A 56,523-nucleotide genomic window follows, 5' to 3' on the forward strand; every position below is an offset into this window, starting at 1 on the left:
GAAGAAGGCCGCGCTGGCGGCCCTGGCTCCCATCGACGCGACGCGATGGCTTAAGCGCGCGGACGGCATCCCCGTGATTGCCGAAATCAAGCGCGCCTCCCCGTCCAAGGGCCACCTGAGCGATATCCCCGACCCAGCCGCATTGGCCCGCGAGTATGAGAAGGGCGGTGCAAGCGCGATTTCCGTGCTCACCGAAGGCCGCCGCTTCCTGGGCTCCCTGGACGATCTGGACAAGGTCCGCGCCGCCGTGCATATCCCGGTGCTGCGCAAGGACTTCATCGTCACCGATTACCAGATCTTCGAGGCGCGCGCCCACGGTGCCGACCTGGTGCTGCTCATCGTGGCCGCGCTGGACGACGACCGGCTCAAGCACCTGCTCGACCTCGCGCACGAACTCGGCATGACCGTGCTCGTGGAGACCCACACCCGCGAGGAGATCGAACGCGCCCGCAAGGCCGGAGCCCGCGTGATCGGCATCAACGCGCGCAACCTGAAGAACCTGCGCGTGGACGTCAACAAATACAACGAACTAGCCGCGGACCTGCCCGAGGACGTCATCAAGGTGGCGGAATCCGGCGTATTCGGCGCGGTTGAGGTGGAGGATTACGCCCGTGCGGGAGCGGACGCGGTCCTGGTCGGCGAAGGCGTGGCCACCGCCGACGATCATGAACTTGCAGTGGAACGACTAGTAAAGGCAGGAGCACAAGTGAAAGCATCCGAATCCACCCCGCTGAGCGAACATCAGGGACCGTACTGGGGCCAGTTCGGCGGCCGCTACGTGCCCGAGGCGCTGATCACCGCACTGGACGAGCTGGAGCGCGTCTACAACGATGCCAAGGCCGACCCCGAATTCCACAAGGAGTTCATGACCCTGCAGCAGCGTTACGTGGGCCGTCCAAGCCCGCTGACCGAAGCGCCGCGCTTCGCCCAGCTCGTCAAGGACAAGACCGGCCTTGACGCCCGTATCTTCCTCAAGCGCGAGGACCTCAACCACACCGGCGCCCACAAGATCAACAACGCGCTCGGCCAGGCCCTGCTCGTCAAGCGCATGGGCAAGACCCGCGTGATCGCCGAAACCGGCGCCGGCCAGCACGGTGTGGCCACCGCCACCGTGTGCGCCATGTTGGGCCTCAAGTGCCGCATCTACATGGGCCAGATCGACGCCCGCCGTCAGGCCCTCAACGTGGCCCGCATGCGCATGCTCGGTGCCGAGGTGGTCGAGGTCACCCTCGGCGACAAGATCCTCAAGGACGCCATCAACGAGGCGCTGCGCGACTGGGTGACCAACGTCAAGGACACCCACTACCTGCTCGGCACGGTGGCCGGCCCGCACCCGTTCCCCGCCATGGTCCGCGACTTCCAGAAGATCATCGGCGAGGAAGCCAAGGAACAGCTCCAGGACTGGTACGGCATCGACCATCCGGACGCGGTGTGCGCGTGCGTGGGCGGCGGCTCCAACGCCATCGGCGTGATGAACGCCTTCCTGGATGACGACCGTGTGAACCTCTACGGCTACGAGGCCGGCGGCAACGGCCCCGAATCCGGCAAGCACGCCATCCGCTTCGCCCCCGGCACCGGCCAGCTCGGCATGTTCCAGGGCGCCAAGAGCTACCTGCTGGAGACCGACGAAGGCCAGACGCTCGACACCTACTCCATCTCCGCCGGCCTCGACTACGCCTCCGTGGGCCCCGAGCACGCATGGCTCAAGGACATCGGCCGTGTGAACTACTCCTGGGCCACCGACGAAGAGGCCATGAACGCCTTCCGCGACCTGAGCCAGACCGAGGGCATCATCCCCGCCATCGAAAGCTCGCATGCCGTGGCCGGCGCCTACAAGGCCGCCGCCGACCTCAAGGCCAAGGGTTACGACAAGGCCGTGATGATCATCAACATCTCCGGCCGAGGAGACAAGGACATGGCCACCGCCGGCAAGTGGTTCGGCTACCTCACCGACGATCAGGCCAAGGCGCTTGACGTGACCGGAGCCCACGGCAACACCGTGGCGTGACCTCACCGCAATAAAAAACCACAGGTGGAACCTCCCCTCAGTCGACTTCGCCGGCAGCTCCCCTCAAAGAGGGGAGCCAGGGGACAAAAGGAGATTTTGATATGACCAACACTGCAACCACGCCCTCCGGCCAGCCGCTGGGCATCAGCCACAAGCCCAGCCAGACCGAGGCGATGTTCGCCAAGTTCAAAGCCCAGAACAAGCCGGCCTTCATCGGCTACCTGCCCTACGGCTTCCCGAATCCGGAAGTCTCTCTCGGCGCCTTCCGTACCATGGTCGAGCATGGCGTCGATGCTGTCGAAATCGGTTTGCCGTATTCCGATCCGGTCATGGACGGCCCGGTGATCCAGGCCGCCTCGTCCATCGCCCTCAAGAATGGCGAGACCATCAAGCGCGTGTTCGAGGCCGTCGAGACCGTGGCCAACGCCGGCGGTGTACCGCTGGTCATGAGCTACTGGAACCTCATCTACCATTACGGCGTCGAGCGCTTCGCCACCGATTTCGAGAACGCCGGCGGCGCGGGCCTCATCACCCCGGACCTCATTCCCGACGAGGCCGGCGAATGGATCGAGGCCTCCGACCGTCACGGCCTGGACCGCATCTTCCTGGTCTCCCCGGATTCCGCCGACGAACGCCTCGAGACCGTGGCCCGCAACGCCCGCGGCTTCGTCTACGCCGCCGCCCGCATGGGTGTGACCGGCGAGCGCTCGACCATCGACGCCTCCCCGGAAGTGCTCGTGGAGCGCACCCGCAAGGCCGGCGCCAAGAACGTATGCGTCGGCATCGGCGTGTCCACCGCGGAGCAGGGCGCCAAGGTCGGCTCCTACGCGGACGGCGTGATCGTGGGCTCCGCCCTCGTGCACACCCTGCTCGCGGACGACAACAAGACCGCCCGTGACGCGGCCGAAGGCCTGAAGCTGCTGGCCGCCAAGAGCGAGGAACTCGCCGAAGGCATCCACAACGCCCGCTGACGGGTCAAGGCCCGGTGCGCCTGCTTCCATTCCGCGCGCGACACGGTAGGGTAGTGGGCGTACCACAACGAGCATGACCACCAGCAGACACGAGGCATTATGAATCTGGCTTATATCCCCTCACCGACCTTCTCCAAATTCCAGGTCGGCCCGTTCACCATCCACATGTACGCCATCTGCATCCTGATCGGCATCTGCGTGGCCGTGTGGATCCTCACCACGCGATGGAAGCGGTACGGGGGCAATTTCGACCAGATCCTCGACACCACGCTGGTCACCGTGCCCTGTGCGCTGGTCGGCGCGCGCCTCTACCACTGCATCACCACGCCCAGTGCCTACTTCCCGCCCACCGGCGACTTGGTGAACATCCTCAAGGTGTGGGAGGGCGGCATGGCCATCTTCGGAGGCGTCTCCGTGGGTGCGCTCACCGCCTTCCTGTGGTGCCGTCACCGCCGCTACCCGTTCGGTATCTTCGCCGACTCCATCGCCCCCGCGCTGCTGGTCGCCCAAGCCATCGGCCGTCTCGGCAACTGGTTCAACCAGGAGCTCTACGGCTGGCCCACCAACCTGCCTTGGGGCTTGAAGCTCAACGACGCGGACGCCATCGGCAAATCCGAGATCTGCTACAACGGCTCCCAGTGCCCGGACTACACCACCACCCTGTTCCACCCCACCTTCCTGTACGAGATGATCTGGAACCTCATCGGCGCCGCGCTGATCGTCGTGCTCGGCCGCAAGCTCGCCGACCGTCTCAAGGCCGGCCAGCAGTTCGCCATGTACATGATGTGGTACGGACTGGGCCGCACCTGGATCGAGAACGTGCGCATCAACTACTCCACGGTGATCCTGGGACTGAGAACCAACGTGTGGACCGCCATCATCGTGTTCGTGCTCGGCTGCATCCTCTTCGTGGTGCTCTACCAGTACGGGCCGGACGTGGAGGCCCAGGCGCGCAGGCTGCAGGAGGTCACCGCGGAGGAGCTCGAACGCCAAAGCGTCGAGGAAGAAAAGAACAAGCAAAAGAAGCGTTAACGGCGACTCGCAACGCGGGCACCAACCCGGTGCAAGTCCGATTTGAAAGATAAGGTAAGGAATTATGAGCAACATTGCAATCGCCCCCAGCATCCTGTCCGCCGACTTCTGCAACCTTGAGCGCGACCTCAAGGCCATCTCCAACGCCGATCTGGTCCACGTCGATGTGATGGACCATCATTTCGTGCCGAACCTCACCCTCGGCGAGCCGATCGTGGGCCGCATCTGCCAGGTCACCGACCTGCCCGTGGACGTCCACCTCATGATCGAGGATCCGGACCGTTGGGCCCCCGAATACGCCAAGCTCGGCGCCGCCTCCGTCTCCTTCCACATGGGCGCCACCCACGCCCCGGTGCGCCTTGCCCGCCAGCTGCGCGACATGGGCTGCAAGGCCTGCTTCGCCGTGCGCCCGGCCGAGCCGGTCGAGCCAATCTTCGACATCCTCGACGAGTTCGACATGATCCTCGTCATGACCGTCGAGCCCGGCTTCGGCGGCCAGAAGTTCCTCGACAACCAGATGGCCAAGGTTCGTCGCCTGCGCGACGAGATCACCCGCCGCGGCCTCAAGACCCGCATCCAGGTCGATGGCGGCGTGAGCCCCAAGACCGCGCACATCGTGGCCGAGGCCGGCGCCGACGTGCTCGTGGCTGGCTCCGCCGTCTACGGTGCCGAGAGCCCGGCCCAGGCCATCGACGACATCCGCGCCAAGGCCGAGGCCGCATACAAGGACTGAGCCACTTCGCCGGTGTGGGATCGCCATTCGCACTGCACCCGAACGCGGTCCGCGATGCCTTCGCCGGCGAGCAAACCACATACAACCCAAGGAAACACGAAAACATGAAGACGTTTGAATCCCTGTTCGCCGAACTGAGCGAGAAGGCCCAGACCCGTCCCGAAGGCTCCCTGACCGTCGACGAGCTGGACAAGGGCACCCACTTCATCGGCAAGAAGATCGTCGAGGAAGCCTCCGAGACCTGGATGGCCGCCGAATACGAGGGCGCCGACCGCACCGCCGAGGAGATGAGCCAGCTCATCTACCACGTGCAGGTCATGATGATCAAGCACGGCCTGACCCTTGAGGACGTCTACAAGCACCTGTGAGTGCGCCCGGCGGGGTGAGGCCTGACAACAGGACCGACGCGGTCCGACCTCACCCCGCCATTATCATCACATCAACCAATTTCGCGCCGAACCAGACTCCCACCAGGGGAGAGGAGCACTCATGCTGAGAATCGCCGTACCGAACAAGGGCATGCTTTCCGAGCCCGCATGGAATATGCTGGCCGAAGCCGGTTACCGTCTGCGCACCAACCCGCGCCAGCTCGTCGTCCAGGATCCGGACAACGACATCGAGCTGTTCTACCTGCGTCCGCTGGATATCGCCGTGTACGTGGGCCGTGGCGCCATCGACGTCGGCATCACTGGCGAGGACTTGCTCAAGAACTCCGGCACGGAGGCCATCGAGCATCTGCCGCTGGGCTTCGGCGCCTCCACCTTCCGTTTCGCCGCACCGAACGAGTCCCCGATCTCCAAGCTCGAGGACATCCAGGGCAAGCGCGTGGCCACCACGTTCGACAAGCTCGTCCACGACTACCTCGTGGAGCACGGCGTCGAGGCCGAGACCATCCACCTGGACGGCGCGGTCGAATCCTCCGTGCAGCTCGGCGTGGCCGATCTCATCGCCGACGTGGTCTCCACCGGCACCACCCTGCGCAACGCCGGCCTGCGCGTGTTCGGCGAACCGCTCATGCACTCCGAAGCCTGCCTGATCCGTTCGCCGCGCCTGGCCGACGACGACCCGCGTCTCGCCGTGCTTTCCCGCCGTCTCCAGGGTGTGCTCACCGCTCACCAGTACGTGCTTATGGATTACGACATCCCGGTGAGCAAGGTGGCCGCCGCAGTGGCCGTGACCCCCGGTTTCGAAAGCCCCACTATCTCCCCGCTGCACGACAAGCAGTGGAACGCCGTGCGCGTGATGGTGCCCAAGGCCACCGTGAACCAGCTGATGGATGATTTGTATGAAGTCGGTGCGCGAGGCATCATCGTTACCGCCCTGCAGGCTTCGCGCATGTAGGCTATTAGGCAGTATGACCAACCAGAAAGCCAACACCAGATACAGCCCGGAGGCGCGGGACATCTATTTCACCGTGCCGAATCTCATCAGTGCGCTGCGCATCATCTCCATCCCGTTCATCACCGTTCTGGTGTCACGGCACGAGATGATCGCCGCACTGGTGCTGATTGCCATCTCCTCGGCATCTGATGGGCTGGACGGCATCATCGCACGCAAGTTCAACCAGGTCAGCAAGATCGGCCAGATCCTCGACCCCATCGCCGATCGTCTGCTGATCTTCTGCTCGATCCTGGCCCTCGGCATCGCCGGCATCATTCCATGGTGGATGCTGATCATCGTGGGACTGCGCGACCTGTGGATGGCCATTCAGGTGCTTTGGCTCGCCCAGTACGATTACGGCCCGCTGCCCGTGCATTTCGTGGGCAAGGCCGGCACCGCGTTGCTCATGATTTCCATCGTGGGCCTGATCTTCGCGGATCTGGGCACGTCCACCTTCTTCCACCTGCTCTACCTCGCCGCGCTGGCGGCGGGTATCTGGGGTCTGGCCATGTATTGGCTCGCCGGATACATCTACACCAGGCAGGGCGTCTCGTTGCTGCGCAAGGAGCTGGGGGAGCGGCATGCCTCTTGATTCCACGGCCCCGGTCTCGTTCCCTGTATCCAAGGAGAACGAGCCGGTGCGCCGTCGCTCGGTGTTCTCCGCCTCCGTACGCGGGGTGGAATCACACCATGCGCTTTCCCCGGATGACGCCGCGGCCATCCGCACCCGTCGACGCCGCAAGACCAACGACGACTCCCTGCGCCTCATCGACGACCTCGTCAACCGTCCCATGGACCCGATGTTCCATGACGCCAGGCTTGTCCATGAACACCGCTCCACGTTCTCCATCTGGGTGAACCGCATCGTCGTGTTCCTCATCTGCGTGGCCGTGGGATTCGCCGGCAGCCTGTTCGTCCAGCAGCTCCAGTCCGACCCGCGCAAACAGGTGCGGCAGACGCTCAGCAGCCAGCTGGAGGATCGCAACACGCAGATCGACGAACTCACCCAGCAGGTCAACGATCTGCGCAGTAAGGTGGATGCCCAATCCAAGAAGATCTCCGGATCGGTCAAAAGCGACACCCTCCTGCAGGACGAGATGCTCAACGGCACCGTGGCGGTCGAAGGCGAAGGCATCACGATGACCCTGGCCGATCCCATCGCCGCCAGCCAGTCGGACCAAACCTCCTCGTCCAGGGTCGGCACCTCCACCTCCATCCGCGTGGTCACCGATCTCGACCTGCAGCAGCTCGTGTCCCTGATGTTCCAGAACGGCGCGGAAGCCATCGCCATCAACGGCAACCGGCTCGGCGCACAAACCTCGATCCGCAAGGCCGGCGGACACATCCTCATCGGCATGACCGCAATCCAAAGCCCGTACACCATCGAGGCCATCGGCGACAAGAACGCGCTGGCCGAGGCCATGGGGGAACGGAAACTCGCAAGCCTTTACGAATCCTTCAAAGAAGCAGGCATTTACCCGCAGGTGAGCAAATCCAATTCGATTACACTTGAGGCAGCGGTGACTGGAGAGGTCCAGTACGCGGAAAGGAACGAGTAATGGCAGCCGTTCTCGGACTGATCATCGGCGTGGTCGTCGGCGTGTTTGTGAAGCCGGACATCCCGGTCATCGTCCAGCCGTATCTGCCAATCATGGTGGTCGCCGCGCTTGACGCCCTGCTCGGTGCCGCCCGCGCCTACTTCGAACGCAGCTTCTCCGACCGCGTCTTCGTGATCTCCTTCTTCGCCAACGTGATCACCGCCACGCTGCTCGTGTTCCTCGGCAACCAGCTCGGCGTGGGTTCCCAGCTGCAGACCGCCGTCATCGTGGTCCTTGGCATCCGCATCTTCTCGAACGTGTCCGCCATCAGGCGCTTCATCTTCCGCAGCTGACGAGGGGAGCCCAGAGGTATGGCCAGACGCGCGAAATCGAACAACATGCTGGAGAAGATGCGGGACCAGCATGCTCAGGACACCGTCAACGACCGGATGGAAACCGGTTCGTTCCCCACCGTCCGCAAGAAGCCGCGTCGCAACACGAACCGCGGGGGACTGCGCTCCCGGCTGCTGTCCTCCGTGCTCGTCACCCTCATGTGCGCGCTGCTGGGCTTCGCCTACATGACCCAGATCAACAACAGCAAATCCACGTACGAGACGCTGGACGAAAGCGAGCTCGTCCGCCTGCTCAACGAGTCGAACACGCAGATTACCAACCTCGAACAGCGCAAAAGCCAGCTCACCGAACAGCTCAACTCACTGAAATCCGCGGCCAACGAACGGGATCAGGCCCGCAAGATCGCCAAGCAGAACGAGGAGACCAGCGGCCTGATCTCCGGCCGTCTGCCGGCCAAAGGTCCCGGCATCACCGTGCGCGTAAGCCGCGGCTCCACCAAGGTGGACGCCTCCATCATGTTCACCCTCATCGAGGAGCTGCGCAACGCCGGCGCCGAGGTCATCGCCATCAACGACGTGCGCGTCGTGGCATCCACGTACATCCAGGACGCCGACGAAGGCCTCATCGCGGACGGCACCGCCATCTCGCCCACCTACGTGGTCAAGGCCATCGGCAACCCGCAGGAACTGTCCAACGCCGTGGACATCGCGGGTGGCGTCGGCGCCCAGTTGCAGGTCAAATACGGCGCCACCGTGGACGTGCGCTCCTCGGACAACATCGTCATCGATGAGATACACGAGGCTACGCAAAGCAATTATGCGAAAACCGTAGAGTAGGGAGTAAACTGAAATATTATGACTGATCCGATTCCTAGCGCAGGCGAAACCACCATCATCGGTCTGCCCGCCATTAACGTACTGCCCATCACCTCCACCGGCGACCGTCCGCTCACCCAGGACGATCTGGACACCATCACCCGCCTGTCCGACGGCACGGCGCTGCTGATCTCCACCCGAGGCGCGGTATCCGGCTCCCGTTATCTGCTGGACGAGGATGAAATCACCGTGGGCCGTGACCCGCGCGCGGACATCCTGCTGGACGACTCCACCGTGTCCCGCCAGCACGCCGTGTTCCGCCGCATCAACGGCCAGTTCTCCGTCATCGACGCCGGCAGCCTCAACGGCACGTATGTGAACCGCCAGCGCGTCGATCAGGCCGTCCTGAAGAACGGCGACGAGATCATGATCGGCAAGTTCCGCCTCATGTTCTTCACCAAGTCGGCCGTCATCTCGCAGTAGCAGCCCACTCGTTTCCTGTGCCCGCCGCGACGTTGGTCCGGCAGGCACAGGGGGTACGTCCATCGTCGGCCGCGATGCGACGGAAACGCCATGATGCCGCACCCGATGGCCGCGCCCAATGAAGGGGGGAGTGCGATGGAACAGACCGAGCTGCACCTCCATGTTCCGCTCCGCGAGCAGACGAATCTGAACGCGCCCGCGATTCAGGGGGAGCTGTTCTCCAGCGGCGACTCCGAGGAACCCAAACGCGGATACCGTGGCACCGTGGCATCCAAAGTGGCCGGCATTACCTATCGGCAACTCGACTACTGGGCACGCAAACAGATAGTCGAGCCCTCGATCACCCCCTCGCACGGGTCCGGTTCGCGTCGACTGTACTCCTTCAAGGACGTGGTGATTCTCGCCGTCTCCAAGAGGCTGCTGGACGCCGGCGTGAACCTGCAGAACGTCACCGCGGCCATCGGTTTTCTTACCCAGCGCAGCACCGACCAGCTGGCCAACGTGACCATCATGTGCGACGGCCAGGAGGTGCACGAATGCACCACCAGCGAGCAGATGCTTGAACTGCTGCAAAGCGGTAAGGCCGTGTTCGCCGTGTCGGTCGGTTCGCTCTGGCACCAGATCGAAGCCGCGCTCGAGCACGAGGATTATGTGGATCTGACCGCCAATCCGGCCATCATAACCACGGCGCGGCCCATCGACGAGCTCACGGCCATGCGCATGCGCAAGAAGCTCGAGGCACAGCGCCGACAGCGCGAGCAGGCCATGCAATGATTGTGGTTCTGCTAACCAAGATTTGTGGCATATCCCTATTCGTGGCTCCCTTTGTCAGGGGAGCTGGCGGCAAAGCCGTCTGAGGGGTAGTCCGGTAGATTCACGTCAGCCTCGATAACAGGGCCACAATCATGTTGGTCGCAGCCTGTCGCTCCAATGCCTATCAGCAAGATTGACAACGTTTGCAATATAGGGGAGTAGCGTACCATAGCGTTACCCATGCATCACTCGATTCCGGAGGTTTCCGAACCATGACGCTATTCATCGAACTGCTGCCCGCGGCCTTGTGGATCATCGCCGTGGTCATGGCGGCGAACATCATCGGACTCACGGTGCTGCGCGGCCAGGTGTTCACGCCGCGGTCCAGGCGCGGGGCCGTCAATCCGGTGAGCTGGACCGTGGTCATGGCGCATGTGGCGTCGTTCATCATGGCGATCGTGCCGTTTCCCGTATACGCACTGACCGCCGACGCCATGGATATGGATGTGCGTGCGTTCTATGAACAGAACGCGCTGGCCGGCGCGATCATCGTCATCGTGCTGGTGATGTCAGAAATCGCCGTGATGTATGTGCAGGCAAAGCACGCGATGGAAACCGAAATGGACCGACGCATCGGCAGCGCAGCCGGACGTGACAGGAACGGCGACAAGTGAAAACGACTATCGCGGAAACGGTTTTCTCGCGCCTATCCGTGTGTCTATGACAGGCGGGAACAACCGTAAGTATAAATAACAGGTTTTCGGTGATGACCTATAATTCTCGGAAATGACCAGGGTCTTGGAACTATTTGGTTTCAGACCCTGGCAGTACAAGGTATTCCAAATATCCGATAATGTACGTTATGTCAGATTGGTAATTCCGATAGTTCCCTACCGCTCTCCGAATTACGACGTCCCCAACTCTTAACCATAAGAAAAACCGCTTCCCTTGGCCGATCTCACGATGACACGCATCAACGTTCGCCAGCCAAAGGAAGCGGCATCAAATCAACATGATCAGTGCGATGCGAAATACCGGTTGACCGCGTCCTCAAGCTGGTCGGTGGTTTCGATGATCTCGTAGACGCCGTGTTCCTCCATCTCGCCGGCCGGAGCGTAACCCCAGCGGCAACCGATGGTGTCCAGGCCACAGGCACGGGCACCATCGATGTCCGTGTAACGGTCGCCGATCATCACGGCCTTATCGCCGGCCTCGGCGTCGAAGCCGATCTTGTCGAAGCAGTACCGGATCACTTGGTCCTTGTCGAGACGGGTGTTGTCCTTGGACGCGCCGTAAATGCCGTCCAGCAGTTCGGTCAGGTGGAAGTGCTCGCAAATCGGCACGCACTGGTATTCCGGCTTGCAGCTGGCCAGCGCCAGATAATAGCCGTCCTCGCGCAGCTTCGTGAGCTGCTCGCGGATACCGGGGAACACGACGTTCACCAGGCGGCCGGGCACCTTGTTGCCGGGCTCGTTCGGGTCGTCGAACACGGCCTTGTCCGCATAGTAGCTGCGGTAGATGTCCACGGCGCGATCCAGCTCGTCCTCCGGCACATGGTTGCGCTGCAGGGACTCGATAATGGCCGGGCCGATGAAGCGGTGCAGCTCGGCGTCGTCCGGCACCGGACGGCCCAGGGCCTCGAAGGTCTTGACGACGGACGCGATGATGCCGCCGTCGGACTTGGTCAGTGTGCCGTCAAGGTCCAGCAGGACCACTTTCCTCGGGTGCTGTGCCATGTGAGGTCTACTCCCCTGTCGTTGTTCTTGAAAACCTACGTGCATATCGTGTGTTTCAGGTCACACGCGCTACGTACCAGCAATGATTATGCCCAGTCGGTTTGACTGGGCATAAAGTTCACGTGTTGTTCATGTGGTTGCGCGGACCGGCAACACCGGAATCGCTCGCGGCCATTCGTGGCCTATCACTCGTAGTCGGGGATCCAACCGTCACGGTGCATCTGCAGGCGCTTTTCGAGCAGCGTGGCGAGTTCCTCCTCACTGCGGCGTTCAAGCAGCATGTCCCAGTGGGTGCGGGTGGGCTTGGCGATCTCGTCGCCTTCGCGATCCTCGTCGCCCTCACGATGCGCCACGGCACCGCAACGGCACTCCCATTCGTCCGGCACTTCGGCGCCTTCGGCGAACGGCAGGATGGTGCGGTGGCCCTTCGGGCACACGTATGCCACATCGTTCCTGGCGGCGAAGTCCACGTTGTCGTCGGACTCCAGCGACTTCGCACCGATGCTCATGCCCCTCAAGCTGCGTTCTGCCATATCGGCATCCTCCTTGAATAATTCGTAACCATACTAATTTACGCAACAGTTCGGACTTGGACTCTATTCCGGCGGATTGCCTCGGACCGCTGCCGATCCGCCGCCGTACATCCCCGTCAGTCCACTCAGTCCACGCCCGAGTACGCCACCACACCGCGATTGACGCGGTCCGCGGCCTCACGGGCGGTATCGGCCAGGGCTTCTCCCCCGTCGAACGGCAACGGGCCCGCCACGGCGATCTGTTGAAGCACGTCCGCCAACCGCTTGGCCGTACGCACGAAGTCGCCGCCGGTCATGTCCGTACCGTACAGGCAGGCGGCGAGCGAGGCACCGTCCGCCCACTCGTACATGATGTCCACGATACCGAAGTCCGGCTGGGCGAGTTCGGCGAGTTCATGGTCCTCGCACAGCGCATCGATGTGCGCGCAGACGCCCTTGAGCTTGGAGGATGCGATGGCGATTCGTCCGGAGACGCCGCCGGGGTAGTGACGCGGCTCGCCCTCTCCCCCACGCCTGGCCTCGTACACCAAGGCGGAGAGCACCGCGGCCAGACCGTTGGCGTCAAGCTTGCTGAACGTGCCGGACAGCAGTGCCTCGCACAGTTCCAGATCATGCTCGCTGTAGATGCGGCGCAGCAGCCGGCCCTTGTCCGTCAGTGTCATGTCGATGCGCCCGTCCGGGGTCTCTCGACGTTCCAGATAGCCGAGTTCTGTCAGGATGTCGCAGATGCGGTCGAACTGGCGGGCCACGGAACCGGTGCGGGAATCGTACCGATTGGTCACACGCTCCAGTTCCCGCGTCTCACGGGCCCAGCGATGTCCCCATTTGAGGTGTTGCTGCAGATCCGGGCAGTTGCGGCAGGGATGCTGTCGCTCTGCCTTGCGCAGTTCCTGGATGCGCGCCTCAAGATCACGGAACGCCTTGCTGCGATCCTGGTCGGTGAGGAAGACCTCGTGCTTGAGCTTGCGCCGACCGTCCTTTTCCAGGGAGCTCAGTTCCATGCGCAGCGTCATGAATTCCTTGAAATCGCCGTGGTTGCACTGGAACGCCTGTTCGTAGCCGGCCAGCGCGGTCTTGAGCGTGGTCATCTGCGATTCGAGCTGCCAGGCGGATTCGTTGGCCTCCCATTGGGCGAACGACTGGTCGAGCGTCACACGGGCGGTCTCGTAATCGCTGGAATTGAGCAGGTTGACGGCCATGTTGAACGTGGGCCGGAAGCTCGAATGCAGCGGGTAGACGCGCTTGGAGGACAGTGCGGCGGCCGTGGCCGGCACAAAGCCGTGATGGTCCACCACGATGGCATGGCCGATGGTGTCGATGCCGCGACGTCCCGCACGTCCCGTCAGCTGGGTGAACTCACCGGGCGTCAGGCCCACATGGCCGGTGCCGTCGAACTTCTCAAGTTTCTCGACCACCACGCAGCGGGCCGGCATGTTGATGCCGAGGGCCAGCGTTTCGGTGGCGAACACCATCTTGACCAGGCCCTCCTCGAACAGTCGTTCGACGATCTGGCGGAACAGGGCGATCATGCCGGCGTGATGCGAGGCGAAGCCCTCCTCGAGGGCGAAGCGGAACTTGGAGAAGTGCAGGGCCTTGAGGTCCTCCTGGGTGAGCTGGCCGTCCACCATCTCGTCCACGATGCGGCGGATGCGCACGGCCTCTTCATCCGTGGTGAGTTCGAGCCCGGCGTTGATGCACTGTTCCACGGCCTGGTCGCAGCCATTGCGCGAGAAGATGAAGTAGATGCCGGGCAGCATGTCGAGGAAATGCAGCTCGTCCACCACGGCCCACCGGCGGGGCGTATACCGTTCGGGCTTGAGCTGGCCGCCGTGGCGTGATTTGCCGCCCTTGAATCCCTTGCGCTTGTCCGGACGTTGCTCGCCGCGCCGGCGTGCGGCCTTGCGGTCCAGCTGGTCAAGCCGGTTGATGAGTTCGGCATTGAGTTTGACGGTCTGCTCGCCGTTGGCGTCTCTACGGTAGAGATCCAGCACCTCCGGTTCGGTGTGTTCGTCCGCCTGCACCAGCACATGCTGTTCCAGCGGCACCGGGCGATGTTCGCTGATGACCAGTTTGGTCTCGCCCCTGACCGAGGCGATCCAGTTGGAGAAGTCCTCCACGTTGGACACGGTGGCGGACAGACCCACGATCTTCACCGACTTGGGCAGGTGGATGATGACCTCTTCCCACACGGGCCCACGGAACTTGTCGGCGAGATAGTGGACCTCGTCCAGGATCACGTAGCGCAGGGCGGCGAGCGTGGAGGAACGCTCATAGAGCATGTTGCGCAGCACCTCGGTGGTCATCACCACGATGTCCGCCTCGGAGTTGATGGAGGTGTCGCCGGTCAGGAGGCCCACGCGATCCGGCCCGTACACGTTCACCAGATCATGGTATTTCTGGTTGCTCAACGCCTTGATGGGGGTCGTGTAGAAGGCCTTGACATTGCGGTCCTGCGCCAGGTAGATGGCGAAATCGGCCACCACGGTCTTGCCGGCGCCGGTGGGGGCCGCGACCAGTACATTGCTGCCTGCCTCCAGTGCCTCGTTGGCCTCGATCTGGAAGTCGTCAAGGTCGAACGGAAGCGTGGCGGCGAACCGTGCGGCCACGGAGGCGCGCTGACGCTTGACCTTCTGGAAGGCGGCGTACCGTTGCGAGGGGCTCAGGTTCCGGGATTGCGAGTCGTCCTTGCTGTGATGGTGACGTGCCATGATGCCTTCCGTATGGGAGTAGTTAGTTGTTGAAGCGTTTCCAACGGCTCCAGGCCTGCGTGTGGCGTTCGCGCTTGGCGGCCTTGCGCCTGAGCACCGCCACATAGGTGTCGGCATAGCGCTCCTGCGCCACGCTCAGCGGCTGGGTGAACAGCGGGGGTTCGGGGGAATCACCGGCTTCGGCGGGCTCGCCCATGGCGGACATACGTTCGCCGACCTGCTCGGCCACGCCGGACATGTCCTTGAGCGCACGCAGGCCATAAATGCCGGCGTAGACCAGTCCGGCGACGATCATGCCCAGCATGAACAGGGCCAATACCAGCCATATCCACCAAGGCATGATGTCTCCTTCTGCTAGTTCCGCTACTTATCTTCCGTTACGCAGCGTCCCATTCGCCCGCACGTGCGGCGATCGCACACTACCCGATGGACGGAACGCTATCTGTCTACCGTAACTGTACCGCGCGGTCTACTGAATGGACCTACTTGTTGTCCTTGCCGTCGCTGATGCTGAGCTCGCGTTCGGCGCGGGCCACGATCATCGTACGCAGCGTGTCCGGGGCCACGGCCGTGATGTGGCGGGCGTGGGAGATGCAGAACGCCACGAACCAGGAGTCGGAGGACACGGTCAAGTGCACCTTCTCCCCCGCCCCGCAATGCTCCACGGTGGCGGCGGGCAGCGTCTTGATGAACGGCAGGTCACGCTGGTCGGTGATGAACACCGCCTCGGTGCCATTGTCGAAGCTCCACTTGCGCAGTTCGGCGACCGGCACGTTCGGCACGTCAAGTTCCTTGGTGGGCTTGACCAGCTCGGCCTTCTCGATGCGGGCCAGACGCAGCACCTGCCACACACGAGGCTTGCCCGTGGCCTTGTCGATGCTCATGTCCTTGGCGACGTACGACTTCTTGTCCTTGGGAGCGGCGGAGCCGACGTCCGTGTAGACGGCCGCGTAGTACACGCCCTCGTCGATGAAGATCTTGAAGGGGGCCACCAGCTTGCGGCGCAGGCGGCCGGTGCCGTCCGTGTATTCCATGTCCAGCAGCGAATCGGTGTTGATGGCGCGCTTGACCACGGAGAAGCTGCGCGGCTCAAGCTCGTAGCCGGTCAGGCTCAGCCACGGGGTCTGACCGGGCGTGACATGCCGGCGCAGGCGCAGGTACAGCGATTCTGCCTGATTGCGTTGCTTGTCCGGCAGCAGCGGCGAATGGGCAAGGTAGCTGACTGAGGCCGTGAGCATGCTCAGGTACTGCGGCGAGATGCCGGCCAGGCGCTCCAGTCCCAGCGAATTGGTGGCGGAGACGATGCCTTCGGCGTCCAGCAGCGGCCAGTCGATGTCGAAGAACTGGCTGCCGGCCATCTCGCCGTCATCGGACACGGTGGTGAGCGTGTTGATGTCCTTGTGAATGATGTTCACGAACTTCTTGAGCTCGTCGTCGTTCTTGGGCTTGCCGATGAAGCGTACCGCAAGCTCGCCCATGGAGAACTCCTCGCCCAGATGGGCGGAGAGGAACAGCATCAGGCGCAGGCGGCGATCCACCTCGCTGCCGGTCTGGAACGCGGCGCCGCTCTTCTTGTTCTGGGCCTTGATGGATTCCGGATCGCCGGGCTCGCTCACGTCGCGGCTGATGGACGGAGAGACCACGGAGGCGCTCACCGGGCTCGCCGACTCATCCGCCAGCGTGAACTGGCTGGCCGCGTGCAGACGACGGTGGTAGGCGTCCACGGCCTCCTGCGGGCTCACGATGGTGGCACCGGGATGCTCCAGCACGTACATGGCCAGATCATCGGAGTCAGTGTACGCCACGTTGAGATGTTCGCCGTCCACCTCAACGGTGGCTGCGAAACGACGCGAGTCGATGACCTTGACCAACGAATCGGGAATCGGTTGGGTACCGAGACCCGGGGCGATGGAGTCGAGGCCCAGACCGGGAATCGGGGTCTGAGGCACACGCGGCGTGGTGCGCGAGGCGTGCTGGGTAAGTTGCGACTGGTCGGGCTCGGAGGAGATGGACATGGAACGGGCCAGGTAGTTGGCCGCCGCGAGCACGGGCATGTCCTCCGGCTCGAACATGAGACGGATACGCGGTTCATCGCCCAGCTGCAGGCGGTAGGACGCGAAGTCCTGGCCCTCGGACTTGGACGAGTATTCCGGCTGGCGGGACTCGATGGCGATGCCCATGGCGGCGAGCTTGGCGCGGTCGCGCTGGAACTGCTTGGCGAACGCGGCCTTGGCGGCCTGATCGGCCAGTTCGCCGTAGGAATCCGCATAGGCCTTCACACGCTGCGCAATCTGGCGCGAAGTAAGCCATTGCGGGAACGCCGAAGACAACACGGCCAGTACATCCAGCTCGTGTTTGCCCCACTTATCGGAAAAACGCCGACGTCCGCTCGTGCCTTCTGCCATTAGTCCTCACGTAAAGTTAATGTTTTGTTTATAAGTGTGCAGCATAACCTGCACTCCCTCTATCTTAGAGGGTTTTTCCGCTGTTCAGCGACATTTCCCGAAAAATAACGCTATTTTGTTGTTTTCCGTGTCCCGGCCGTGTCTTTTACGACCGTTCGCGCCGGTTTGAAATGAGATTCAGTCGTTGCGACGAATATCGCTCCGCATGCCTGCCGGGTGGTTATCGTCCGTCCAAAGGGCGCATCCACCCCGGCAGGCATGAGATTTCACATGGGATTTCACACCCAGTCATCCGGTTCGATGCCGAGCGGTCCGACGTATTCGCCGTTGGGCACGTAGCTGGGCTTGCCCTGATCCTCCAACATCACGTCGGCATAGAACGAGACGTCGCGGCCGAACGTCCAATCGCCGTTGATGGTCACGGAATTGGCGGCGGCCAGCGAGGGCACGTCGTACGGGAATCGCTCGTCGAAGTCGTGGATGTACTTGTAGTAACGCTGGTCGAGTTCGACGTTCGGGAAGATGTAGTTGCCGTCCTCCATCTCATAGGTATCCGTGAGATGGAAACGGTCCGACCGCATGATGAACAGGTCGTTGGTGGTCTTCACCGGCAGGAATCGCATACGGTCCACCTGCACGCAGATGGAGCCGTTGAACAGCCCGATGGCGGCGCCCATGGCGGTCTCGAGCTGGATCACCGGTTCGGTATCAGGATTGGTGGGATCCACCGTCTTCTTGTTGCGGATCACCGGCAGCGGCAGCACGCCGTTGCATTCGGCGAGCTTGGCCTTGAGGGCATCGATGCGGATCCAGATGGAGTTGGTGTTGAAGTACGGGTGCTTTTTGATATCCTCGGCGGCGGATTTGTCGTCGGGATGGACCTGGCTCATCTCTCGCAGCATGAGTCGGCCGGTCACCTTGTCGCGCACGATGTGGCCACCCTTGCGGTCGGCCTTGGTGCGGATGGCCACCTCGGCCATGAACGGGGCGCCCGTGTTCTCGAAATGCTGCGCCAGCGTGCGCGAGGGACGCGCGCCGAGGTTGTCCGAATTGGAGATGAACAGATACTTGAAGCCACGCTCCTCCAGCACATCCAGCAGGCCGGACTCCCAGATGGTGGAGAACAGGTCACCGTGGCCCGGCGGGCACCATTCCAGATCGGGGTTCTCCGGGAAGCTGACCGGCTCGCCGGTGGCGGCGGAGAGCTTGGGCTCCTGGTGCTGGATGATTTCCATGGGCACTTCGCTCTGCTTGAACTTGTGGTGGTGCTTGAGCACCTTCATGGTGTCCGCGGAAGTGTGGAACGAGTTCATGAAGGTCAGCGGCAACTCCACGTCCAGTCGCGTGCGGGCAGTCAGCACCTGGCCGATGATGATGTCGATGAAACGCATCTGCTTGGCCTTGTGACGGCGCACCGGCAGCAGCGACTTGGCCTTCTCCAGGCCCATCGAGGTGCCGAGTCCGCCGTTGAGCTTGATGAAGGCGGTCTTGGCGAAGGCGTCCACGGCCTTGTCGTGGTTGATGGTCTCGTAGACGTCATGGAAGCTGGGGATATGGCCGAGCGGCTCGATGTCCTCCTCACGGATCCAGCTGGAGGCCTCCTCGCGGCGCCAGACGTCGTAAAGGCGTTCGAACTGGGCGATGGCGGTCTCGCTCATGCCGTGTTCGCGCATCTTGGTGGCGGAGTGCTGGAAGATCTCGTCGTTCTGGTCGGCGATCGCATCGGCGGGTGCGACGGGAGCGTCTGATGCGTTGGCCGTTGGCGGGACGGCTGCGCCGCCGGTTACGCCGGCGACGTTGGTGCTGGTGGTGTTCGTGTTGTTGGCGATGTTGGTGCGATCGGCGATACCGCTCGGCTGGGCGTCATCGTTCAGTTCGGTCAATGTTGATCCCTTTCGTACTGCGATAGCACCTCAGTCTAGCGCCAGAATTCTGAGAGGGCACATGACGTTGGCTGGGCGCGTGTTCAAGGGACGGCGGCAAGTTCCGTTAAACCAAAATCGACATATCTGGCATGTCCTTTACTCTTGGCTCCCCTTGTCAGGGGAGCTGTCGGCGTAGCCGACTGAGGGGTAGTTCGATGGCATTCATGCCAATTGTGATTGAACAGAGCCTTGCGGAAAGCAGCGGGAGTGCGAGAGCGGAGGCCGGGAATGAGAACTGTCTTGCCACCGCGCCAAGCGGAACACGCCGATTTGCGTTTTCCGAATCCTCTGGTAAATTATTCATCTGTTGCGAAAAGCAACATCGGACCATAGCGCAGTTTGGTAGCGCACTTGACTGGGGGTCAAGGGGTCGCGGGTTCAAATCCCGCTGGTCCGACGATTTAGCCCGGAATTTCAACGATTCCGGGCTTTTTGTATCTTGCGACACGCCGTATTTTTATCCGGGACACAACTAGGGACACAACGGAACGCGCCCTCACCCCGACACGCCTCATATGGCGGGCGTGTCATCTTGCGCCAACCCCGGTAACACCACCGTCACTCCAGCACCGACGCCGCAGCCGTCTCGGCCGAGCGCCGGCAGCGGGTACAGCATGGTGGTGCGTTCCGGCGACACCATCAGCGGCATCGCCGCACGTACCGGACTCTGGCCCGTGACCGCATGGAGCGTGCCTTCCGGCAACATCCATCGCATCTGGCCCGGCCAGACCGTCGTCTACCGCGGCAACAGTACTCCGGTATCGAACACCGGTGCCGGCACGCGGATCCACGTCGCGAGAAGCGGCGAGACGCTGAGCGGCATCTTCGGCGCGTCCGGCTGGCAGCGCGTCGCCCAACTTAACAACCTCAGGAACCCGAACCTGATCTACCCCGGACAGCAGCTGCGCTACTAGGCAGCTGCCAACCGACTGCGGCCTTCGGTACCACGCCGGAGGCCGCCACTCCCATGCCCAAACGAACCTAAAGAGAACACTCATGGATATTTCCACAGCAACCACCCTCGCCGCCGGCATCGTCGCCCTCATCGCACCCGCATTGGTGCAGGCGTTCAAGAAGTACATTCCCGCCGACTACGTGGGCCTGACCAGTCTCGGCGTGAGCATCCTGCTCGGCGTCATCGCCATCGCCGCCACCAACGGCTCCCACGGCTACGGCTGGGGCATCGTCCTCACCGACGTCATCGGCGTCGCACAAGCCGTCTACACCTTGGTGAACCAAGCGTTCGGTGGCAAGCTCAGCAAAGACAGTGAAGCTAAATAAAAACAAGGAGTTAAGCCCGTCTCGTGTTGTGCGTGAGACGGGCTTCACTTGTGCGAGAGCCCCGAAAGGCTATTCAGTGCCCATTCCAAATCCCTTGTTCACCGGTTCGGCGGGTTGTGGCTTTCTTCGGCGGGTTGGCGGAATTGGACCGATGCCGGTGTTTTTCGGAAAATGGGCCGGTGTTGTTAGTTCCATCCTCCGACGAGTTCGAGGCAGCAGTGGCCCGTTACCGAGTGTCCTCGGTAGGTGCCGACCACTTGGCTTGCGCCTTCGTATTTGCGCCCTGAGGGGTTCGGCGAAGCGATTTCCTGTTCGTCCATGATGGATGTGACGGTGAGTTTCGCTTCCCATTCGGGGATGGAGATGGTCCAGCCGGTTGGGTATTTCATGCCGGTCACAGGACTTTCCCACACGTTGAAGGAGTCGCCGACCATCGGATCCACGCCGGCGGAAGATTGGGTGCCGTCCTCATGCAGGACGCTGGCCCAGCAATGTTCGCTGCCCGTGGCCAGTTCGGTTACACCCCATAGGCTGATCACGTCGGGATCGTTATCGAAGCAGAGGTTCATCCACAGCCATTTGCAGTTGTAGCCATCCTTGAGGCTTCTGCCTTTGGGCATGCCGGCGAACTGACGGTCCATCCATACCATTCCCTCCACCTCGTGGCGCTGGCCGTCGAGAGTGATGACGCCTTTGGCAGCCATGTGCGGGAACGAGTATTGGTAGTTGGCCACTCCGGCGATCTGGAAGTAGCCGGTACCGAGACTGTAGAGTGGGTACCCGGTGCCGTGCAGGTCGAGGTAGATGGATCCGTCCGGCATGGCCGATGCGATGCGCATGTTGTCGAGGTCGCCTTCGATGACGTCCTTGTCGGTGTGGATGTGCAGTCCCTGGCCTGCGACCTGTCCTCGCCTGACCTTGTAAAAGCGGTCTTCGTGACGGTAGATGCGTCCGGTCTCATCGGTGATGGACAACACGCTGTTGATCATGCGCACCGGCAGGTATTTGGAGAACTGCAGAACGCTGACATGGTACATGAAGTCAAGGGTGTGGCCGCCCGTCTCGAAATGACCGACCCAGAACCATGAGTTGCCGACTTTGTCGGTGCGTATGAATGTGTCTTGGATGGGATCCACCAGCGGTTCGGTGCCGTGGTGGAAGGTACGGATGTTGTGGATCAGCGAGTTGTTCGTGGTGTTCATCATGCCTCGTTTCGTTTTGGTTCCGTGTCTGTTGATACGTTGCCGTTTCGGTCACTGTCCGACGAGAGTCTGTTTCGTCGTGCCTCGGTGCGTTCGAGTCGCCAGAAGCGCTGTGACGAGGGCGGCCGCGAGGATGACCGCGATGGCGGCGAATGCCAGCGTCGAGCCGAGTATGGATTGCGCGTGTCCGGTGGCGGTGGGCGCGAGGGTGGTGGACAGCGCGGAGATGGATACGATGAGGGCTGTGCCCATCGAGGAGGCGATCTGTCCGACGGTGTTGGTCACGCTTTGCGCGTGCCCGATATTTTCGTTGTCGAGCGCGTTGATGCCCCAGGTGTTCACCGGGGTCATGGCGAACATGAGTCCCGCGTAGAGCACGGTATAGGCGCATGCCGTGAGGATGACCGAGGCGTCCGCGCCGAGCAGAGCCATGAGCACGCCGCCGATGGTCATGACCGTCAGGCCGGGCAGGGCGACCTTGCGGATGCCGTATTTGTCGAACATGCGGCCCGAGACGATGCCGCAGCATGCGCCGATGAGGGCGCCGGGAAGCATGGCGAGCCCGCTGGCGGTGGCGGATGCGCCGAGCACGGTCTGGATGAACATCGGCACCATGACGTTGCAACCCATGAGGGCCGCCTGCATGCATGCCACGATGATCACCGAATGCGCGTAGGCGCGGTTGGCGAGGATTCCGACGCGCAGCATCGGTTCCTTCGCCTTGAGCTGTCGGCGCACGAACACGGCCACGAGCAGCACGCCGACGACGATCAGCGAGACGGTGAGCATCATGTTGCCGGTGGACGTGAACGTGGACAGCCCGTACAACAGGCATGCCAGACCGACCGAGGAGAGCAGCACGGAGACAAGGTCGAACGCACCCGGTTGGAAGCCGTCGAAGTTACGCAGGTAGACGGCGGCCAACGCGATGACGATCAGCGAGACGGCCGCCATGATGACGAACAGCGTGCGCCAGCCGAACGAGTCGATGATCACGCCGGAGATGGACGGGCCGAGCGCCGGGGCGAAACCGACGACGAGTCCTGTGATACCCATTGCCGTACCGCGGCTTTCCTTGGGGAACACGAGCAGGATCACCGCGGTGACCATCGGCATGATCGCGCCGGTGCACAGGGCCTGCAGCACCCGGCCGACCATGAGCAGGGGGAAGGTCGACGCGAATGCGGCGACGAGACTGCCGACCGCGAACAATGAGATGCATCCAATGAACAGTCTGCGGGTGGAGAAGCGCCCCATGAGGAACGCTGCGAGCGGGATGACCATCGCCTCGACCAGAGAATAGCCGCTGGACAGCCACTGAACGGTGGTGGAATCCACCCCGAGGTCCTTCATGATGGACGGCAGCGCCGGCGTGACCACCGACATGTTGAGCACGGCCAGCAATGTGCCCATGAGCAGCACGATGACCATGATCCATTGTTTTCTGTTGATGCCAAGTTTCACAATAACACTCCAATAAACAATAGTTATTGATTATTCAACGAGCATCAATTATTATCGAAACGCAACGGATGACAACCACCGATATGCGACATTTCTCGCTTATTCGACGATTCGCCTGAATCGTCGAATAACACGCGGCTTATGGACGGAGCGGGAATGACGCTACCGGCAGAACGAAAGGAGCATGGTGACCGATCTGCGCATCGTCAAAACCCGCAAGGCAATCCGCGAGGCGTTTCTGCGCCTACGGGCATCAGGAGTTCCGGTCTCGAAGGTCAAGGTCAAGGACATCTGCGACCTCGCGCTCGTCAACCCGAGCACGTTCTACAAGCATTACCTTGACGTATACGACCTCAACGACAAACTTGAGGACGAGACCATCGACGCGATGCTGGAGCATTACCCCGACAAGGACAAGATCCTGTCCGATCCACCCGCATTCCTCAATGGCTGGAGACCGGCCATCGACAGCCAGATCGACGATCTGCGCGTCCTGTTCGCAGGCCGCCCCGAAGCCATGTTCCGCAAAATCGAATTGATGCTCGTCGAACGTTACTCCGCCCGAGCAGCGAACGAGCGCGAGCGCATCGCCGCCGTCTTCTCCATCGCCGGGGCCCTCCACTCGCTTGGCCTGCTCAAGCTGGAAGGCGGACAAAGCGACGCCGAGATCATCGCGGCGGTCGTCGAAAACCTCAACGCCATCGCCGCCCGGATCCCCGACGGACGATAACGAACACCCCCCTATACGAATCAACGGCATCATCACACGGATACTCTTTAATCATCTAGCCAATCATCATGGAACAGATAACAGAACATCATCCCATCCCCTCGTCGGCATCGCGATTCGCCGCATCGATACTGACCGCGCTGGTCTTCGTCGTCGCGCTGAATCTGCGAGCCCCGCTCACATCCGTCGGCCCGCTGCTGCCACGGATAGGGGCGTCCGAACATCTCAACGCGACGATGCAGGGCCTGCTCGGCTCGTTGCCCATCCTCGCGTTCGCCGTCGTCTCCCCGATGGTGCACCGGGCCGCCGAACGCCTCGGCATCGAACGCACCGTGCTGGCCGCGATGGCGTTCCTGACGCTCGGCATCGTGATCCGTTCGGCATGCGGCACCATCGGATTGTGGGCCGGCACGCTCGTCATCGGTTGCTCGATCGCGGTGGGCAACGTTCTGGTGCCGGCCATAGTCAAACGCGATTACCCCGGTCACACATCACTTGCCACCGGCATATACTCCGCATGCATGACCGGCATGGCCGCGTTCGCCTCGGCCACGACATTGCCCCTGTCCGATGCAATCGGGTGGCAGGGCACGCTCGGCATCTGGGCCATTCCCGCCGGAATCGTCACGCTGCTGTGGCTATGGCGTTCACGGGCGAATGCGCAAAGGACGACCCCGGCTGCGAAGACCGCCGCCGATGCGCAGCCCCGCAGCCGACAGAGTACGGCATCGGAGACCCGACTCCGCGTCTCCATGCGGAAAAGGCCGGAGGCATGGGCCGTCACCCTGTTCATGGGGCTGCAATCCGTGAACTATTACGTGTGCGTCACCTGGCTGCCCACCATCGAGGTCTCCTTCGGCGTGCCCGCCGACCGGACCGGCTGGCATCTGGCGGTCTTCCAGCTCGTCGGTATCGTCATGGGACTGCTCATCCCCGTGCTGCTGAAGGGCGACAGCCAGGTCGCCGCCGTTGTCGTCGCCAGCGTGCCATTGGCCATCGGTGCGCTCGGACTGGCATTCGCACCGCGGCTCGATCTGCTGTGGATCATCGTCGCCAGCATCGGCTCGGGATGCTCTCTGGTCGTGGCACTCTCATTGATCGGATTGAAGACCTCGACCACCGAGGAGACGACGCAACTGTCGGGCATGGCTCAATGCGTCGGATACCTGCTCGCCGCAGTCGGTCCCACGTTGGCCGGAACGATCTACGACATCACCTCGGGATGGCGGACGGTGCTCATCATGCTGGCCATACTGGCCGTCGCACAGACCGCCATCGGCATCATCGTCGGACGGAATAAGGAAGCGGGGCGATGACCATGCTCGGCGAAACACCCTACGACGCAATGGTACTAGCCAGGTCGGTGGGCTACTATCGCAATCGGCGGCTGATCCTTGCCGACGTAAACCTCACCATTGCCACCGGCGGACGATGGGTGCTGTTCGGACCGAACGGAGTGGGAAAATCCACACTGCTGGAAATGATCGCGATGCGCACCTACCCCAACGTCGGCGAACTGCGCGTCTTCGGGGACCGAACCGTCGCGGGCTCGGACCCGGAGCGCCGTCGCACCCACATAGCCATCGTCTCGGCGGCGTTCGGGCACAACATCGGGTCGGAAATGAATCCGCTCACGGTCGTCGCCTCGGGGATTCCACGAGGAACGAAGGATTCGGCCGACGAGGCATACGAGAAGGCGTACGCGATGATGCGCCGGCTCGGCATCGCATATCTGACCGGCAAACAGTGGCGCAACCTGTCCGAAGGCGAACGCACGAGGGTGATGATCTCCCGCGCGCTCGTCTCGCCGGCAGATCTCCTGATCTTCGATGAACCGACCACCGGCCTTGATCTGGGTGGCCGTGAAACGGTATTGCGAGAACTGTCGACGCTGGCCTCGCGAGGGGACGAGCGCACGATGCTGCTCGTCACGCATCAGGTGGAAGACATCCCCGCCGGATTCGACCATATCGCGATGATGGGCCGAATGACGGAACACGAGTGCATGACATACCTCGACACGCATCCGCGCATCTACGCCACACTTGACGGCAACACGACACCGGGAACCATCACATTCACCGGACCACTTGACGAAGGACTTACCGACGAACGTCTCGAATCGATGTTCGGCGTCCCGCTACACGTAGAGCGAACCGGGCAGCGATGGAGAGCCTCGCACCAGCTGCGTTTCGCATGAGCGGACCGAATGAACGCCTCGCCGCCGGTTCCAGTGCTCCTCAGTCATTATGTCGCATTCGACTGGGGAGCACCGGCGCCGATGCGGACACGACCGGGACACAGCGACCGCGGAAAACAACGAAATCAGCAGCAATCAGCGAAATCTCACGAAAGTCGTCAAAACGGCGTCATTGCAACGAAAACGCACCTAATGAAGTCCTCGGAAACCAGCGAATCAACCCTTCAAAATAACAAGGGGTCGCGGGTTCAAATCCGACCCGAAGCCGGTTGATCCGGGCACTCAGGGCATCGATCCGGAGAAGCAGCATAATTGGTGGGTTGAGAACTTCAAGAATGTGGCAGTTCTGGCCATAGTCGCGTTCTGCCTCATAATGATCGCCGTATTCGCCGGCATACAATTCAAATGGCAGGGCGCGGCAGGCGGGGCGGAAGCAATCTCGAAAGCCTCGGATGTTTTCAAGCTGATTGCGACGACCGCGTTGGGTTTCCTGTTCGGCCGTAATTCGAAATAGCATTTTCGGGTAAGCTTCGCCCGACCCGTCGGCTAGGATGGGTGGGTGAAGCATCCTCCTTTCTTATTTCCTTGTTGGATTCTTCGCTCCGCCGGAACCGGAGTGTCGGTAGCACTCCCCCGGCATCGCCTCGTTGACGTTGGTAGCGTCAGCGAGGCGTTTTTTTATTGGAGGAATTGGCTGCGGGCCGTTTCCGACAGCGAGTAGCGTATCGGACGTTTGCCATGCTCCTGCAGGAGGCCAAGGGCAAGAAGCCCTTTGACGGCGGTCATGAGCTTCGTGCTTCCCACTTCAAGCCACGCGGAAAGTCCCCTGCGGGAGACAGGATGCGGGTCGTTATCGAATAATTCCACTTGCAGCAGGTAGAACAGGATATTCTTCTGGTCATCGGACAGGTGTTTCTCTTCGGCGTATCTGCTTAGTTTGCCGTGGGCCGCCGTGAGTGTGTTCCATTTGTTCCCCAAGTCGGAGATGATGTTTTTCTGCGCGGTGATGATGAATTTCACCATCCGGTAGCTGAACAGGGAAACGTCGGAGCAGTTCAGGGGGAACTGAGCGTCGTCGAATGCCTTGTAATACTGTCCCTTGGCGTCGGCTATGACCGGGCTAAGGGATATCGCGGTGGGTACGCTCAGATGCTTGCTCAACTGCAATGCCAGGAGGAATCGACCCGTCCTGCCGTTGCCGTCGTAGAACGGGTGAATGTATTCGAAGGCGTAATGGCACATCACGGCCCGAAGGATCGGCGGTATGCTCGCGTTGGTGAGCAGGGCTATCCATTTGGTGAGCTGCACCTGGATTTCCGATTCCGGGTATGCGCCGTCATGGAGCTTGCGCCCGTTGCCGTCGTCCCATACGGAGACGGTGCCTTTCCGGAACAGTATGCCGTCCGGCTTGTCCTTGTCGGATATCTCTCCGTCCGTGACCTGATCGTAGATGCTCCGGATGTCCTTGAGCTCGAGTGGGAGTCCGAGCTGTTTGCCGTCCTCTCCGGATAGTCCGAGGAACAGTTTCGCGAATTCGGTCAGCCGTTTGTGGGGGCCTTCGCCTGCTGCCGATTCCAATGCGTCGGCTATCTCCTTGCGTGTGGTGTGCACGCCTTCGATGGTGTTGGTGCTCTGCACCTCGGCTCCGATGAGGTCGAACAGGTAGGCGCGTTTCGCGATGTCCGGCAGTCCGTTCCACAGTGATTCCACTTTCCCTTCGAGTTCCCTCACGGTGTCAAGGGCGGTGCCGAGTTCCCTGAAGCACACGGCGAACATCTCGTGTCCGTCGAACGTGATTCCGGAACGGAACGTGGACCATCCGCTGATCCGCGCTTCATATTCGCGCTGGGCAAGTTCCGTGGGTTTCTCCGTGGATTGCGACATGTTGATGGTCTGTCTGATGCTCTTGTAGTCCATTCCTATCACCTCGTTTCGCTTCATATCGATGTTTGGAATACAAATGATACCCTCTTATATGTCGAAAATGCCGATAATCGACATATAGAACAGTGGATTGAACGGCCAACGTTCACAAAACGGAGAAAACCGAATCATAGGAGCGTATCTTTGTCGCGTAATAGAGGTTTGCAGCAGCACTCCCCCGGCTTGTGCCCTGTTCGGCGTCTGAACCGCACCCCGCCCGGTCCCGAACCCACTACCCGGGAGCCGTTAGCACGACTCACTCGCCACACCGACGGCAGGTACGCCTGCGGCGAGGGCGGCGTCGCCGTCAGCACCTGTCGTCAGATCGGCAAGACGTTCATCCCGGGAACCGCCATGTTCCTCAAGTGCATCCTCAGACCCGGGTCGAAGGTCATCTGGACCGCGTACCACACGAGAACGTCGGACGAGACGTTCGCGGACTTGTGTGACCGTGCCTTCTGGCAGGTCGCCGGCGGCTACAACAGCACCGACTTCGCCGGTCTGAAGTCCAGACGTCGTCAGGCCGCAGCAACGGCCTGACTATGGACAACCTGTGGACCATGGAGACCAAGGACTACGCGGACGAGGACTGGGCCGCGCTCGCCAAGGACATGACCAACGCCAACACAAGGCTCACGACCATATTCAGCATCAAGAACGCCCCCACCAAACCCCGTTACGCGCGTGTTCCGCAAGGCTAAACCTGCGCCTTCTGCTTCATGCTCGCGGTCCCAGACCTCGTCATACCGGACGGCGAGCAACGCGAAACCCTGTATAAGTATAGTGGAAGACGAAATCATCCGCGTATTGCTCCAGAAAACCCGGAACACCCGCGGCAGATTCTCAGTCTCACCGTAACAGTGAGTTGATCCGCCTCGAAAAAGCCCTCGATGGTTGCCCCGATTTTCACTATTCTGTCCATGATCCAACTTCCTTGTTTGATACAGATATCCTCTTCAAAAGTTATCGTGCCGAACCATTGGGGAACTTGTCAACATGCGGTTTCGTTTCCTCGCTGGTCTTTCTCCGGTTCTGCGATATCAGTAGTCACCGTCGAACCGCACGAGCTCGCTGGCGACCATGCATGTGGTGTCGTCGGTCAGTATGCCGTCGATTGCGCGGGTGTCGAAAAGCCCGTCGACCCACTCATGGTAACCGACATAGTCGGCGTCGCCGGGCAACGGACTGTGGGAATGGGAGTCCATGTAGACGCGCCAGGAGTCGCGTGTGTAGCGAATCGGATTGGGGAACGCACGCACCGTGGGGTTCCGGAAGAACTCGGCCTTCGTATCGTCGAAATGTTTGATGCTGCCGGCAAGACGATCGCCGCATTCGTCGCCCGGACGCATTGCCGAATCGAAGGACGTGACGTTGTACAGGGAGACCAGCAGGTACCGTCCATCGCGTGCGATGCGGCGGCATTCGACGGGGAATGCCGCCGGTGAGAACCAGTGCAAAGCCTGCGCCACGGTAATCACGTCCACGCAATCCGCAGGCAACGAGGTCGCCTCCGCCGAGCCGTCGCAGACCGTTACGTTCGACAGGTCCCGTACGTTCCCGGCCAATACGCCGCGCATGTCGGCATCCGGCTCCACGGCGTACACCGGCAGTCCAAGACCGGCCAGCGAGACTGTGAACTTGCCGGTGCCCGCACCGATGTCCGCAATCGTCACAACGTTCGAAGACCCGCCGAAGCAATCGCCGATCAGGCCGTCGATGTACCGGATCGCCGCTGCCGGATAGCTTGGACGCGCCGCTTCATAGGCCTGAGCCTTGCCATGGAATTTCGTCTGCTCCATGCTGCCCAGTGTAGGACTTGCATACGGCACATAAGCGGCAACCAGTCGACCAATGTTCGCCGTTCTGTGCATCCACCCACCAGCTATTCCGTGCATATTCGTATCATGAACGAGTTTCTGTGCATCTGCCCACCACGAAAACCGACGAAACGGAGTCTTCGTGATACGTGTATGCACAGAATTCGAAATCATGGGTGTCTCATGGTGGGTATATGCACAGGACAGGGGCGCCGAACGGCAATAGAGCATGAGAAGGACCTGGGCATCGCCGATCCCGCTGCCGGCGATGTCATGTCGTTGCAGGAATATGACAGGCATGGCCAGTTACGAGCAGATCAGAAGGTTCGCCGACGAGCATGCCGACCGTGCACGAATCATCGAACATGAGACGGCGATCGTCGATTTGGAATCCGGCGCGAAGGTGTTCGATGCGACCAAAGCGGCGGCCACGTATATCGTCGAGGCCAGGGAGGGCGTGTTCGCCGTCGTCGCCTCCGCGGCGGGGCATCTGAAGTGGCGACAGCTCGGACGCGCTCTGGGATTGCATCAGATTCACTTGGTCCCACCTGAGCTGGTCAAGGAACGCACCGGCTATGACGTCGGCACGGTAGGCCCGCTGCTTCTGGACGGCGTGCGCATGTTCTTCGACCGACGGCTTCTGAATCACGACTTCGTCTATTGCGGCACCGAGGACGCGCATCACACGCTGGCCATCGACCCGCAGCTCATCATCGATTCCAACGACATTGCAGGATATTTCGATAGCGCGGAATTCCTGAAATAGCAGCAGACAGCAGGCACGCCTCACCCGCGGTGTCCCCTACTGCGGGACTTATGGTATGGGCCTCGGACGATGTCCATAAAACACCGTCCGAGGCCCATACCATCACAACACGCTGCAAAAAGGCGCGCGTGTCACCGCACCGCAGATGTCACTTCTTCTTGTTCTGCTTCTTCTCGCGGATGTTCACCGAAATCTGGATCGGCGTGCCTTCGAAGCCGAACTCCTCACGCAGGGAACGCTCGATGTAGCGGCGGTAGCCGTGCTCGAGGAAGCCGGTGGCGAAGATCACGAAGCGCGGCGGGCGCGTGGACGCCTGCGTGGCGAACAGGATGCGCGGCTGCTTGCCACCGCGCAGCGGGTGCGGGTGGGCGGCCTGGATCTTGCCGAGGAAGGCGTTGAGCTTGCCGGTGGGGATGCGCTGGTCCCAGGACTCCAGGGCGGAACGCATCGCGTTGGCCAGACGGTTCGTGTGCCAGCCGGTCTTGGCGGACAGGTTCACGCGCTGCGCCCAGGTCACACGGTCGAATTCGGTGATCCACAGACGCTCGAGGCGCTGCTTGTCGAACTCGTCCATGGCGTCCCACTTGTTGAACACCAGCACGATCGCGCGGCCGGCGTCCACGGCGGTGGACATCACCTTCAGGTCCTGGTCGGAGATCGGCTGCGAGGCGTCGAACAGGATCAGGGCCAGCTCGGAACGCTCGATGGCGGCCTGGGTGCGCAGGGAGGAATAGTACTCCGCGCCGGTGAGCTTGTGCTGGCGGCGCTTGATGCCGGCCGTGTCGATGAACAGCCAGTCCTCGCCGTCGATGTCGATCACTTCATCGACCGGGTCGCGCGTGGTGCCGGCCAGATCGTTGACCACGGAACGCTCCTCGCGCGCCAGCTGGTTGAGCAGGGAGGACTTGCCCACGTTCGGACGGCCCACCAACGCCACGCGGCGCAGGCCGGAGGGCGTGAGGAATCCGGAGGTCTTCTCCGCCTTCTTGAGCTTGTCCAGCGCGACGTCGAGCAGGTCTCCCACTCCCCTGCCGTGCATGGCGGAAACCGGGTACGGCTCGCCCAGGCCGAGTTTCCAGAACTCGGCGGCCATGTATTCGCTGGCCTGGTCGTCGATCTTGTTCACGGCCAGGGTGACGGGCTTGCCGGAGGCGCGCAGCATCTTGACGATGCGCTCGTCCGTGTCGGTCATGCCCACCTGTCCGTCCACCACGAACACCACGGCGTCGGACAGCTGCACGGCGACCTGCGCCTGAGAGGCGATGGCCGAGTCGATGCCTTCCACGTCGGCCTCCCAGCCGCCCGTGTCCACCAACTTGAAGTCGGTGCCGGCCCATTCGGCGTCGTAGCTCACGCGGTCGCGCGTCACGCCGGGCGTATCCTCCACCACGGCGGCGCGACGGCCGAGAATACGGTTCACCAGCGAGGACTTGCCCACGTTCGGGCGGCCCACCACGGCGAGCACGCCCACCGGCTTGGGGCCGGCCTTGCGTGCGCCGACCTCGAAGGCGCGGCCGGAGATCAGGTCCTCGTCCGCCTCGTCCAGGTCGTAGCCCTCCAGGTTGGCGGCGTACTGCTCGTACTCCTGGTTCTCGATGGCGTCCTCGACCAGACCGATGAGGATGTCCAGCGTGTGGGCGAAGTCCATGTCCGAGTTGTCGATGGTGGTCACACCGTCGGCGGCGGTCTGGAAATTGGTCACCTTGGAATCGGCCTTGTCGCGTGCGGCCACGTCTTCGGCGCCCACGCCCTTGGCGGCCTGGCCTGTGCGGCGGGCCTGACGGACCTCCTCGCGGGCGGTCAGCAGCACGCGCACCTCGGCGTCCGGGGCCACCACGGTGGTGATGTCGCGGCCTTCGGCCACGACGCCCAGTCCCTCGGAGAAGGAGTCGGCCGAGGCTTCACGGGCGATGTACGCGCGCTGGGCGGCGATGAGCACGTTGCGCACGGGAATGACGTTCGAGACCTTGGAGACGTGGGTGGAGACCTCGGAGGAGCGGATGGCCTCGGAGATGTCCTCATCGTCGGCGAAGACGCGCGGATCGTCCGGGTTCACGGAGATGTCGAAGTGACCGCCGGTGAAGAATTCGCCGACAGCCTCGGTCACCACGCGCTCGTCCACCTGTTCGGCGTCCAGGTCGATGCCCTGCTTGAGGCACCACCACGCGCAGGCGCGGTACATGGCGCCGGTGTCCAGGTAGGCGTATCCGAAGTACTTGGCCAGCGCCTTGGACGTGGACGACTTGCCCACGCCGGCGGGACCGTCGATGGCAACGCGGATCACAGGCCGACCTCCTTGGACAGCGAACGGATTTCGGTCTGGGACAGCACGCGGTAGGAGCCGGGCTTGAGGTCGCCGAGCTTGATCGGGCCGATCTGCGTACGGACCAGACGCTTGACCGGGAAGCCGATCGAGCCGAAGATGCGGCGCACGATGCGGTTCTTGCCGGAGTGCAGCACCACCTTGACGATGGTGGCGTCACGGGAGGAGTCGATGATGGCGCAGTGGTCGAGCTTGATCCAGCCGTCGTCCAGCTGCACGCCGGTGGTCACGAGCCTGCGGCACACGGTACCGGAGATCTTGCCCTCCAGCGTGGCCACATAGGTCTTCTCGACCTCGTACTTGGGGTGCATGACGTGCTGGCTGAGCTCGCCGTCGTTCGTCATGAGGATGAGGCCCTCGGAATCATAGTCCAAGCGGCCCATGTGGAAGATGCGCTCGTACTTGTCCCCCACGATGTCGCGCAGGGTGTAACGGCCCTTCGGATCCTCCATGGCGGAGAGCACCTTCTTGGGCTTGTTCAGTGCCAGCGTGACGTGGTTCGGGTTGATACGGACGCGGGAGCCGTCCACGCGGACCTGCTGCTTGTGCGGGTCGACGCGCGTGCCGAGCTCGGTGACCAGTTCGCCATCCACCTCGACGCGGCCTTCGGTGATCATGATCTCGCACTTGCGGCGCGAACCGAAGCCCGCCTGGGCGAGCAGCTTCTGGAGTCGAATGGAATTGGAATCGTCTTGTGCGCTTCTGGCGCGGGAATATGCGTTTGGCATCGTTCTCCCAACGTGGCCGGGCGGCGGGTTCCGTACGTTTGTCGTTTGAGGGTACGGCCGGCCGTCAATGTACATAAATTACGAGCTGGTGGACTGGATTTCCAGCCAATTCCAACCTATCCATAATACCGAGTGCCACGGACTGCTGCTAGACTGTCCGGTTGGGCGGGTTCGCCCGTCTTCCAAGAAATTGATGAAAAGGAAATGAAAATCATGGAAGAAACCAAGCAACAGCCGCTGGGCCTTCGCGTGTGCGCCGAACTGGCCGGCAGCTTCCTGCTGTGCTTCGCCATCTACGCCTTCTCCACCTGGGGTTCGGCCGTGTATGGCGTCAATGTGGTCTTCTCCGCGCTGGCCACCGCCCTGGCCTACGGCGTGGTCACCGCCATCTTCTCTCGTGTTTCCGGCGGTCAGCTCAACCCGGCCGTGACCGTGGCCGCGGTGCTCGCCTCCAAGACCAAGCTGGTGGACGGCGTGCTGTACGTGCTGGCCCAGGTGATCGGCGCAGTCGCCGCCGGCTTCGCGGTGGTCAAGTTGCTGCCCACCTCCGAGCAGGTGACGGCCAAGGTGTGGCTCACCCCGGCTGTGAACGGTTTCGAGCAGGGCTCCGTGTCCTACTCGCTGCTTACGCAGTACGGCATCACGTTCTCCATCACGCTGGCCATCGTGGTCGAGGTCATCGGTTCGCTCATCGTGGTGGCCGCCGCCATGTCCTCGCTCGGCGAGCACGGCGAGGCTTCCGACCGTTACGTGCTGACGATGGCCGCCGCCTACGGTCTGGCCGCCGCCTTCAGCTACCCGGTGACCGGCGTGGGTCTCAACCCGGCCCGTTCCACCGGCATCGCGCTGGCCACGATGAATCAGGGCCTGACGCAGAACCCGGTCCAACAGCTGTGGGTGTTCTGGATCAGCCCGGTGCTGGCCGCCGCCGTGGTGGCGCTGGTGATGATCGTCGCCCAGATGGCCACCACGCCGAAGGTGAAGGTCGCCGATCAGGAGTCGCTGGAAGGCCTCGACGGCGCCGAAGCCACTTCCGAGGGCGATACGGCTGAGACGCTAACCGAAAATGGTGTTGCCGAACAGGCCGAAGAAGCTGAAGTACGTGATCAGCAGGCCGACGCCCAGGGCGATGCCGATGAAGGAATCGAACGCCACTGAGCGCACCTTCCAAGGGCTTTTGTCCCGCATGATCAGGCGGATGAGCCCGGTAACGATGGCCGTCACGGAAAGCACAACCGTGGCGGCCATCGTGTATCCGAGGAGCGCCAGCAGCACGGCGGCAACGACGACGCCGAATACGATCCATTCGAACCATGGTTTGCCCTCGTGGGCTTCGGATACGTACGGATGGTTGTGCATGGCGACTTCCTTGTGAACACGAAATCAACGATTACGGATAAACATAAAACTTGGCTCCCCTCTCTACAAGGAGCTGCCTGCGAAGCCGGCCAAAGGAAGCTCATCACCACGGTCGGGTTGCTCCCCTCAGCCTCACTCCGTTCGACAGCTCCCCTCAAAGAGGGGAGCCAACATAGGACGATTGCCTCAGCGCAATGCCAAGACGCGCCGATCAGTGGAAGAAGTGGCGGGTACCGGTCAGGTACATGGTCACACCGGCCTGCTTCGCGGCCTCGATGACCTCCTCGTCGCGGATGGAGCCGCCGGGCTGCACGATGGCCTTCACGCCGGCGTCGATGAGCACCTGGGCGCCATCGGCGAACGGGAAGAACGCATCGGAGGCGGCCACGGAACCGGTGGCGCGGTCGGCGCCGTCGGCCAGCGTATTGGCACGCTCGACGGCCAGATGGCAGGAATCCACACGGTTGACCTGGCCCATGCCGATACCCACGGTGGCCTGATCGTGGGCCAGCAGGATGGCGTTGGACTTCACGCAACGAATCGCACGCCACGCGAACACGAGATCCTTGAGGGTCTCGGCGTCGGCGGGCTCGCCGGCCACCAGCTTCCAGGAGTCCGGATCGTCGCCCACGGCGTTGATCAGATCGGTATCCTGCACGAGCAGGCCGCCATCGATCTGGCGGATGGCCTCATGGCCCTTCGGCGGCTCGGCCACCTTGAGGATGCGCAGGTTCTTCTTCTTGGTCTGCAGCAGCTCCAGCGCGGCGGGCTCGTAGTCGGGGGCCACGATGACCTCGGTGAAGATCGGGCGAACGCTTTCGGCCATCTCCAGCGTCACCGTGGAGTTGCAGGCGATCACGCCGCCGTATGCGCTCATCGGATCGCAGGCGTGGGCCTTCTTGTGGGCCTCGGCCGCGGTGGCGCCGATGGCGAGGCCGCACGGGTTGTTGTGCTTGACCACAGCCACGGCGATGGCGGGGGCCATGTCCCACACGGTGCGCCAGGCGGCGTCGGCGTCCACGTAGTTGTTGTAGCTCATCGGCTTGCCGCCGAGCTGCTCGGCGTGGGCGAAGCCGGTCTGGTTGAGCGGGTCGACGTACAGGGCGGCCTGCTGGTGGGAGTTCTCGCCGTAACGCAGGGTGTGCGCGCGATCCCAGGTACGGGTGAACTGGGCCGGGAACTTGGCGGAATCCACTTCGGTGCCCTGATCGTCACGGTCGATCTCGCTGGACTCGAGCGATGCGGGCTTGGGCCAGTGCTTGGCGGTCCACTCGTTGATGGTGGCGTCATAGGCCGCAGTGTGGGCGAAGGCCTTGGCGGCGAGCCATTCACGCTCCTCCAGGGAGAAGCCGGTGCCGTCGGCCACGCGGGAGGCCACGAGGGCGTAGTCGTTCGGGTCGGTGACGATGGCCACGGTGGCGTGGTTCTTGGCCGCGCCGCGCACCATGGAGGGGCCGCCGATGTCGATCTTCTCGATGACGTCCGCCTCGGATGCGCCCGAGCGCACGGTGTCGGCGAAGGGGTACAGGTTGACGACCACCAGGTCGAACGGCTTGATGCCGAATTCCTCAAGCTGCTTGGCGTGCTCGGGGTTGGTCATGTCCGCCAGGATGCCGGCGTGGATGTACGGGTGCAGGGTCTTCACGCGGCCGTCCAGGCACTCCGGGAAACCGGTGACGTCCGAGACCTCGGTGACCTTGACGCCCAGCTCGGCGAGCTTCTTGGCGGTGGAGCCGGTGGAGACCACTTCGGTGCCGGCCTTCACGAACGCTTCGGCCAGAACCTCGATGCCTTCCTTATGAAAGACGGAAACCAGTGCTCGACGTATCGGCCGGTTCGTGTTTGTCATCCTGTTCCTCCTTGGTTGTGGATTGGGATTTCGATGGTTTCGGTTGGGATTGTACGTATACGGATTGCCGCGGCTTCCTGGGCGCCCCGTCCCGCTTCGCCCGCTTCCGCTGCCCGTCCGCTCCGGGTTTCGCGGCCGTATCCCCGTCTCCGGCAGAACCGTTGGCGGGTGCGGCGCCCGAGGTGCGGGAGGGATGCAGACGTTCAGCTATCCAGCCTACAGAAAAAACGAGTGCGGTGCCAATCAGCGCGACGAGCCATGCCGTGGCGAGCCCCAGTGCGGTGGGATGGCCCACGGCGCGGGTGGAGGCCATGACGCTCACGCCCACATGGGCGAGCCTGTGCTGGCCGAGCGACCCGTTGGACAGCGCGAACAACACCGTGGAGCCGAGGGAGACCAGTCCCGCGCTCAGGCAGAACGCGCCGGCCGGGTACGCAAGATCAAGCACCATGGCCCGGCGATCGGAGTCGCTGCGCACGCTGATGGGACGATACCGGAATCCGGCGGGCAGGAAGAGGGCCAACAGACCCACGAGCGTGGCCACGGCGAACGGCGTATTGAGCGCTATCGTGCGCCACAGTTCGCTGGAGACCGCTTCGGGCAGGATGCCGAACGCGGGTACCGCCGGCAGGTCCTTGGACTGGCCGACCCACAGCGTGAAGCTGGCCACGTCGCCGATGGCGAATCCGGAGCCGAACAGCCAGGAGACGGCCCATAGCATGAGGTTGGGCAGCCAGATGATCATGGCCAGTGTGGTGAGGATGCGCGATCCGGTTTCCATGCCGGACATCTCGAACACGGAGACCACGGCCGTATGGTTGCGTACGGTCCAGACGATGACGGTGATCAGTCCGATGAGCAGATACAGTCCCAGGATGATGGCCGCTACGGCGACACCGGTCTTGAGGCAGTGCCGGACCTTGGCGGAGGACTGTTTGCGGATCCAGACCATCAGGTCCTTGAGCTTGTCCGAACCGGGCACCGCCGCGCAGAGGAATCCGAGCAGGAACACCGTGCCTGCCTTGAGCAGCGTGATCCATTGGTCGTCCACCAGACTCAGATGCACGGACTGGCGGAACCACTCGTTGAGGGCAAGCCATACGAGCAGCCCCGTGACGAGGGCGTGCGGGCCTGTGGCCTTGAGCCGCGCGACCAATGTGGCGATGAGCCAGATAAGCAATATGGTCAGCAGCAGCGGGGTGATGGTCAGCGTGACGGAATCGGTGGCGAATCCCGAACCCTCGCTCAGCAGCACCACGGCTTTGGTGAGTCCGGTGGTGCCTGTGGTCAGGTTTTCGCCGCCCTCCTCCATGGAGATGACGAGCAGCATCAGGGCCACGTAGCAGCCCAACGCGATGGCATAGATGGCCATGGATGCGAGGGCCGCGAGGGCTCCCCGCACCCATTGGCGAATCACTGCTTTCATGTGTTCGGCGGGCCGCACTTAGTCGATGTTGGCCTTGGCGAGCACGTCGCGCATGATCTGGGCTGCCTGGCCCGGGGTGCGGCCGACGGGGATGCCGGCGGCCTCCAGCGCGTTCTTCTTGTCCTGGGCGGTGCCCTTGCCGCCGGAGACGATGGCGCCGGCGTGGCCCATCTGCTTGCCTTCGGGGGCGGTGAAGCCGGCGATGTACGCCACGACCGGCTTGGTCATGTGCTCCTTGGCCCATGCGGCGGCTTCCTGCTCGGCGAAGCCGCCGATCTCGCCGATCATCATGACGGCCTTGGTGTTCGGGTCGGCTTCGAAGGCCTCAAGGGCCTCGAGCAGCGTGGTGCCCACGATCGGGTCGCCGCCGGCACCCAGGCATGCGGTGAAGCCGATGTCGGAGAGTTCGCCCATGAGCTGGTAGGTCAGCGTGCCGGACTTGGAGACCAGGCCAAGCGGGCCGCGGCCCACGATGCCGTCCGGAATGATGCCGAGATTGACGCCGGGGTCGCCCAGCGTGATGAGGCCCGGGCAGTTCGGTCCGATGATGCGCACGCCCTTGCGCAGGGCAAGCTCCACGAAGTAGGCGGAATCGGCGACCGGGATGCCCTCGGTGATGACCACCACGAGTTCGATGCCGGCCTCGACGGCCTCGACCACGGCGTTCTTGGCGAAGCGCGGCGGCACGAACACCACGCTGGCCTTGGCGCCGGTGGCCTCGCGGGCTTCGGAGCAGGTGGCGAACACGGGGATGTCCGCATCCTCGCCGTTGCGGGCGGCCGGGAAGGTGACGGTGGTGCCCGCCTTGCGCGGGTTCACGCCGCCGACGATGTTGGTGCCGGCCTTGAGCATGCGCGCGGTGTGCGTCATGCCCTGATGACCGGTCATGCCCTGAACGATTACCGGTGCGCCGTCTTCGATGAACAGCATCAGCGAACCTCCTTGGACTTGGTGGCTTCGGCGGCCAGCTGGGCGGCCCTCTGCGCGGCGCCCTCCATGGTTTCGGACACATGGATGATCGGGTTGTTGGCTTCGGCCAGGATGTGCAGGCCTTCCGCCGCGGCGTTGCCGTCGAAGCGGACCACGATGGGCTTGGAGCTGCCAAGCGCCTTGACGGCCTCGAGGATGCCGTTGGCCACCTCCACGCAGGAGGTGATGCCGCCGTAGACGTTGATGAACACGGATTCGACCTGCGGGTCGGACAGGACGATCTCCAGGCTGCTGGCCATGACGGCCGCGGAGGCGCCACCGCCGATGTCCAGGAAGTTGGCCGGCTTGATGCCGGTGCCCTGCTCCTCGCCGGCACCGGAGACGGCGTCCAACGAGCTCATGACCAGGCCCGCGCCGTTGCCGATCACGCCGACCTCGCCGTGCAGGTGCACGTAGTGCAGGCCATGCTCGCGTGCCTTCTGCTCGAACGGGTCGGGCACGATGGGATCCACGAAGCGAGTCCAGCCGTCATGGCGGAACGCGGCGTTGTCGTCAAGGGAGATCTTGGCGTCAAGCGCGCACAGCTGCTTGGTGGATTCGTCGTCCGGGTCTCCGATCTTGGCCAGCGGGTTGATCTCCACCAGCGTGGCGTCGTTCTCCTTGAAGCAGCGCCACATCTTGAGCAGGATCTGGGCGGCCTGATCCACGTCCGCATGGTAGAAGCCGATGCTTTCGGCCATCTTGGTGGCCGCCGCGAGATCGAAGTCGCCGAGCGCCTCGATGTGCAGGCGCTTGACGGATTCCGGATGTTCCTTGGCGATCTCCTCGACCTCGGTGCCGCCGTTGGCGGTGGCCAGCACATCGAAATCGCGGGAGGTGCGGTCCACGGAGATGGACACGTAGTACTCGTGCAGGATGTTCTTGGCTTCGGCCACGAGCACGCCCGAGACCTTATGTCCGTGGATGGTCATCGGCAAAATGGCCTCGGATTCGAGGATGGCCTCGTCGCGGTTGTGGGCGATCTTCACGCCGCCCGCCTGGCCGCGATGGCCAATCTTCACCTGCGCCTTGATCACGCAGGGGTAGCCGATCTTGTCCGCCGCCTCGGCCACTTCATGGGAGTTCTGTGCGAAGATGGCACCCGGGGTGGGGATGTCCTGTTCCTCAAGCAACTCACGCGCCTGGTATTCGTAAAGGTCCATGGATCCTTCCCTGACTAAATAATGGTCCGGCATGTAACTGTACACAGTACATGCCGGACCATGACAACAAACCGCGTGTTCGTGAGACGGCTCACGCGGGCATGGAGACCAACGAGCTGGTGGGCACGCCACCGAGCTTGTCGATGCCATCGAGTCCTTCGAGGCGCATCACGAAGCTGAAGCCGGCCACCTTGCCGCCGGCCTTTTCGATGAGGTCCGCGCCGGCCTTGGCGGTGCCGCCGGTGGCGATCAGGTCGTCCACGATGAGCACACGCTCGCCGTGCGCCACGGCTTCGGTCTCGATCTCCACGCTGGCGGTGCCGTATTCGAGGTCATAGGATTCGCCGATGGTCTCGGGCGGCAGCTTGCCGGCCTTGCGGATGGCGATGAAGCCCTTGCCCAGGTGGGAGGCCAGCGTGGGGCCGAACAGGAATCCGCGGGATTCCAGACCGGCAACGGCATCGAACTCGTCAGGTGCGACCGGCAACGCCTCCTCAAGCGCCTTGAGCAGAATCCTCAGACTCTTCGGGTCGGCGAGCACCGGCATGAAGTCGCGGAAGATGATGCCTTCCTTGGGGAATCCGGGCACGGATCGGATCAGGGACACCATGTATTCGGCGTCCTCCTGCCCGACCTTGCCCAATGCCTCGATGGTGATATCCGACTGTGCCATATGCTCGCCCCTTGATGACTTGTTGGTTGACGGTGTTGACGATGATGGGAACGTCCCGCATGCGTGGAAGCCCCGCGGGACGAAAGCTTACTTCGCTTCGGTTTCGCCGTTCTGCTTGGTCTCGGCGTCGTTCGCATCGGTGGTTTCGACGGCGGCGTCGACCGGCACCTGGCCGGCCTCGTCCGCGGCCGGGGCTTCCTGGTCCTCGGACAGCGGGTTGCCGTTCTCGTCCACCTCGTCGTCGGAGACGTAGGCCGGGCGGGTGTACTCGCGGGCGATGGCGTTGAAGCCGAAGCGCAGCTTGGAGCCTTCGGAATCGATGACGATCTCCTCGTACTGCTCATCGACCTCCACGACCTTGCCGATCACCTGGCCGATGGTGATGACCTCGGTGCCGGGCTGCAGATTGCGACGGAAGTCCTGACGCTCCTGCTGCTGCTGCTTGGACTTCTTGGACTGCCACCACATCATGCCGCCGATGACCACGACCATGACGATGAGCATAATATACGAAGAATCCACGGAAAACTCCTTCAGATCAACGGTCACGGCCGGTTATTGACACATGACCGGATTGTGCAAACAGGCAAAAGTCTAGAAGAGCTTGCTGACATCATCGTTAGGCGTAAGGCCCAGATGCTGCCACGCCTTCTCGGTGGCTACGCGGCCCTTCGGCGTGCGGACCAGGAAGCCCTCACGCACCAGATACGGCTCGCAGACGGTCTCCACGGTCTCGGATTCCTCGCCCACCATGGCGGCGAGGTTGTTGAGGCCCACGGGCCCGCCATTGAAGTTGCGCACGATGGCGTTGAGCACGGCGATGTCCAGTCGGTCAAGACCTTCGGAGTCGATCTGGTAGAGCGCCAGCGCCTCCTTGACATCCTCCGGACGAACCACGATGAGGTCATGGACGATGGCCCAGTCACGCACGCGGCGCAGCAGACGATTGGCGATACGCGGCGTGCCGCGGGAGCGCAGGGCGAGCTCATGCGCGGAGCCTTCGTCCAGGTTCACGCCCAGCACGTTGGAGGATCGTTCGATGAGCTTCTCCAATTCCTCGTGCGGATAGAAGTCGAGATGCGCGGTGAAGCCGAAACGCGCACGCAGCGGGCTCGGCAGCATGCCCTCGCGCGTGGTGGCGCCGATCACGGTGAATCGCGGCAGGGTCAGCGGGATGGAGCTCGCGCCCGGCCCCTTGCCTACCATGACGTCCACGCGGAAGTCCTCCATGGCGATGTAGAGCAGTTCCTCGGCGGCTCTCGGCAGTCGGTGGATCTCGTCGATGAACAGCACCTCGCCGGTGTCCAGCGAACTCAGGATCGAGGCAAGATCGCCGGCATGTTGCACGGCCGGGCCGGAGGTGACGCGGATCGGCACCTCGAGCTCGTTGGCCACGATCATGGCCAACGTGGTCTTGCCCAGGCCCGGAGGACCGGCGAGCAGGATGTGGTCGGGCGGCACGTCGCGTTTGCGGGCGGCGTCGAGGAAGAGCTGGAGCTGTGCCTTGAGCCGGGGCTGGCCGATGAATCCGTCCAGCACATGCGGGCGGAGCTCCTCGTCACTGACCGGCTCGTTGCCGATCGGCTGGGAGGAGACCATGCGCAGCGATTCCTCGTTGGCACCGGTGTTGGAAGTGCCGTAGTTCATGTCGTCGCTCATCAGCGTCCCCTATCCATGAGCGCCAGGGCGAAGCGCAGCACGCGCGGCACGTCGTCCGCCGCCAGCGGAGTGGTGATGTCGTTGTCGTTGATCGCCTCGGTGACGGCCTGTTGGGCGTCCTGCTGCCGCCAGCCGAGCGAGATGAGTCCCTCGATGACCTGTTCCATGCCGGTGTCGACCGGTGGCTTGGCCGTGGATTGGGCGGCGGCCGAAGCGCCTTCGATCTGGCTCAGGTCGATGGAGCCCTTGAGTTCGAGGATGATCTTTTGCGCGCCCTTCTTGCCCAGACCGGGCGCCTTGGCCAGTGCCGTGGCGTCGTTGTCCGCGATGGCATGCGCCAGCTGAATCGGCGTCAACGTGGACAGCAGCGACTGGGCCACCTTCGGGCCGATGCCGGACACCTTGATGAGCTGCAGGAAGGTCTTCTTGGCATCCCGGTCCAGGAATCCGTGCAGGGTGACGGCGTCCTGCGAAATGTTCATGTACGTGTAGACGCGGGTCTCCTGTCCGGCGTGCAGCCGTCCCAGGTCGGTGGAGGACATGCGGACCTCGTATCCCACTCCCCCGACGTCGATCAATGCGGTATCGGCCTCGACCGATTCGACCCGCCCGGACAGCATGCCGATCATCGCCCACTCCTTGCGCAAATCCCCCGGGTGCCGGGCGATCCCGCAGCAGCAGCACCCGCACACCCATAATCGAACAACTGTTCGAAGTATACTACATACCGCGGTCGTGGTTGATGCGGCGACGTGTCGTATGCTGCGCGGCCTCGGCCCATTGGCGCTGCGCGGGCGTCAGATGCTGCTCGCGTTCGCCGCCCTGCAGCGCTCCCGCGGGGCGCAGGGCATGGCAGATGGCCAAGGCCAGCGCATCGGCCGCATCGGCGGGGGTCGGCATTTTGGTGAGGTTCAGGATGCGCGTGACCATGCGTTCGACCTGGATCTTCTGGGCCTGCCCGTTGCCGGTGATGGCGAGCTTGGCCTCGGTAGGCGTATGCAAGGCCACCGGGATGTTGCGTTGCGCGGCGGCCAGCATGGCCAGCCCCGCGGCCTGGGCGGTACCCAGCACGGTGTTGCGGTTGGATTGGGCGAACACACGTTCGATGGACACGCTGTCCGGCGCGAACCGGTCCATCTTCTCCGCCAGGCCGTTGTAGATGGCCAGCAGACGCAGGTCCTGCGAGATGTCGGGCGAGGAACGCACCACATCCACGTGAATAAACGAAAGCCGGCGATGTTCGCCGGCTTCGATCACGCCGACCCCGCAGCGCGTGAGCCCGGGGTCGACGCCAAGGATGATCACTGGGGATTACTCCTCGTCGAGCTGGGCCATGACCTCGTCGGAGGCGGTCCAGTTGGAGTAGATGTTCTGCACATCGTCCAGGTCATCGAGCTTGTCGATGAGGTTGGACACCTTGCGGGCGTCCTCGAGGCCGAGCTCGACCTCGTTCTTCGGCTGCATGACCTGGTCGGCGGAATCGTAGTCGAAACCAGCGTCCTGCAGGGCCTTGCGCACGGTGAACAGGTCGGACGGGCCGGTGATAACGGTGAAGACCTCACCATCGTCGGTCACGTCCTCGGCACCGGCCTCGGCGGCGGTCTCGAAGAGCTTGTCGAAGTCCACGCCCTCGGACGGGACCACGATCTGGCCCTTGCGCTCGAAGTTGAAGGACACGGAACCGGAGGTGGCCAGGGAACCATTGCCCTTGGTCAGGGTAGAACGCACTTCGGCGGCGGCGCGGTTGCGGTTGTCGGTCAGGCACTCGATGATGAGGCCCACGCCGGCGGGGGCGTAGCCCTCGTAGACGATGTCCTCGTAGTTGGCGGCGCCGTCCTCGTCACCGGCACCGCGCTTGACGGCGCGGGCGATGTTGTCGGCCGGCATGGAGGCCTTCTTGGCCTTGTAGATGGCGTCGTACAGGGACGGGTTGCCGTCCGGGTCACCGCCGCCCAGACGGGCCGCGATCTCGATGTTCTTGATGAGCTTGGCGAAGAGCTTGCCGCGCTTGGCGTCGATGGCGGCCTTCTTGTGCTTGGTGGTCGCCCACTTGGAATGACCTGACATTAATGCTCCTAGCGATTAAACGAATGATGTCAAACGGAATGATTGTAGGCCGGTAATCAGACATAGGCGGTATCGACGTCTCCACACCCGCGCGAATGCGGGTGCGAACGAGGCCGGAACCGCCCGTGGTCGATCAGGCCAGCGGAAGGTTGAGTCCGGGCGCGAGGCGTTCGAAGGCGGCGGCGTATGCGGCACGCTGGTCTTCGAGCAGGATCGGCATGGTGCGCGTCTGGGCCACGATGGGCATGAAGTTCGCGTCGCCGTTCCACCGGGGCACGACGTGCTGGTGCAGGTGCGCGGCCACACCGGCGCCCGCAACCTCGCCCTGGTTGATGCCGATGTTGTAGCCGTCCGGATGCGAGACGAATTCCATCACCTTCATGGCGAGGGTGGTGGCCTTCTCGAACTCGAACAGTTCGGCGTCGTCCAACTCGGTGATGAACCCCACATGACGGTACGGGCAGATCATGAGATGGCCCACGTTGTAGGGATACAGGTTCATGATGGCGAACACATGCGTGCCGCGCCAGGCGATCAGACCATCCTCGTCGGACTTCTTCGGGCCCGCGCAGAACGGGCACTCCTTGGTCTTCGGCTTGGTGGGCCTGTCCTCGCTGTTGCGCAGCACGTAGGTCATGCGCTGCGGGGTCCACAGGCGCTCGACCGTATCCTCCTGGGGAGGGAAATCGGCCGGGTCGTCGACACGCACATGTTCGGTCATCGGTATGCTCTCAACCTTCGGGGTATCGGGGGCTCCCCTCGTCTGAGGGGAGCCGGGTGAGGAAATGACTCAGTCCTCGGTGGCGGCCTTGAAGTCGTCGACGGAGTTGACCTGGACGCGCTTCTTGATCACGGTGAGGATCTTGGCGCGGGCCTCGTCCACCGGCACGCCGTTGAGCTGGCTGCCGTCGCGGAAGCGGAAGCTGACCGCGTTGTTGTTCATGTCCTCCTCGCCGACGATGAGGATGAACGGCGCCTTGGACTTGGAGGCGTTGCGGATCTTCTTGCCGAAGCGGTCGTCGGAGGAGTCGATCTCGCAACGGACCATCTCGTCCTCCAGGGACTTGACGAACTCCTCCAGGTGCGGGGCGAACTCGTCGGCCACCGGCACGCCGAGCACCTGCACCGGGGCGAGCCACGCCGGGAACGCGCCGGCGTAGTGCTCCAGCAGCACGGCGAAGAAGCGCTCGATGGAACCGAACAGGGCGCGGTGAATCATCACCGGGCGCTGGTGGGTGCCGTCCTTCGCGATGTACTCGAGCTGGAAGCGCTCGGGCAGGTTGAAGTCGAGCTGGATGGTCGAGACCTGCCAGGTGCGTCCGATGGCGTCGCGGGCCTGCACGGAGATCTTCGGACCGTAGAAGGCGGCGCCGCCCGGATCGGCAACGAGGCTCAAGTGGGAGGCCTCGGCGACCTCGCGCAGCGTGTTGGTGGCCTCCTCCCAGATCTCGTCGGAGCCGACGTACTTGTGCTCGTCCTTGGTGGACAGCTCCAGGTAGAAGTCAGACAGGCCGAAGTCGCGCAGGACCTTGAGCACGAAGGTGAGCAGGTTGGTCAGCTCGTCCTTCATCTGCTCGCGGGTGCAGTAGATGTGGGAATCATCCTGGGTAAGGCCGCGCACGCGGGTCAGGCCGTGGACCTCGCCGGACTTCTCGTAGCGGTACACGGTGCCGAACTCGAAGAGACGCAGCGGCAGCTCACGGTAGGAGCGCTGGCGCGACTTGAAGATCAGGTTGTGCATCGGGCAGTTCATCGGCTTGAGGTAGTAGTCGGCGCCCGGCTTGGTGATGTTGCCCTCGGCGTCCTTCTCCTCGTCCAGGTGCATCGGCGGGTACATGCCGTCCTTGTACCAGTGCAGGTGGCCGGAGGTCTCGTACAGGCCGCCCTTGGTGATGTGCGGGGTCTGCACGAAGCTGTAGTGGTACTTGCGGTGCATCTCGCGGGAGTAGTCCTCCATGGCGTTGATCACCGCGGCGCCCTTCGGGTGGAAGACGGCCAGACCGGGGCCGATCTCATCCGGGAAGGAGAACAGATCCATCTCGGCGCCGAGCTTGCGGTGGTCGCGCTTGGCGGCCTCCTCAAGACGGGTCTGGTAAGCCTTGAGGTCCTCCTTGGTGGCCCAGGCGGTGCCGTAGATGCGCTGCATGGTGGGGTTCTTCTCGGAACCGCGCCAGTAGGCGGCGGCGGAGCGCTCGATCTTGAAGGCCTTGATAAAGCGGGTGTTCGGCAGGTGTGGTCCGCGGCACAGGTCCTTCCAGACGGTGTTGTCGTCGCGGTCCACGTTGTCGTAGAAGCTCAGTTCCTTCTCGGCGATCTCGGTGGCGGCGGCCGGGTCGAGGTGCGCCTCCTTGTCCTTGATGAGCTCGATCTTGAAAGGCTGGTCGGCCTCCTCGGCCAGAGCCTCGTCCTCGGTCACCACGCGGCGGCGGAAGGACTGGGAGGACTTGACGATGCGCTGCATGCGCTTCTCGATCTCCTTGAGATCGTCCGGCGTGAAGGGCTTGTCCACCTGGAAGTCGTAGTAGAAGCCGTCCTTGATCACGGGGCCGACGCCCAGCTTGGCGTTCGGGTAGATTTCCTGCACGGCCTGAGCCATGACGTGCGTGGCCGAGTGGCGCATGATCGCGAGGCCGTCCTCGGAGTCGAGGGCGATCGGCATTACGGAGTCGCCGTCGGCAAGCGGCGTGTAGAGGTCACGGTTCTCACCGTTGATCTTGACAGCGATGATGTTCTTGTCATCCGCAAACAGCTCGACGCCGGTGGTGGTTGCTTCCACCTCCTTCGCTTCGCCGTTGACTGTAATGGAGATGGTAGCTTGCGCCATGATTTGTCCTTTGCTATCGGGGTCCGCGTTACTAATGTGCAGGCCTGGACTGGTTAATCAACAGTGGCCACCATAGGCATGCGGTCAGACAAAAGCAAATCGTAAGGCAGATACGAAAAAACCTCGCCGAAGCGAGGTTTGCGAAGTGGAGCGGACAACGGGACTCGAACCCGCGGTCTCAACCTTGGCAAGGTTGCGCTTTACCAACTAAGCTATGTCCGCAGAGGATTCCGACGTAAGAATCGGATTCCAGTGGGCGATGTAGGAATCGAACCTACGACCCCTTCGGTGTGAACGAAGTGCGCTAGCCGCTGCGCCAATCGCCCGAAATCAATCGGTGTTCAGTTATTGTCAACAGAACGAATCTGTCTGTGTGGGCGATACAAGATTCGAACTTGTGACCCCTTCCGTGTCAGGGAAGTGCGCTACCTCTGCGCCAACCGCCCGGGTCCGCTTCTCAATCCGAGGATTGCTCCGCGGTCCTGAGAGGTGGGTACGAGAGTCGAACTCGTCTATACGGCTTTGCAGGCCGCTGCCTAACCGCTTGGCTAACCCACCGTAAGGTCTGTCAACTCGTCGGACCTAGAGCGGACAACGGGACTCGAACCCGCGGTCTCAACCTTGGCAAGGTTGCGCTTTACCAACTAAGCTATGTCCGCATGTGTCTGTCCGGCAGTCACCGGGAAGGTGTCTCGCCGAAGCACGAGTGATTACTATACACACATGTCTCCAGTCCGTCCAGTCACGGCGTGTCGCCTTGTGGTAGCTGGGTTTTCGACGGGTCATGGCCTCGCTCGCTGATGGCTGAAGCCGGCGCGCAAGGGCGTTTCCCCACGTTACCCTTGAAGTATGAGTGAAGAAGCGAACGTCCAGGGACCGGTGATGATCGCCGCGTTCGAAGGTTGGAACGACGCCTGTCAGGCCGCCACGAACGTGGTCCGTTATCTGGTCAAGCGGTACGAGTCACGCGAGATCCGGCATATCGACTGCGATGGGTTCTACGACTATCAGGTGGCCCGTCCGATGCTGTGCCACGTTTCCGGCCGCGCGAACCTGGTGTGGCCGCAGACCACGTTCTACGACATCACGCTGGACGCCCGACGCCATCTCTACGCGCAGATAGCCCCGGAACCGAACTACCGTTGGATGGAGTACTGCAGCCAGAGCCTGCACATCGCCGAGGAGCTGGACGTCTCGCAGGTGGTCACGATGGGTGCCATGTTCTCCGACTGTCCGCATACCCGGCCGTTGCCTGTCGCCGTGAGCGACGGCGAAAGCCAGTGCGAATGCGACCGCGAGTACAACGGCCCGGTCGGCATCCCCACCGTGCTGGATATGGCGGCCGCCGATCGCGGCTTCGCCCATGCATCCATGTGGGTCTCCATCCCGCAATACCTGGGCAGCGACGATTGCGCGGCCGGCACCATGCGTCTGCTGGACGCGCTGGGCAAGCGCATCGGCTTCACGTTCGACACGACCGAGCTCAGGCGCAAGGCCGAGCAGTGGAAGGCGCAGGCCTCCGTACTGGTGCGTTGCAACGACCAGCTGGGCGAATACGTGGAGCACCTGGAGCGCGACTACGACCTCAAGTGCAAGGCGGATGAGGAAGCCGGCCTGGGCACACCGCAGTGCGAACAGCTGGTGCGCGAGGCCGAGGCGTTCCTGAGGCAGATGGGCGAGTGAACCGCCGACGCATATGTCTTTCGGAGGCGCCGCATCGCGGTTCCGATCAATGATCATCGACGGCAAAACGCACGGCAACAGGGCAAACATAAGGGGCATCTCTCATATCAGGAGATGCCCCTTAATCGTATATACGTTTACGGATCTGTGCTCGACTCGCCCGACGTTACGCGGCGGCGGCCACGGACGGGTCGATGGCCGGCAGCACGCCGGTGATGAGCAGCAGGGCCACCACCACGGCCAGACCGATGCGGTAGATGGCGAAGGCCTTGTAGGAGAACGTGGAGACGAACTTCAGGAAGCCGATGATCACCACGTAGCCCACGAAGAACGCCACCACGGTGGCCGCAAGCGTGGCGCCCCAGCCGGGGAACGCGCCGATCGCCGTGCAGGAGGCCGCGTCGCCCGCGGAGCAGGCGCTCACGTCCTTGACCGCCGAGACGGCCTCCAGGATGCCGGCGCCGAACACGGCGGGGATGGCCATGAGGAAGCTCACGCGCACGGCGGCCTCACGGGTGTAGCCCATCGCACGGCCGAAGGTGATGGTACCGCCGGAACGGGAGACGCCCGGGATCAGCGCGAGCATCTGGCCCACGCCGAACAGCAGCGCATCCTTCCACGTCATCTGCTTCATGGTCTTGACCTGCTTGGAACGGGCGTCGAACACCCACAGCAGCACGCCGAAGACGGCAAGCACGGTCACGGTGATCCACAGGTTCCTCAGCGTGGTCTCGATGGCGTCCTTGAACAGCAGGCCGGCGATGAGGATCGGCATGGTGCCGATGATGATGAACCAGCCCATCTGCGTGTCCGGATTATGGGCGCCGAGACGGCTCTTGAGGTCCTTGCCCTCCTTGCCGAAGAGCGAACCGAACCACGCACCGAGAATGCGGATGATGTCCCGGCGGTAATACAGGATCACGGCCAGCTCGGTGCCGAGCTGGATGATGGCGGTGAAGGCCGCGCCCGGATCCTTGCCGATCATCAGGTCGCCGATGATGCGGATGTGCGCGCTGGACGATACCGGCAGATATTCGGTGAGCGCCTGAACCAAACCCATGAATAGCGCTTGGAAGAAATTCATAACCCCTCTGGTTTCTTGACATGCAAATTCGTTATGACCATGAACACCCTACCCAAGGGTGCGTAGAACAACACTAAGCAAACGAAAACGGGCGCAACAACTGCACGCCTTCTACAATGAAGGCGAACATCCATCAATGGACACCTCATATTGACGAATTGAAGGGAGTGGTTATGGCCGTGTATCGCAAGAGCAGGGCGTTCGCGCCGCAGGGATTCTTCGAGTGCGAGGGCCGCGGCCTCAAGTGGCTCGGCGAGGCGCATGCGCAGGGCGGGCCCCGCGTGGTCGAGGTATACGACTGGGGCAAGGACTATCTGGACATCGAACGGGTGTCCAGCTCCTCCCCCACGGCCAAGGCCGCATTCGACTTCGGCGCGGCGCTGGCCCGCATGCACGACGCCGGCGCCCCCTATTTCGGCTCGGCACCGGCCGGCTACGACGGTACGTGCTATTTCGGACCATTGCAGGATCCGGTGAAGATGGACACCGGCGAGTGGACCGACCCGATCAGCTACTTCGCCGACGGCCGTCTGCGTCCGATGGTCGATCTCGGCGTGCGCCGCGGCGAGCTGGACAAGCGCGACGTTGAGCTCACGGAGAAGGTGATCGACGCGCTGCCGGACATCATGGGCCGCGCGGCCGACGACAAGCCCGCACGCATCCACGGCGACCTGTGGAGCGGCAATGTGATGTGGACGGCGGATTCCGGCCATTCGGAGGCCGTACTCATCGACCCGGCGGCCCACGGTGGCCACCGCGAGGAGGATCTGGCCATGCTGCATCTGTTCGGCATGAGCTACCTGAGCCAGATCACGGAGGGCTACCAGTCCGTGCATCCGTTGAAGGCAGGCTGGCAGGAGCGCATCACGCTGTGGCAGCTCTACCCCATCGCCGGCCACTGCGTGTTCTTCGGCGGCGGTTACGTGAGCGAATACCGCTCCATGTGCCGTTCGCTGCTGAAGTAGGAAGCCTTGCTTGGCTCCCCTTGTCAGGGGAGCTGTCGGCAGAGCCGACTGAGGGGTAGTCACAGGAGATCGGTCTGCGCAAGTTCGCAATTCTCCAATGACTACTCCTCAGTCATCTTCGATGACAGCTCCCCTGACAAGGGGAGCCAAGGGAAAAAACTCAGCTCAGCGCGTCCTTCAGCTTCGAGAAGAACCCGCTCTTCTTCTGGCCGGTCTGGGGCCTGGAGGCCTGTGAGACGTGCGAGGCGTCCGCGTCGTGGGAGGCGGCGAACTGCTCGATGAGCCCGCGCTCAGAATCATTGAGTTTGGTGGGGATGAGCACGTTCACGTGGGCCACGAGGTTGCCGCGTTCGTCGTTGTTGCGGATGTTGGTGACGCCCAGGCCCTTGAGGGTCACGGTGTCCTCCGGCTGGCATCCGGCCGGGATGGTGACGTCCTGAGGACCGTCGAACGTGTCGATGGTGAGCGTGTGGCCGAGGACGGCCCAGCTCATCGGCACCTGAATCCAGCAGTGCAGGTCGTCGCCGTCGCGCGTGAACTGCTTGTCCGCACGGATGCGGACGTCGATGTACAGGTCTCCGGCGGCACCGCCGCCTTCGCCCACCTCGCCCTGGTTCGCCAGGCGCAGGCGCGCGTTGTCGTTGATGCCGGCCGGCACGGTCACGCCCACGTTGCGCGTGGCGCGCACGCGGCCGTGGCCCATGCAGCTGGGGCACGGGTTGGTGATGATGGTGCCGTGGCCCTCGCAGCGTTCGCAGGGCGCGGAGGTCATCATCTGGCCCAGCATGGTGCGGACCACCTTCTGCATGAAGCCCTGTCCGTGGCAGTCCGGGCAGGTGACCGGCTGGGCGCCGCCCTGCGCGCCGGAGCCACCGCATTCCTGGCACAGCGAGAACGTGTTGATCTTCACATGGGCGGTGCCGCCGAACACCGCGGTCTTCAGGTCGATGGAAGCGGAGGCCAGCGCGTCGCGGCCGGGCTGGGTGCGCGGGACGGGACCCTGCGAACCGCCGCCGAACGCCGAGCCGAAGAACGTGGAGAAGACGTCGCCCATGTCGCCGAAACCGCCGGAGAACCCGCCGGCACCGCTGTTGGGGTTGTTGGGATCCACGCCGGAGTCGTACATGCGGCGCTTGTCCGGGTTGGACAGCACGTCGTAGGCGTTGTTCACTTCCTTGAACTTGTCCTCGAACTCCGGGCCCGCGATGTCCGGGTGGTATTTACGGCTGAGCTTGCGGTAGGCCTTCTTGATCTCGTCGTCGCTGGCATTGCGGTCAACGCCGAGCGTCTCGTAATAATCTGCCACTTACTTGTTCCTTTTGTTCGTTTGGTCCGCGGGTTATTGTGCCATATCCCGCGGTCAGTCCTGGGTCCGTCGTTCGCTGACGAACGCGGTGAGGTAACGGGCCACCGCCTTGACCGCGGCCATGGTGGTGGCGTAGTCCATGTGCGTGGGTCCGATGGACCCCACGAAGGCGATCGGTTCGCCGGCCTCCCGCGTGGATTGCGCCGAGCCGTCATCGCCCTGGTCGGGGTCCGAGGCCGCCCGGCCGTACCCGCTGCTGACCACCGAGGCGTGCAGGAGTTCGGGCGTATGGCTTTCGGAGCCGATGGACACGCCCACGCCGGCGGCGTTCGTCTCCTCGCTCAGATTGCTCATGAGCTTCATGAGCACCACTTGTTCCTCCAATGCGTCGAACAGGGGCGCCAGGTCGGACAGCGAGTGGGAGTGGGCCAGACGCGAGGCTCCGGACATGTACAGTTCATTGGCGCGTTCGTCCAGCGCCATCGAGGCGAAGGCGTCCGCCAGCGATTCTGCGACCCCGCGGACGTCCTCGTATCCGGCGGATGCGCCGATCGCACGTACCGTTTCGGCGGATTTCGACAGCGACAACCCGGCGCACTGCTCGTTGACCGCGCCGGAAAGCCGCGCGATGCTGTCGGCCGAGGGCATGGGCGCGACGGAAAGTCCATGCTGCGCCACGCGACCGGTATCGGTGATCACCACGGCCAGCAACGTGCCCATCGCCACGGGCACCATCTCCACATGACGCAACGTGGCCTTGGCCAGCGACGGCGAGGCCACGACGGCCACCTGGCCGGTGATCTCCGAAAGCAGCCGGGCCGAACGCTGCAGGGCGTCCTGCAGGCTCACCGACCCGGCGAGGAAGCTGTTGATGCCGCGGCGTTGCGCCTCGCTCAACGGGACCACCGTCGCCAGACGGTCCACGAAGTACCGGTATCCCTTTTCCGTGGGCACGCGGCCGGCCGAGGTGTGCGGCTGAATCAGGTAGCCCTCGTCCTCAAGGGCGGCCATGTCGTTGCGCACGGTGGCGGAGCTCACGCCCAGATTGTGTTCCTTGGTCAGCGACGTGGATCCGACCGGCTCCTGGGAGCGAATGTAGTCCTCCACCACGGCGCGCAGCACCAGCATGCGTCTTGATTGCGTCATGCGCGCCTCCTTTATATATGCAAGAATTCACGAACAGTTCATGGCATGTCCGGCGCGCGTTCGCCCACCCCGCGCAGGTACACGGCCGAACGGGCGGAAAACGCCGATTTCGGACGCGCGACTACGTCATGCGGGCAAGACACGCCGTAACTTATTGTATTAGCACTCCCCTGTTTCGAGTGCTAATCCGTTCATTCGTAGCGAAGAAACGTTAATTGTGAACGCTAACAGAACACAAGTTACCAAAACACGCCAAAATTGCATCACTACGTCGCAAACCGACGCTAGCATGGAATACGCAATGTGAGGGCGTCTTGCGCTCGGCACAAGCCGGATACGCGGCCCGACCAATTGGAAGGAAAGTAATCCATGACCGAATTCAAGGAGACCGAACTGGACGAGCGCGCCATCAAGATGGCCAAGGTCCTGTCGGCCGACGCGGTTGAGAATGCCGGTTCCGGCCACCCCGGTTCCCCCATCTCCCTGGCGCCCGTCGCCTACACCCTGTACCAGCACTTCATCAAGCATGATCCGAACGATCCCAACTGGGAAGGCCGCGATCGCTTCATCCTTTCGGGCGGTCACGCATCCCTCACCCAGTACGTTCAGCTGTACTTCTCCGGCTACGGCCTGACCCTGGACGACCTCAAGCACTTCCGCGGCGGCGCCGACACCCGTACCCCGGGCCACCCGGAGTACGGCCTGACCCCGGGCATCGAGATGACCACCGGCCCGCTGGGCCAGGGCTTCGCCTCCGCCATCGGCTTCGCCTACGGCGAGCGTTTCCAGCGCGGCCTGCTCGACCCGGAGACCCCGAAGGAGGAGTCCCCGTTCTACCACAAGATCTGGGCCATCTGCGGTGAAGGCGACATCGAGGAGGGCATCTCCGGTGAGGCCGCTTCCCTGGCCGCCAACCAGAAGCTCGGCAACCTGACCGTGATCTTCGACGCCAACCGCATCCAGATCGAGGGCGACACCAACCTGGTGCTGGCCGAGGACGTGCTCAAGCGCTTCCAGGCCTACGGCTGGTACACCGACGAGTTCAGCTTCATCCAGCCCGACGGCTCCTACAAGGAGGACATCGAGGGCCTGGCCGAGGTCATCGCCAAGGCCGAGAAGGAAGCTCCGGACCAGCCGAAGCTCATCAAGGTCCACTCCCTGATCGCATGGCCGACCCCGGGCAAGACCAACGACCCGTCCTCCCACGGCTCCAAGCTGGGCGCCGAGGCCGTCGCCGGCCTCAAGGAAGCCCTCGGCTACGATCCGGCCGAGTCCTTCCACGTCGACGAGGAGGCCCTCGCCCACGCCCGCAAGGTCGCCGAGCGCGGCCTGGAGGCCCACAAGGAATGGGACGAGAAGTTCGACGCCTGGCGCAAGGCCAACCCGGACAAGGCCGCCCTGTACGACCGTCTGAAGGCCGGCGAGCTGCCGGAAGGCTTCGACAAGGCCCTGGACGACCTCGAGGCCACCTTCGAGGTGGGCAAGAAGGTCGCCACCCGTGGCGCCTCCGGCTCCGTCCTCAACGCCATCGCGGCCGTCATGCCGGAACTGTGGGGTGGCTCCGCCGACCTCGGTGGTTCCAACAAGACCGACCTCAAGGGCGCCGCCACCTTCGCTCCGGCCGAGTGCGCCACCAAGCAGTGGCCGAACTGCAACGAGTTCGGTCGCCAGCTGCACTTCGGCGTGCGCGAGTTCACCATGGGCTGCATCACCAACGGCATCCTGCTGGGCTCCCACACCCGTCCGTTCGGCGGCACCTTCTTCATGTTCTCCGACTACGAGCGCTCCGCCGTCCGTCTGGCCGCCCTCATGGAGATCCCGAACCTGTACATCTGGTCCCACGACTCCGTCGCCGTGGGCGAGGACGGCCCGACCCACCAGCCGGTCGAGCACCTGGCCTCCTTCCGCGCCATCCCGCAGCTCGAGGTCATCCGTCCGGCCGATGCCTTCGAGACCGCCGAGGCCTACCGTTACTTCTTCGAGAAGAAGAACACGCTGCCGGGCGCCATGGTGCTGACCCGTCAGGGCGTGCCGGTGCTCGCCGAGACCGCCGCCAAGGCCAAGGACGGCGTCAAGAAGGGCGCCTACATCCTGGTCGACACCGAGGGCACCCCGGACGTCATCATCATGGCCTCCGGTTCCGAGGTTCAGTGGGCCGTGGCCGCCGCCAAGACCCTGGCCGAGAAGGGCGTCAAGGCCCGCGTGGTCTCCTTCCCGTCCATGGAGTGGTTCGAGGAGCAGGACGCCGAGTACAAGGAGGCCGTGCTTCCGGCTTCCGTCAAGGCCCGCGTCTCCGTCGAGGCCGGTGTGGCCATGCCGTGGTACAAGTACCTCGGCACCTACGGCAAGCCGGTGTCCATCGAGCAGTTCGGCCTGCAGGGTGACGGCGCTCAGAACATGATCGACCTCGGCATCACCGCCGAGCACGTGGTCGAGGCCGCCGAGGCGTCCATCGCCGAGGCCAACGCCTGATCGCTGGTCGATTCATAATTCAATAGCAATCTGTTGGCTCCCCTCCACGATGAGGGGAGCCACTAAACAA

General features: G+C 63.0%; 54 protein-coding genes and 6 tRNA genes (1 of these 60 cut by a window edge). 26 read left to right on the forward strand and 34 right to left on the reverse strand.

What is annotated here, in order from left to right; translation table 11 throughout:
* The 13 genes from JS536_RS03220 to JS536_RS03280 all read left to right on the forward strand — a co-directional run.
* Positions 1-2,008 carry the 3' portion of a bifunctional indole-3-glycerol phosphate synthase/tryptophan synthase subunit beta gene (locus JS536_RS03220; RefSeq protein ID WP_214355753.1) on the forward strand. It extends 80 nt beyond the left edge of the window, so 2,008 of the gene's 2,088 nt are visible here — the last part of the coding sequence; its start codon lies off the left edge, out of view; the stop codon is at positions 2,006-2,008.
* 101 nt (positions 2,009-2,109) lie between these two features.
* Positions 2,110-2,979: a tryptophan synthase subunit alpha gene (gene trpA / locus JS536_RS03225; RefSeq protein WP_214355754.1), complete on the forward strand. Its 870-nt coding sequence runs from the start codon at positions 2,110-2,112 to the stop codon at positions 2,977-2,979.
* Between the two features lie 99 nt (positions 2,980-3,078).
* On the forward strand, positions 3,079-4,011 hold the full coding sequence (gene lgt / locus JS536_RS03230) for a prolipoprotein diacylglyceryl transferase (RefSeq protein WP_214355755.1): 933 nt from the start codon (positions 3,079-3,081) through the stop codon (positions 4,009-4,011).
* A 64-nt stretch (positions 4,012-4,075) separates the two neighbouring features.
* The gene (gene rpe, locus JS536_RS03235; protein WP_214355756.1) at positions 4,076-4,744 is read left to right on the forward strand and encodes a ribulose-phosphate 3-epimerase; all 669 of its coding nucleotides are present in this window, start codon (positions 4,076-4,078) and stop codon (positions 4,742-4,744) included.
* Positions 4,745-4,848: 104 nt separating this feature from the next.
* A complete protein-coding gene (locus JS536_RS03240) occupies positions 4,849-5,112 on the forward strand; it encodes a phosphoribosyl-ATP diphosphatase (RefSeq protein ID WP_100495722.1) in 264 nt (87 codons plus the stop codon).
* A 121-nt stretch (positions 5,113-5,233) separates the two neighbouring features.
* Entirely contained in the window at positions 5,234-6,085 is an 852-nt protein-coding gene (hisG, locus tag JS536_RS03245; protein ID WP_214355757.1) for an ATP phosphoribosyltransferase, read from the forward strand.
* 13 nt (positions 6,086-6,098) lie between these two features.
* Positions 6,099-6,716 (forward strand): CDP-alcohol phosphatidyltransferase family protein, encoded by a 618-nt coding sequence (locus JS536_RS03250; protein ID WP_109056112.1) that lies wholly within the window; start codon positions 6,099-6,101, stop codon positions 6,714-6,716.
* A complete protein-coding gene (locus JS536_RS03255) occupies positions 6,706-7,683 on the forward strand; it encodes a DUF881 domain-containing protein (RefSeq protein WP_214355758.1) in 978 nt (325 codons plus the stop codon). The genes JS536_RS03250 and JS536_RS03255 overlap by 11 nt, the downstream gene beginning before the upstream one ends.
* A complete protein-coding gene (locus JS536_RS03260) occupies positions 7,683-8,015 on the forward strand; it encodes a small basic family protein (protein ID WP_109056110.1) in 333 nt (110 codons plus the stop codon). The genes JS536_RS03255 and JS536_RS03260 overlap by 1 nt, the downstream gene beginning before the upstream one ends.
* An 18-nt stretch (positions 8,016-8,033) precedes the next feature.
* On the forward strand, positions 8,034-8,852 hold the full coding sequence (locus JS536_RS03265) for a DUF881 domain-containing protein (RefSeq protein ID WP_109056109.1): 819 nt from the start codon (positions 8,034-8,036) through the stop codon (positions 8,850-8,852).
* 18 nt (positions 8,853-8,870) lie between these two features.
* On the forward strand, positions 8,871-9,314 hold the full coding sequence (locus JS536_RS03270) for an FHA domain-containing protein (protein ID WP_214355759.1): 444 nt from the start codon (positions 8,871-8,873) through the stop codon (positions 9,312-9,314).
* A 135-nt stretch (positions 9,315-9,449) separates the two neighbouring features.
* Entirely contained in the window at positions 9,450-10,088 is a 639-nt protein-coding gene (locus tag JS536_RS03275) for a MerR family transcriptional regulator (RefSeq protein WP_214304520.1), read from the forward strand.
* A 251-nt stretch (positions 10,089-10,339) separates the two neighbouring features.
* Entirely contained in the window at positions 10,340-10,741 is a 402-nt protein-coding gene (locus JS536_RS03280; protein WP_217625098.1) for a hypothetical protein, read from the forward strand.
* A 342-nt stretch (positions 10,742-11,083) separates the two neighbouring features.
* Here JS536_RS03280 and JS536_RS03285 read toward each other — a convergent pair whose 3' ends face one another.
* The 6 genes from JS536_RS03285 to JS536_RS03310 all read right to left on the reverse strand — a co-directional run bounded on the left by JS536_RS03285 (position 11,084) and on the right by JS536_RS03310 (position 19,122).
* Entirely contained in the window at positions 11,084-11,803 is a 720-nt protein-coding gene (locus JS536_RS03285) for an HAD hydrolase-like protein (protein ID WP_214355760.1), read from the reverse strand.
* 185 nt (positions 11,804-11,988) lie between these two features.
* Positions 11,989-12,336: an RNA polymerase-binding protein RbpA gene (locus JS536_RS03290; protein WP_109056104.1), complete on the reverse strand. Its 348-nt coding sequence runs from the start codon at positions 12,334-12,336 to the stop codon at positions 11,989-11,991.
* A gap of 125 nt (positions 12,337-12,461) precedes the next feature.
* Positions 12,462-15,044: a DEAD/DEAH box helicase gene (locus tag JS536_RS03295; RefSeq protein WP_214355761.1), complete on the reverse strand. Its 2,583-nt coding sequence runs from the start codon at positions 15,042-15,044 to the stop codon at positions 12,462-12,464.
* A 22-nt stretch (positions 15,045-15,066) separates the two neighbouring features.
* A complete protein-coding gene (locus JS536_RS03300; protein ID WP_214355762.1) occupies positions 15,067-15,384 on the reverse strand; it encodes a hypothetical protein in 318 nt (105 codons plus the stop codon).
* Between the two features lie 142 nt (positions 15,385-15,526).
* Positions 15,527-17,449 carry a WYL domain-containing protein gene (locus JS536_RS03305; RefSeq protein WP_214355763.1) on the reverse strand — a complete coding sequence of 641 codons (1,923 nt, stop codon included), beginning with the start codon at positions 17,447-17,449 and terminating at the stop codon, positions 15,527-15,529.
* A gap of 278 nt (positions 17,450-17,727) precedes the next feature.
* Positions 17,728-19,122 (reverse strand): UTP--glucose-1-phosphate uridylyltransferase, encoded by a 1,395-nt coding sequence (locus tag JS536_RS03310; protein WP_214355862.1) that lies wholly within the window; start codon positions 19,120-19,122, stop codon positions 17,728-17,730.
* A gap of 575 nt (positions 19,123-19,697) precedes the next feature.
* On the opposite strand from JS536_RS03310, the gene JS536_RS03315 reads away from it, so the two are divergent.
* From JS536_RS03315 to JS536_RS03325, 3 genes are all read left to right on the forward strand, one after another.
* A tRNA-Pro gene (locus JS536_RS03315) sits at positions 19,698-19,771 on the forward strand.
* 127 nt (positions 19,772-19,898) lie between these two features.
* On the forward strand, positions 19,899-20,288 hold the full coding sequence (locus tag JS536_RS03320) for a LysM peptidoglycan-binding domain-containing protein (RefSeq protein WP_346427457.1): 390 nt from the start codon (positions 19,899-19,901) through the stop codon (positions 20,286-20,288).
* 82 nt (positions 20,289-20,370) lie between these two features.
* Positions 20,371-20,655 carry a hypothetical protein gene (locus tag JS536_RS03325; protein WP_214355764.1) on the forward strand — a complete coding sequence of 95 codons (285 nt, stop codon included), beginning with the start codon at positions 20,371-20,373 and terminating at the stop codon, positions 20,653-20,655.
* Positions 20,656-20,840: 185 nt separating this feature from the next.
* On the opposite strand, the gene JS536_RS03330 is transcribed toward JS536_RS03325, so the two are convergent.
* Together JS536_RS03330 and JS536_RS03335 are read right to left on the reverse strand one after the other, a co-directional pair.
* A complete protein-coding gene (locus JS536_RS03330) occupies positions 20,841-21,860 on the reverse strand; it encodes a lipocalin family protein (RefSeq protein WP_214355765.1) in 1,020 nt (339 codons plus the stop codon).
* Positions 21,861-21,908: 48 nt separating this feature from the next.
* Positions 21,909-23,321 (reverse strand): DHA2 family efflux MFS transporter permease subunit, encoded by a 1,413-nt coding sequence (locus tag JS536_RS03335; RefSeq protein WP_214355766.1) that lies wholly within the window; start codon positions 23,319-23,321, stop codon positions 21,909-21,911.
* A 184-nt stretch (positions 23,322-23,505) separates the two neighbouring features.
* Between JS536_RS03335 and JS536_RS03340 the strand changes: the two genes are divergently transcribed.
* From JS536_RS03340 to JS536_RS03350, 3 genes are all read left to right on the forward strand, one after another.
* The gene (locus JS536_RS03340) at positions 23,506-24,051 is read left to right on the forward strand and encodes a hypothetical protein (RefSeq protein ID WP_214355767.1); all 546 of its coding nucleotides are present in this window, start codon (positions 23,506-23,508) and stop codon (positions 24,049-24,051) included.
* Between the two features lie 68 nt (positions 24,052-24,119).
* Positions 24,120-25,367 carry an MFS transporter gene (locus tag JS536_RS03345; RefSeq protein ID WP_214355768.1) on the forward strand — a complete coding sequence of 416 codons (1,248 nt, stop codon included), beginning with the start codon at positions 24,120-24,122 and terminating at the stop codon, positions 25,365-25,367.
* Positions 25,364-26,251, forward strand: a complete 888-nt coding sequence (locus JS536_RS03350; protein WP_240544236.1) for an ATP-binding cassette domain-containing protein — start codon at positions 25,364-25,366, stop codon at positions 26,249-26,251. Before JS536_RS03345 ends, JS536_RS03350 begins: the two co-directional genes overlap by 4 nt.
* Positions 26,252-26,420: 169 nt before the next feature.
* On the opposite strand, the gene JS536_RS03355 is transcribed toward JS536_RS03350, so the two are convergent.
* On the reverse strand, positions 26,421-26,819 hold the full coding sequence (locus JS536_RS03355) for a hypothetical protein (RefSeq protein WP_214355769.1): 399 nt from the start codon (positions 26,817-26,819) through the stop codon (positions 26,421-26,423).
* 110 nt (positions 26,820-26,929) lie between these two features.
* Positions 26,930-28,168, reverse strand: coding sequence for a Fic family protein (locus tag JS536_RS03360; protein WP_214355770.1), 1,239 nt, complete (start codon positions 28,166-28,168; stop codon positions 26,930-26,932).
* A gap of 150 nt (positions 28,169-28,318) precedes the next feature.
* Between JS536_RS03360 and JS536_RS03365 the strand changes: the two genes are divergently transcribed.
* Both JS536_RS03365 and JS536_RS03370 read left to right on the forward strand, forming a co-directional pair.
* Positions 28,319-28,714 (forward strand): hypothetical protein, encoded by a 396-nt coding sequence (locus tag JS536_RS03365; protein WP_214355771.1) that lies wholly within the window; start codon positions 28,319-28,321, stop codon positions 28,712-28,714.
* 2 nt (positions 28,715-28,716) lie between these two features.
* Positions 28,717-28,875, forward strand: a complete 159-nt coding sequence (locus tag JS536_RS03370; protein WP_214355772.1) for a hypothetical protein — start codon at positions 28,717-28,719, stop codon at positions 28,873-28,875.
* A gap of 339 nt (positions 28,876-29,214) precedes the next feature.
* Here the strand turns inward: JS536_RS03370 and JS536_RS03375 are convergent, their stop codons facing one another.
* A complete protein-coding gene (locus JS536_RS03375; protein ID WP_214355773.1) occupies positions 29,215-29,973 on the reverse strand; it encodes a class I SAM-dependent methyltransferase in 759 nt (252 codons plus the stop codon).
* 316 nt (positions 29,974-30,289) lie between these two features.
* Here JS536_RS03375 and JS536_RS03380 point away from each other — a divergent pair, with 316 nt between their 5' ends.
* Positions 30,290-30,757: a YbaK/EbsC family protein gene (locus JS536_RS03380; protein ID WP_214355774.1), complete on the forward strand. Its 468-nt coding sequence runs from the start codon at positions 30,290-30,292 to the stop codon at positions 30,755-30,757.
* Positions 30,758-30,905: 148 nt separating this feature from the next.
* On the opposite strand, the gene der is transcribed toward JS536_RS03380, so the two are convergent.
* A complete protein-coding gene (der, locus tag JS536_RS03385) occupies positions 30,906-33,041 on the reverse strand; it encodes a bifunctional cytidylate kinase/GTPase Der (protein WP_214355775.1) in 2,136 nt (711 codons plus the stop codon).
* A complete protein-coding gene (locus tag JS536_RS03390) occupies positions 33,038-33,808 on the reverse strand; it encodes a pseudouridine synthase (RefSeq protein WP_109056086.1) in 771 nt (256 codons plus the stop codon). Before JS536_RS03390 ends, der begins: the two co-directional genes overlap by 4 nt.
* A gap of 213 nt (positions 33,809-34,021) precedes the next feature.
* On the opposite strand from JS536_RS03390, the gene JS536_RS03395 reads away from it, so the two are divergent.
* Positions 34,022-34,966, forward strand: coding sequence for an aquaporin (locus JS536_RS03395; RefSeq protein WP_214355776.1), 945 nt, complete (start codon positions 34,022-34,024; stop codon positions 34,964-34,966).
* Here JS536_RS03395 and JS536_RS03400 read toward each other — a convergent pair.
* From JS536_RS03400 to JS536_RS03485, 18 genes are all read right to left on the reverse strand, one after another.
* Complete coding sequence (locus tag JS536_RS03400) at positions 34,865-35,167, reverse strand: DUF3017 domain-containing protein (protein ID WP_214304531.1); 303 nt, start codon at positions 35,165-35,167, stop codon at positions 34,865-34,867. The two genes, JS536_RS03395 and JS536_RS03400, sit on opposite strands and share 102 nt — an antisense overlap.
* Before the next feature lie 211 nt (positions 35,168-35,378).
* Positions 35,379-37,016 carry a bifunctional phosphoribosylaminoimidazolecarboxamide formyltransferase/IMP cyclohydrolase gene (purH, locus tag JS536_RS03405; protein ID WP_214355777.1) on the reverse strand — a complete coding sequence of 546 codons (1,638 nt, stop codon included), beginning with the start codon at positions 37,014-37,016 and terminating at the stop codon, positions 35,379-35,381.
* Complete coding sequence (locus JS536_RS03410) at positions 36,964-38,442, reverse strand: DUF6350 family protein (protein WP_214355778.1); 1,479 nt, start codon at positions 38,440-38,442, stop codon at positions 36,964-36,966. Before JS536_RS03410 ends, purH begins: the two co-directional genes overlap by 53 nt.
* Before the next feature lie 18 nt (positions 38,443-38,460).
* Positions 38,461-39,372: a succinate--CoA ligase subunit alpha gene (sucD, locus tag JS536_RS03415; protein WP_214355779.1), complete on the reverse strand. Its 912-nt coding sequence runs from the start codon at positions 39,370-39,372 to the stop codon at positions 38,461-38,463.
* A complete protein-coding gene (gene sucC, locus JS536_RS03420; protein WP_214304535.1) occupies positions 39,372-40,574 on the reverse strand; it encodes an ADP-forming succinate--CoA ligase subunit beta in 1,203 nt (400 codons plus the stop codon). The genes sucD and sucC overlap by 1 nt, the downstream gene beginning before the upstream one ends.
* Before the next feature lie 91 nt (positions 40,575-40,665).
* Positions 40,666-41,247, reverse strand: a complete 582-nt coding sequence (locus JS536_RS03425; RefSeq protein WP_214355780.1) for an adenine phosphoribosyltransferase — start codon at positions 41,245-41,247, stop codon at positions 40,666-40,668.
* 87 nt (positions 41,248-41,334) lie between these two features.
* Entirely contained in the window at positions 41,335-41,751 is a 417-nt protein-coding gene (locus tag JS536_RS03430) for a preprotein translocase subunit YajC (protein ID WP_214355864.1), read from the reverse strand.
* 90 nt (positions 41,752-41,841) lie between these two features.
* Positions 41,842-42,906 (reverse strand): Holliday junction branch migration DNA helicase RuvB, encoded by a 1,065-nt coding sequence (gene ruvB, locus JS536_RS03435; RefSeq protein ID WP_214355781.1) that lies wholly within the window; start codon positions 42,904-42,906, stop codon positions 41,842-41,844.
* Positions 42,906-43,535, reverse strand: coding sequence for a Holliday junction branch migration protein RuvA (gene ruvA, locus JS536_RS03440; RefSeq protein WP_214355782.1), 630 nt, complete (start codon positions 43,533-43,535; stop codon positions 42,906-42,908). Before ruvA ends, ruvB begins: the two co-directional genes overlap by 1 nt.
* Positions 43,536-43,626: 91 nt before the next feature.
* Positions 43,627-44,211, reverse strand: a complete 585-nt coding sequence (gene ruvC, locus JS536_RS03445; RefSeq protein WP_109056075.1) for a crossover junction endodeoxyribonuclease RuvC — start codon at positions 44,209-44,211, stop codon at positions 43,627-43,629.
* A 6-nt stretch (positions 44,212-44,217) separates the two neighbouring features.
* A complete protein-coding gene (locus JS536_RS03450; protein ID WP_214304539.1) occupies positions 44,218-44,973 on the reverse strand; it encodes a YebC/PmpR family DNA-binding transcriptional regulator in 756 nt (251 codons plus the stop codon).
* Between the two features lie 133 nt (positions 44,974-45,106).
* Positions 45,107-45,694 carry an HIT domain-containing protein gene (locus JS536_RS03455; RefSeq protein WP_214355783.1) on the reverse strand — a complete coding sequence of 196 codons (588 nt, stop codon included), beginning with the start codon at positions 45,692-45,694 and terminating at the stop codon, positions 45,107-45,109.
* A gap of 69 nt (positions 45,695-45,763) precedes the next feature.
* Positions 45,764-47,797 carry a threonine--tRNA ligase gene (gene thrS, locus JS536_RS03460; RefSeq protein WP_214355784.1) on the reverse strand — a complete coding sequence of 678 codons (2,034 nt, stop codon included), beginning with the start codon at positions 47,795-47,797 and terminating at the stop codon, positions 45,764-45,766.
* Between the two features lie 146 nt (positions 47,798-47,943).
* Positions 47,944-48,019: transfer RNA gene (locus JS536_RS03465), tRNA-Gly, on the reverse strand.
* 31 nt (positions 48,020-48,050) lie between these two features.
* Positions 48,051-48,123: transfer RNA gene (locus tag JS536_RS03470), tRNA-Val, on the reverse strand.
* Between the two features lie 48 nt (positions 48,124-48,171).
* Positions 48,172-48,243, reverse strand: a tRNA-Val gene (locus JS536_RS03475).
* Positions 48,244-48,284: 41 nt separating this feature from the next.
* Positions 48,285-48,355 (reverse strand) — tRNA-Cys (locus JS536_RS03480).
* Positions 48,356-48,383: 28 nt separating this feature from the next.
* A tRNA-Gly gene (locus tag JS536_RS03485) sits at positions 48,384-48,456 on the reverse strand.
* 190 nt (positions 48,457-48,646) lie between these two features.
* Here JS536_RS03485 and JS536_RS03490 point away from each other — a divergent pair.
* The gene (locus JS536_RS03490) at positions 48,647-49,480 is read left to right on the forward strand and encodes a PAC2 family protein (protein ID WP_214355785.1); all 834 of its coding nucleotides are present in this window, start codon (positions 48,647-48,649) and stop codon (positions 49,478-49,480) included.
* A 166-nt stretch (positions 49,481-49,646) separates the two neighbouring features.
* Here the strand turns inward: JS536_RS03490 and JS536_RS03495 are convergent, their stop codons facing one another.
* Entirely contained in the window at positions 49,647-50,564 is a 918-nt protein-coding gene (locus JS536_RS03495) for an undecaprenyl-diphosphate phosphatase (RefSeq protein ID WP_214304902.1), read from the reverse strand.
* 173 nt (positions 50,565-50,737) lie between these two features.
* On the opposite strand from JS536_RS03495, the gene JS536_RS03500 reads away from it, so the two are divergent.
* Positions 50,738-51,529: a fructosamine kinase family protein gene (locus JS536_RS03500; RefSeq protein ID WP_109056069.1), complete on the forward strand. Its 792-nt coding sequence runs from the start codon at positions 50,738-50,740 to the stop codon at positions 51,527-51,529.
* 160 nt (positions 51,530-51,689) lie between these two features.
* On the opposite strand, the gene dnaJ is transcribed toward JS536_RS03500, so the two are convergent.
* Positions 51,690-52,835, reverse strand: coding sequence for a molecular chaperone DnaJ (dnaJ, locus tag JS536_RS03505; RefSeq protein ID WP_214304904.1), 1,146 nt, complete (start codon positions 52,833-52,835; stop codon positions 51,690-51,692).
* A 54-nt stretch (positions 52,836-52,889) separates the two neighbouring features.
* The gene (hrcA, locus tag JS536_RS03510) at positions 52,890-53,981 is read right to left on the reverse strand and encodes a heat-inducible transcriptional repressor HrcA (RefSeq protein WP_214355786.1); all 1,092 of its coding nucleotides are present in this window, start codon (positions 53,979-53,981) and stop codon (positions 52,890-52,892) included.
* 369 nt (positions 53,982-54,350) lie between these two features.
* On the opposite strand from hrcA, the gene tkt reads away from it, so the two are divergent.
* Positions 54,351-56,453: a transketolase gene (tkt, locus tag JS536_RS03515; protein ID WP_214304906.1), complete on the forward strand. Its 2,103-nt coding sequence runs from the start codon at positions 54,351-54,353 to the stop codon at positions 56,451-56,453.
* Positions 56,454-56,523 lie beyond the last annotated feature (70 nt).

It is taken from the genome of Bifidobacterium sp. SO4 (genome assembly GCF_018555355.1).
GTDB lineage: Bacteria > Actinomycetota > Actinomycetes > Actinomycetales > Bifidobacteriaceae > Bifidobacterium > Bifidobacterium miconisargentati.

What these genes read in the sequence shown, in the direction of transcription:
- trpA (WP_214355754.1), top strand. Translation starts at nt 2,110, where the DNA reads ATGACCAACACTGCAACCACGCCCTCCGGCCAGCCGCTGGGCATCAGC.
- lgt (WP_214355755.1), top strand. Translation starts at nt 3,079, where the DNA reads ATGAATCTGGCTTATATCCCCTCACCGACCTTCTCCAAATTCCAGGTC.
- rpe (WP_214355756.1), top strand. Translation starts at nt 4,076, where the DNA reads ATGAGCAACATTGCAATCGCCCCCAGCATCCTGTCCGCCGACTTCTGC.
- JS536_RS03240 (WP_100495722.1), top strand. Translation starts at nt 4,849, where the DNA reads ATGAAGACGTTTGAATCCCTGTTCGCCGAACTGAGCGAGAAGGCCCAG.
- hisG (WP_214355757.1), top strand. Translation starts at nt 5,234, where the DNA reads ATGCTGAGAATCGCCGTACCGAACAAGGGCATGCTTTCCGAGCCCGCA.
- JS536_RS03250 (WP_109056112.1), top strand. Translation starts at nt 6,099, where the DNA reads ATGACCAACCAGAAAGCCAACACCAGATACAGCCCGGAGGCGCGGGAC.
- JS536_RS03255 (WP_214355758.1), top strand. Translation starts at nt 6,706, where the DNA reads ATGCCTCTTGATTCCACGGCCCCGGTCTCGTTCCCTGTATCCAAGGAG.
- JS536_RS03260 (WP_109056110.1), top strand. Translation starts at nt 7,683, where the DNA reads ATGGCAGCCGTTCTCGGACTGATCATCGGCGTGGTCGTCGGCGTGTTT.
- JS536_RS03265 (WP_109056109.1), top strand. Translation starts at nt 8,034, where the DNA reads ATGGCCAGACGCGCGAAATCGAACAACATGCTGGAGAAGATGCGGGAC.
- JS536_RS03270 (WP_214355759.1), top strand. Translation starts at nt 8,871, where the DNA reads ATGACTGATCCGATTCCTAGCGCAGGCGAAACCACCATCATCGGTCTG.
- JS536_RS03275 (WP_214304520.1), top strand. Translation starts at nt 9,450, where the DNA reads ATGGAACAGACCGAGCTGCACCTCCATGTTCCGCTCCGCGAGCAGACG.
- JS536_RS03280 (WP_217625098.1), top strand. Translation starts at nt 10,340, where the DNA reads ATGACGCTATTCATCGAACTGCTGCCCGCGGCCTTGTGGATCATCGCC.
- JS536_RS03285 (WP_214355760.1), bottom strand. Translation starts at nt 11,803, where the DNA reads ATGGCACAGCACCCGAGGAAAGTGGTCCTGCTGGACCTTGACGGCACA.
- JS536_RS03290 (WP_109056104.1), bottom strand. Translation starts at nt 12,336, where the DNA reads ATGGCAGAACGCAGCTTGAGGGGCATGAGCATCGGTGCGAAGTCGCTG.
- JS536_RS03295 (WP_214355761.1), bottom strand. Translation starts at nt 15,044, where the DNA reads ATGGCACGTCACCATCACAGCAAGGACGACTCGCAATCCCGGAACCTG.
- JS536_RS03300 (WP_214355762.1), bottom strand. Translation starts at nt 15,384, where the DNA reads ATGCCTTGGTGGATATGGCTGGTATTGGCCCTGTTCATGCTGGGCATG.
- JS536_RS03305 (WP_214355763.1), bottom strand. Translation starts at nt 17,449, where the DNA reads ATGGCAGAAGGCACGAGCGGACGTCGGCGTTTTTCCGATAAGTGGGGC.
- JS536_RS03310 (WP_214355862.1), bottom strand. Translation starts at nt 19,122, where the DNA reads ATGCGCGAACACGGCATGAGCGAGACCGCCATCGCCCAGTTCGAACGC.
- JS536_RS03325 (WP_214355764.1), top strand. Translation starts at nt 20,371, where the DNA reads ATGGATATTTCCACAGCAACCACCCTCGCCGCCGGCATCGTCGCCCTC.
- JS536_RS03330 (WP_214355765.1), bottom strand. Translation starts at nt 21,860, where the DNA reads ATGATGAACACCACGAACAACTCGCTGATCCACAACATCCGTACCTTC.
- JS536_RS03340 (WP_214355767.1), top strand. Translation starts at nt 23,506, where the DNA reads ATGGTGACCGATCTGCGCATCGTCAAAACCCGCAAGGCAATCCGCGAG.
- JS536_RS03345 (WP_214355768.1), top strand. Translation starts at nt 24,120, where the DNA reads ATGGAACAGATAACAGAACATCATCCCATCCCCTCGTCGGCATCGCGA.
- JS536_RS03350 (WP_240544236.1), top strand. Translation starts at nt 25,364, where the DNA reads ATGACCATGCTCGGCGAAACACCCTACGACGCAATGGTACTAGCCAGG.
- JS536_RS03355 (WP_214355769.1), bottom strand. Translation starts at nt 26,819, where the DNA reads ATGCTTCACCCACCCATCCTAGCCGACGGGTCGGGCGAAGCTTACCCG.
- JS536_RS03360 (WP_214355770.1), bottom strand. Translation starts at nt 28,168, where the DNA reads ATGGACTACAAGAGCATCAGACAGACCATCAACATGTCGCAATCCACG.
- JS536_RS03370 (WP_214355772.1), top strand. Translation starts at nt 28,717, where the DNA reads ATGGACAACCTGTGGACCATGGAGACCAAGGACTACGCGGACGAGGAC.
- JS536_RS03375 (WP_214355773.1), bottom strand. Translation starts at nt 29,973, where the DNA reads ATGGAGCAGACGAAATTCCATGGCAAGGCTCAGGCCTATGAAGCGGCG.
- JS536_RS03380 (WP_214355774.1), top strand. Translation starts at nt 30,290, where the DNA reads ATGGCCAGTTACGAGCAGATCAGAAGGTTCGCCGACGAGCATGCCGAC.
- JS536_RS03390 (WP_109056086.1), bottom strand. Translation starts at nt 33,808, where the DNA reads ATGCCAAACGCATATTCCCGCGCCAGAAGCGCACAAGACGATTCCAAT.
- JS536_RS03395 (WP_214355776.1), top strand. Translation starts at nt 34,022, where the DNA reads ATGGAAGAAACCAAGCAACAGCCGCTGGGCCTTCGCGTGTGCGCCGAA.
- JS536_RS03400 (WP_214304531.1), bottom strand. Translation starts at nt 35,167, where the DNA reads ATGCACAACCATCCGTACGTATCCGAAGCCCACGAGGGCAAACCATGG.
- purH (WP_214355777.1), bottom strand. Translation starts at nt 37,016, where the DNA reads ATGACAAACACGAACCGGCCGATACGTCGAGCACTGGTTTCCGTCTTT.
- JS536_RS03410 (WP_214355778.1), bottom strand. Translation starts at nt 38,442, where the DNA reads ATGAAAGCAGTGATTCGCCAATGGGTGCGGGGAGCCCTCGCGGCCCTC.
- sucD (WP_214355779.1), bottom strand. Translation starts at nt 39,372, where the DNA reads ATGCTGTTCATCGAAGACGGCGCACCGGTAATCGTTCAGGGCATGACC.
- sucC (WP_214304535.1), bottom strand. Translation starts at nt 40,574, where the DNA reads ATGGACCTTTACGAATACCAGGCGCGTGAGTTGCTTGAGGAACAGGAC.
- JS536_RS03425 (WP_214355780.1), bottom strand. Translation starts at nt 41,247, where the DNA reads ATGGCACAGTCGGATATCACCATCGAGGCATTGGGCAAGGTCGGGCAG.
- JS536_RS03430 (WP_214355864.1), bottom strand. Translation starts at nt 41,751, where the DNA reads ATGCTCATCGTCATGGTCGTGGTCATCGGCGGCATGATGTGGTGGCAG.
- ruvB (WP_214355781.1), bottom strand. Translation starts at nt 42,906, where the DNA reads ATGAGCGACGACATGAACTACGGCACTTCCAACACCGGTGCCAACGAG.
- ruvA (WP_214355782.1), bottom strand. Translation starts at nt 43,535, where the DNA reads ATGATCGGCATGCTGTCCGGGCGGGTCGAATCGGTCGAGGCCGATACC.
- JS536_RS03450 (WP_214304539.1), bottom strand. Translation starts at nt 44,973, where the DNA reads ATGTCAGGTCATTCCAAGTGGGCGACCACCAAGCACAAGAAGGCCGCC.
- JS536_RS03455 (WP_214355783.1), bottom strand. Translation starts at nt 45,694, where the DNA reads ATGACCGAACATGTGCGTGTCGACGACCCGGCCGATTTCCCTCCCCAG.
- thrS (WP_214355784.1), bottom strand. Translation starts at nt 47,797, where the DNA reads ATGGCGCAAGCTACCATCTCCATTACAGTCAACGGCGAAGCGAAGGAG.
- JS536_RS03490 (WP_214355785.1), top strand. Translation starts at nt 48,647, where the DNA reads ATGAGTGAAGAAGCGAACGTCCAGGGACCGGTGATGATCGCCGCGTTC.
- JS536_RS03495 (WP_214304902.1), bottom strand. Translation starts at nt 50,564, where the DNA reads ATGAATTTCTTCCAAGCGCTATTCATGGGTTTGGTTCAGGCGCTCACC.
- JS536_RS03500 (WP_109056069.1), top strand. Translation starts at nt 50,738, where the DNA reads ATGGCCGTGTATCGCAAGAGCAGGGCGTTCGCGCCGCAGGGATTCTTC.
- hrcA (WP_214355786.1), bottom strand. Translation starts at nt 53,981, where the DNA reads ATGACGCAATCAAGACGCATGCTGGTGCTGCGCGCCGTGGTGGAGGAC.
- tkt (WP_214304906.1), top strand. Translation starts at nt 54,351, where the DNA reads ATGACCGAATTCAAGGAGACCGAACTGGACGAGCGCGCCATCAAGATG.